Origin of the sequence: Flavobacterium sp. RSP49 (assembly GCF_003968735.1) — a bacterium.
GTDB lineage: Bacteria > Bacteroidota > Bacteroidia > Flavobacteriales > Flavobacteriaceae > Flavobacterium.
Window position 1 is genome coordinate 1 of the sequence record NZ_RYDN01000015.1, and the last position, 57,671, is coordinate 57,671.

General features: G+C 34.9%; 51 protein-coding genes, 1 tRNA gene and 2 pseudogenes (1 of these 54 running past the window's edge). 33 read left to right on the forward strand and 21 right to left on the reverse strand.

Annotation, left to right across the window (positions count from 1 at the left end; genetic code table 11):
• Positions 1 to 599: 599 nt before the first annotated feature.
• From EKM02_RS15015 to EKM02_RS09030, 4 genes and pseudogenes are all read left to right on the forward strand, one after another.
• Positions 600 to 944, forward strand: a pseudogene (locus tag EKM02_RS15015) (MerC domain-containing protein); the annotation flags it as partial.
• A 51-nt stretch (positions 945 to 995) separates the two neighbouring features.
• Positions 996 to 1,214, forward strand: coding sequence for a GDCCVxC domain-containing (seleno)protein (locus EKM02_RS15020; protein ID WP_233592292.1), 219 nt, complete (start codon positions 996 to 998; stop codon positions 1,212 to 1,214).
• A gap of 367 nt (positions 1,215 to 1,581) precedes the next feature.
• Positions 1,582 to 3,117, forward strand: coding sequence for a M20/M25/M40 family metallo-hydrolase (locus EKM02_RS09025; protein WP_126454369.1), 1,536 nt, complete (start codon positions 1,582 to 1,584; stop codon positions 3,115 to 3,117).
• A 219-nt stretch (positions 3,118 to 3,336) separates the two neighbouring features.
• Complete coding sequence (locus EKM02_RS09030) at positions 3,337 to 5,772, forward strand: zinc-dependent metalloprotease (RefSeq protein WP_199878475.1); 2,436 nt, start codon at positions 3,337 to 3,339, stop codon at positions 5,770 to 5,772.
• A 226-nt stretch (positions 5,773 to 5,998) separates the two neighbouring features.
• Here the strand turns inward: EKM02_RS09030 and carB are convergent, their stop codons facing one another.
• Both carB and rpmH read right to left on the reverse strand, forming a co-directional pair.
• Entirely contained in the window at positions 5,999 to 8,851 is a 2,853-nt protein-coding gene (carB, locus tag EKM02_RS09035; RefSeq protein WP_126454371.1) for a carbamoyl-phosphate synthase large subunit, read from the reverse strand.
• Between the two features lie 157 nt (positions 8,852 to 9,008).
• Entirely contained in the window at positions 9,009 to 9,170 is a 162-nt protein-coding gene (gene rpmH / locus EKM02_RS09040; RefSeq protein ID WP_007136275.1) for a 50S ribosomal protein L34, read from the reverse strand.
• Between the two features lie 164 nt (positions 9,171 to 9,334).
• Here rpmH and EKM02_RS09045 point away from each other — a divergent pair, with 164 nt between their 5' ends.
• On the forward strand, positions 9,335 to 9,850 hold the full coding sequence (locus tag EKM02_RS09045) for a DUF2892 domain-containing protein (protein WP_126454373.1): 516 nt from the start codon (positions 9,335 to 9,337) through the stop codon (positions 9,848 to 9,850).
• 284 nt (positions 9,851 to 10,134) lie between these two features.
• Here EKM02_RS09045 and EKM02_RS09050 read toward each other — a convergent pair whose 3' ends face one another.
• Together EKM02_RS09050 and EKM02_RS09055 are read right to left on the reverse strand one after the other, a co-directional pair.
• Entirely contained in the window at positions 10,135 to 11,028 is an 894-nt protein-coding gene (locus EKM02_RS09050; protein WP_126454375.1) for a lytic transglycosylase domain-containing protein, read from the reverse strand.
• 19 nt (positions 11,029 to 11,047) lie between these two features.
• Positions 11,048 to 11,740: an alpha/beta hydrolase gene (locus EKM02_RS09055; protein WP_126454377.1), complete on the reverse strand. Its 693-nt coding sequence runs from the start codon at positions 11,738 to 11,740 to the stop codon at positions 11,048 to 11,050.
• A 240-nt stretch (positions 11,741 to 11,980) separates the two neighbouring features.
• On the opposite strand from EKM02_RS09055, the gene EKM02_RS09060 reads away from it, so the two are divergent.
• Positions 11,981 to 12,697, forward strand: a complete 717-nt coding sequence (locus tag EKM02_RS09060; RefSeq protein WP_126454379.1) for a pirin family protein — start codon at positions 11,981 to 11,983, stop codon at positions 12,695 to 12,697.
• Between the two features lie 29 nt (positions 12,698 to 12,726).
• Positions 12,727 to 13,011: a GNAT family N-acetyltransferase gene (locus EKM02_RS09065; RefSeq protein ID WP_126454468.1), complete on the forward strand. Its 285-nt coding sequence runs from the start codon at positions 12,727 to 12,729 to the stop codon at positions 13,009 to 13,011.
• A 56-nt stretch (positions 13,012 to 13,067) separates the two neighbouring features.
• Here the strand turns inward: EKM02_RS09065 and EKM02_RS09070 are convergent, their stop codons facing one another.
• From EKM02_RS09070 to EKM02_RS09085, 4 genes are all read right to left on the reverse strand, one after another.
• Positions 13,068 to 14,702: an ABC-F family ATP-binding cassette domain-containing protein gene (locus EKM02_RS09070; protein ID WP_126454381.1), complete on the reverse strand. Its 1,635-nt coding sequence runs from the start codon at positions 14,700 to 14,702 to the stop codon at positions 13,068 to 13,070.
• 302 nt (positions 14,703 to 15,004) lie between these two features.
• On the reverse strand, positions 15,005 to 16,468 hold the full coding sequence (locus EKM02_RS09075) for an alanine/glycine:cation symporter family protein (protein WP_126454383.1): 1,464 nt from the start codon (positions 16,466 to 16,468) through the stop codon (positions 15,005 to 15,007).
• A gap of 283 nt (positions 16,469 to 16,751) precedes the next feature.
• Complete coding sequence (locus EKM02_RS09080; RefSeq protein WP_126454386.1) at positions 16,752 to 17,927, reverse strand: GlmU family protein; 1,176 nt, start codon at positions 17,925 to 17,927, stop codon at positions 16,752 to 16,754.
• A 161-nt stretch (positions 17,928 to 18,088) separates the two neighbouring features.
• On the reverse strand, positions 18,089 to 18,340 hold the full coding sequence (locus EKM02_RS09085; RefSeq protein ID WP_126454388.1) for a type B 50S ribosomal protein L31: 252 nt from the start codon (positions 18,338 to 18,340) through the stop codon (positions 18,089 to 18,091).
• A gap of 243 nt (positions 18,341 to 18,583) precedes the next feature.
• Here EKM02_RS09085 and EKM02_RS09090 point away from each other — a divergent pair, with 243 nt between their 5' ends.
• The 7 genes from EKM02_RS09090 (at position 18,584) to EKM02_RS09120 (ending at position 25,190) form a co-directional block, all read left to right on the forward strand.
• Entirely contained in the window at positions 18,584 to 19,114 is a 531-nt protein-coding gene (locus EKM02_RS09090) for a DUF4199 domain-containing protein (RefSeq protein ID WP_126454390.1), read from the forward strand.
• Between the two features lie 6 nt (positions 19,115 to 19,120).
• The gene (locus EKM02_RS09095; RefSeq protein ID WP_126454391.1) at positions 19,121 to 20,080 is read left to right on the forward strand and encodes a glycosyltransferase family 2 protein; all 960 of its coding nucleotides are present in this window, start codon (positions 19,121 to 19,123) and stop codon (positions 20,078 to 20,080) included.
• 190 nt (positions 20,081 to 20,270) lie between these two features.
• A complete protein-coding gene (locus EKM02_RS09100; RefSeq protein WP_126454393.1) occupies positions 20,271 to 21,998 on the forward strand; it encodes a phospho-sugar mutase in 1,728 nt (575 codons plus the stop codon).
• On the forward strand, positions 21,998 to 23,827 hold the full coding sequence (locus EKM02_RS09105) for an ABC transporter ATP-binding protein (RefSeq protein ID WP_126454395.1): 1,830 nt from the start codon (positions 21,998 to 22,000) through the stop codon (positions 23,825 to 23,827). The genes EKM02_RS09100 and EKM02_RS09105 overlap by 1 nt, the downstream gene beginning before the upstream one ends.
• Before the next feature lie 73 nt (positions 23,828 to 23,900).
• The gene (locus EKM02_RS09110) at positions 23,901 to 24,149 is read left to right on the forward strand and encodes a hypothetical protein (protein ID WP_126454397.1); all 249 of its coding nucleotides are present in this window, start codon (positions 23,901 to 23,903) and stop codon (positions 24,147 to 24,149) included.
• The gene (locus EKM02_RS09115; RefSeq protein ID WP_126454398.1) at positions 24,149 to 24,466 is read left to right on the forward strand and encodes a type II toxin-antitoxin system RelE/ParE family toxin; all 318 of its coding nucleotides are present in this window, start codon (positions 24,149 to 24,151) and stop codon (positions 24,464 to 24,466) included. Before EKM02_RS09110 ends, EKM02_RS09115 begins: the two co-directional genes overlap by 1 nt.
• Positions 24,467 to 24,488: 22 nt before the next feature.
• Positions 24,489 to 25,190, forward strand: coding sequence for a hypothetical protein (locus EKM02_RS09120; RefSeq protein WP_126454400.1), 702 nt, complete (start codon positions 24,489 to 24,491; stop codon positions 25,188 to 25,190).
• A gap of 10 nt (positions 25,191 to 25,200) precedes the next feature.
• Here the strand turns inward: EKM02_RS09120 and EKM02_RS09125 are convergent, their stop codons facing one another.
• The 3 genes from EKM02_RS09125 to EKM02_RS09135 all read right to left on the reverse strand — a co-directional run bounded on the left by EKM02_RS09125 (position 25,201) and on the right by EKM02_RS09135 (position 30,224).
• Complete coding sequence (locus EKM02_RS09125; RefSeq protein ID WP_126454402.1) at positions 25,201 to 25,923, reverse strand: hypothetical protein; 723 nt, start codon at positions 25,921 to 25,923, stop codon at positions 25,201 to 25,203.
• A gap of 122 nt (positions 25,924 to 26,045) precedes the next feature.
• A complete protein-coding gene (locus EKM02_RS09130) occupies positions 26,046 to 28,514 on the reverse strand; it encodes a carboxypeptidase-like regulatory domain-containing protein (protein WP_234423170.1) in 2,469 nt (822 codons plus the stop codon).
• 15 nt (positions 28,515 to 28,529) lie between these two features.
• Positions 28,530 to 30,224 (reverse strand): M23 family metallopeptidase, encoded by a 1,695-nt coding sequence (locus EKM02_RS09135; RefSeq protein WP_126454404.1) that lies wholly within the window; start codon positions 30,222 to 30,224, stop codon positions 28,530 to 28,532.
• A 178-nt stretch (positions 30,225 to 30,402) separates the two neighbouring features.
• Between EKM02_RS09135 and EKM02_RS09140 the strand changes: the two genes are divergently transcribed.
• The 3 genes from EKM02_RS09140 to rny all read left to right on the forward strand — a co-directional run bounded on the left by EKM02_RS09140 (position 30,403) and on the right by rny (position 32,769).
• Positions 30,403 to 30,693 carry a hypothetical protein gene (locus EKM02_RS09140; protein WP_126454406.1) on the forward strand — a complete coding sequence of 97 codons (291 nt, stop codon included), beginning with the start codon at positions 30,403 to 30,405 and terminating at the stop codon, positions 30,691 to 30,693.
• Between the two features lie 8 nt (positions 30,694 to 30,701).
• On the forward strand, positions 30,702 to 30,995 hold the full coding sequence (locus EKM02_RS09145; RefSeq protein ID WP_126454408.1) for a cell division protein ZapA: 294 nt from the start codon (positions 30,702 to 30,704) through the stop codon (positions 30,993 to 30,995).
• A gap of 208 nt (positions 30,996 to 31,203) precedes the next feature.
• Positions 31,204 to 32,769 (forward strand): ribonuclease Y, encoded by a 1,566-nt coding sequence (gene rny, locus EKM02_RS09150; protein ID WP_126454410.1) that lies wholly within the window; start codon positions 31,204 to 31,206, stop codon positions 32,767 to 32,769.
• 386 nt (positions 32,770 to 33,155) lie between these two features.
• Here rny and xerD read toward each other — a convergent pair whose 3' ends face one another.
• Positions 33,156 to 34,052: a site-specific tyrosine recombinase XerD gene (xerD, locus tag EKM02_RS09155; protein ID WP_126454412.1), complete on the reverse strand. Its 897-nt coding sequence runs from the start codon at positions 34,050 to 34,052 to the stop codon at positions 33,156 to 33,158.
• A gap of 74 nt (positions 34,053 to 34,126) precedes the next feature.
• Entirely contained in the window at positions 34,127 to 34,663 is a 537-nt protein-coding gene (locus EKM02_RS09160) for a hypothetical protein (protein WP_126454414.1), read from the reverse strand.
• Positions 34,664 to 34,974: 311 nt separating this feature from the next.
• Between EKM02_RS09160 and EKM02_RS09165 the strand changes: the two genes are divergently transcribed.
• The 3 genes from EKM02_RS09165 (at position 34,975) to EKM02_RS09175 (ending at position 38,698) form a co-directional block, all read left to right on the forward strand.
• The gene (locus EKM02_RS09165) at positions 34,975 to 35,538 is read left to right on the forward strand and encodes a porin family protein (protein ID WP_126454416.1); all 564 of its coding nucleotides are present in this window, start codon (positions 34,975 to 34,977) and stop codon (positions 35,536 to 35,538) included.
• Between the two features lie 165 nt (positions 35,539 to 35,703).
• Positions 35,704 to 36,117, forward strand: a complete 414-nt coding sequence (aroQ, locus tag EKM02_RS09170) for a type II 3-dehydroquinate dehydratase (protein ID WP_126454418.1) — start codon at positions 35,704 to 35,706, stop codon at positions 36,115 to 36,117.
• 94 nt (positions 36,118 to 36,211) lie between these two features.
• Entirely contained in the window at positions 36,212 to 38,698 is a 2,487-nt protein-coding gene (locus EKM02_RS09175; protein ID WP_126454420.1) for a DUF5686 and carboxypeptidase regulatory-like domain-containing protein, read from the forward strand.
• Positions 38,699 to 38,845: 147 nt separating this feature from the next.
• On the opposite strand, the gene EKM02_RS09180 is transcribed toward EKM02_RS09175, so the two are convergent.
• The 4 genes from EKM02_RS09180 to EKM02_RS09195 form a co-directional block, all read right to left on the reverse strand.
• Positions 38,846 to 39,715 carry a cation diffusion facilitator family transporter gene (locus EKM02_RS09180; RefSeq protein WP_126454422.1) on the reverse strand — a complete coding sequence of 290 codons (870 nt, stop codon included), beginning with the start codon at positions 39,713 to 39,715 and terminating at the stop codon, positions 38,846 to 38,848.
• 113 nt (positions 39,716 to 39,828) lie between these two features.
• A complete protein-coding gene (gene murA, locus EKM02_RS09185; RefSeq protein ID WP_126454424.1) occupies positions 39,829 to 41,139 on the reverse strand; it encodes a UDP-N-acetylglucosamine 1-carboxyvinyltransferase in 1,311 nt (436 codons plus the stop codon).
• A 91-nt stretch (positions 41,140 to 41,230) separates the two neighbouring features.
• Positions 41,231 to 41,956: a DUF4290 domain-containing protein gene (locus EKM02_RS09190; RefSeq protein ID WP_126454426.1), complete on the reverse strand. Its 726-nt coding sequence runs from the start codon at positions 41,954 to 41,956 to the stop codon at positions 41,231 to 41,233.
• An 84-nt stretch (positions 41,957 to 42,040) separates the two neighbouring features.
• A complete protein-coding gene (locus EKM02_RS09195; RefSeq protein WP_126454428.1) occupies positions 42,041 to 42,325 on the reverse strand; it encodes a DUF493 family protein in 285 nt (94 codons plus the stop codon).
• 147 nt (positions 42,326 to 42,472) lie between these two features.
• On the opposite strand from EKM02_RS09195, the gene EKM02_RS09200 reads away from it, so the two are divergent.
• The 5 genes from EKM02_RS09200 (at position 42,473) to EKM02_RS09220 (ending at position 47,046) form a co-directional block, all read left to right on the forward strand.
• Positions 42,473 to 43,012 (forward strand): AAA family ATPase, encoded by a 540-nt coding sequence (locus EKM02_RS09200; protein ID WP_126454430.1) that lies wholly within the window; start codon positions 42,473 to 42,475, stop codon positions 43,010 to 43,012.
• 59 nt (positions 43,013 to 43,071) lie between these two features.
• Positions 43,072 to 44,967: an ATP-dependent DNA helicase RecQ gene (locus EKM02_RS09205; RefSeq protein ID WP_126454432.1), complete on the forward strand. Its 1,896-nt coding sequence runs from the start codon at positions 43,072 to 43,074 to the stop codon at positions 44,965 to 44,967.
• Positions 44,967 to 45,914 (forward strand): methionyl-tRNA formyltransferase, encoded by a 948-nt coding sequence (gene fmt / locus EKM02_RS09210; protein ID WP_126454434.1) that lies wholly within the window; start codon positions 44,967 to 44,969, stop codon positions 45,912 to 45,914. The genes EKM02_RS09205 and fmt overlap by 1 nt, the downstream gene beginning before the upstream one ends.
• 179 nt (positions 45,915 to 46,093) lie before the next feature.
• The gene (locus EKM02_RS09215; RefSeq protein ID WP_073017033.1) at positions 46,094 to 46,366 is read left to right on the forward strand and encodes an HU family DNA-binding protein; all 273 of its coding nucleotides are present in this window, start codon (positions 46,094 to 46,096) and stop codon (positions 46,364 to 46,366) included.
• Positions 46,367 to 46,485: 119 nt separating this feature from the next.
• Positions 46,486 to 47,046 (forward strand): YqgE/AlgH family protein, encoded by a 561-nt coding sequence (locus EKM02_RS09220; protein ID WP_126454436.1) that lies wholly within the window; start codon positions 46,486 to 46,488, stop codon positions 47,044 to 47,046.
• On the opposite strand, the gene EKM02_RS09225 is transcribed toward EKM02_RS09220, so the two are convergent.
• Together EKM02_RS09225 and EKM02_RS09230 are read right to left on the reverse strand one after the other, a co-directional pair.
• On the reverse strand, positions 47,043 to 47,882 hold the full coding sequence (locus EKM02_RS09225; RefSeq protein ID WP_126454438.1) for an aminotransferase class IV: 840 nt from the start codon (positions 47,880 to 47,882) through the stop codon (positions 47,043 to 47,045). The two genes, EKM02_RS09220 and EKM02_RS09225, sit on opposite strands and share 4 nt — an antisense overlap.
• Before the next feature lie 54 nt (positions 47,883 to 47,936).
• On the reverse strand, positions 47,937 to 48,329 hold the full coding sequence (locus EKM02_RS09230; RefSeq protein WP_126454440.1) for an START-like domain-containing protein: 393 nt from the start codon (positions 48,327 to 48,329) through the stop codon (positions 47,937 to 47,939).
• 152 nt (positions 48,330 to 48,481) lie between these two features.
• On the opposite strand from EKM02_RS09230, the gene EKM02_RS09235 reads away from it, so the two are divergent.
• From EKM02_RS09235 to EKM02_RS15200, 7 genes are all read left to right on the forward strand, one after another.
• Positions 48,482 to 48,558, forward strand: a tRNA-Met gene (locus EKM02_RS09235).
• Positions 48,559 to 49,288: 730 nt separating this feature from the next.
• A complete protein-coding gene (locus EKM02_RS09240; RefSeq protein ID WP_126454442.1) occupies positions 49,289 to 49,909 on the forward strand; it encodes an SH3 domain-containing protein in 621 nt (206 codons plus the stop codon).
• Between the two features lie 546 nt (positions 49,910 to 50,455).
• Positions 50,456 to 51,676 (forward strand): DUF4407 domain-containing protein, encoded by a 1,221-nt coding sequence (locus EKM02_RS09245; RefSeq protein WP_126454444.1) that lies wholly within the window; start codon positions 50,456 to 50,458, stop codon positions 51,674 to 51,676.
• A complete protein-coding gene (locus EKM02_RS09250) occupies positions 51,660 to 53,186 on the forward strand; it encodes a DUF4407 domain-containing protein (RefSeq protein ID WP_126454446.1) in 1,527 nt (508 codons plus the stop codon). The genes EKM02_RS09245 and EKM02_RS09250 overlap by 17 nt, the downstream gene beginning before the upstream one ends.
• A gap of 12 nt (positions 53,187 to 53,198) precedes the next feature.
• Positions 53,199 to 54,923, forward strand: a complete 1,725-nt coding sequence (locus EKM02_RS09255) for a hypothetical protein (RefSeq protein ID WP_126454448.1) — start codon at positions 53,199 to 53,201, stop codon at positions 54,921 to 54,923.
• A gap of 1 nt (position 54,924) precedes the next feature.
• Entirely contained in the window at positions 54,925 to 55,434 is a 510-nt protein-coding gene (locus EKM02_RS09260) for a hypothetical protein (RefSeq protein ID WP_126454450.1), read from the forward strand.
• Between the two features lie 227 nt (positions 55,435 to 55,661).
• Positions 55,662 to 55,754: a hypothetical protein gene (locus EKM02_RS15200; protein ID WP_317124978.1), complete on the forward strand. Its 93-nt coding sequence runs from the start codon at positions 55,662 to 55,664 to the stop codon at positions 55,752 to 55,754.
• Positions 55,755 to 56,170: 416 nt separating this feature from the next.
• On the opposite strand, the pseudogene rhuM reads toward EKM02_RS15200, so the two are convergent.
• Positions 56,171 to 56,400: pseudogene (gene rhuM, locus EKM02_RS09270) on the reverse strand (RhuM family protein); the annotation flags it as partial.
• A 258-nt stretch (positions 56,401 to 56,658) separates the two neighbouring features.
• On the opposite strand from rhuM, the gene EKM02_RS09275 reads away from it, so the two are divergent.
• Positions 56,659 to 57,525 carry an NAD(P)-dependent oxidoreductase gene (locus EKM02_RS09275; protein ID WP_126454452.1) on the forward strand — a complete coding sequence of 289 codons (867 nt, stop codon included), beginning with the start codon at positions 56,659 to 56,661 and terminating at the stop codon, positions 57,523 to 57,525.
• Positions 57,526 to 57,635: 110 nt separating this feature from the next.
• Here the strand turns inward: EKM02_RS09275 and EKM02_RS09280 are convergent, their stop codons facing one another.
• Positions 57,636 to 57,671, reverse strand: the end of a protein-coding gene (locus EKM02_RS09280) for a CDGSH iron-sulfur domain-containing protein (protein WP_126454454.1). It continues 192 nt past the right edge of the window; only the last 36 of its 228 coding nucleotides appear in the window; the start codon falls outside the window, past its right edge; it ends in the stop codon at positions 57,636 to 57,638.

Sequence of the window (57,671 nt, forward strand, 5' to 3'; positions counted from 1 at the left end):
CTCCATACATAAACACATATAAATTTGCCTGTTAATTTTTAAAACATCACTTGTTTTTTATCATAGAATGCGCTATCATGTTTAATAATTTGGCAAGAAACCCGATAGCGCTGATATGCCACAGTAGTTAGCGCAGTTTTGTAAACTGTGCCCACAACATTAAGCAAATAACAAAAAATCGCTACAAAGTATAAAGCTACAACAACATAAGATGTTTGTTGAAATAATATAGAATGGGCTGATCGTTGTCATTTAATACTTAGTGTGACTTATTTTATTTCATGAATAAACAGTCCGTTTTAAAAAAAAATTTTTATTGTAGTTTAAATCACATAAGTAATAACTATGGTATAATGTCGTATTTTAAAATTAGGATAAAATCATGTGAAAATCTGATTTAAAGCTGTTTTACTTAAAGTTAATTCTTTTGACTTTACGACTTTTAAACTTTAGACTTACTTATATTCACTCAGTGACTACAAAAATACAGTTCGCTTGGAGGTTTTTATCCAGACCCATCGGAAAAACAACTGACCTTGGCACTAAGACTTGCGCGAAAGAGAAACCGAAAGAAAAGTCAAAAAAAGAAAATAAAAAAAATGAAATTTAAACTTATAAATAATATTGACAAACTTGGAACATTTGGACTTTTTCTAACTGCAATTTTCTCACCTTGTTGTTTTCCTCTTTTTGCATTTGGAGCATCAGCACTTGGGCTTGGAAGTTTAGAATTATTCGGAGGTTGGACAATGTGGATTTTTCAAATAATGGTTTTGATTTCAATTATCGGAATATATATTTCGTATCGAAAACATAAATACTTCTATCCATTATTAATTGCAATTTCGAGCGGAATAATTATATTTTCCGGATATTATTTGAGTAAATCTGAAAATTCAACTTATTTAATTTATGCAGGAATGTTTGGACTTTTTATCGCAACAATTGGAAATTATTATCAAAATAAAATATACGGAAATTGTAAAACTTGTGGAATATATGAAGGAAAAACTGTTGAATTGAAATCGACAATCATTTGTCCGAAATGTGGATACAAAAAAGACGAAATGATGCCGACAAATGCTTGTGAATTTTTCTACGAGTGTGAAAATTGTAAAACAATATTGCGACCATTAGAAGGAGATTGTTGCGTATATTGTAGTTACGGAAGTGTGAAATGTCCACCAATTCAAGTTGGAACAAGATGTTGCTAAAAACAAGAATAAATGAAATAAATTAGTCCTTCTTTCAACAGTTAGAGTTATGTGGCGTGGCGTGGCACTAACAATAAAACTCGTTTTATACAGTCCATCCCATCCCCTTATTACGGGAGAATCCCGACCCTTCGGACGGATTTGCAATCCGAGCCCCTAAGGAGAATGATTCAGCAAGAAATTATGCCAGTTTAGAGAGTGAATTAGAAGTGGTTTTATTAGAATTATTTTGATATTATTTACGAGCACGGATTACAAATCCGCCTATCCTGGTTATAGGAACCCAAAAGCAGGAAAAATTTATATATATTTGGTAACAGCCGCCCGCAAAATTAATATTCTGAATACTTAACTAATCCTATTTTATATGACAAAGCTTAATCTAATTATTCCACTCTTGATTTTGACTATACAACTAGTTAACGCACAATCAGTAGAAAGTTTAAAAATAAAAAAATACACACAAAAGAACGCAAACGAAATTATTACTGAATTCTCAGAATTTTTAAGTATCCCTAACGTAGCATCAGAGCCATTAAGCCTTCGTAAAAATGCTGATTTCATCATGTCAATGATGAATCGAAAAGGTATCAAAAATGTGCAGTTATTACATGGAAAAACTAAAAATATTCCGCCAGCCGTTTACGGTGAAGTTCTTATACCGGGTGCAAAGACAACTTTGATTTTCTATGCCCATTACGACGGCCAACCTGTAAATCCTGAACAATGGAATCAAAATCTGAGTCCTTTTATCCCAAAGTTATATACGGCAGCTATTGATAAAAACGGCAGTAACATTCCTTTCCCTTTAGATGGAAAATACAATAACGAATGGAGAATATATGCCAGAAGTGCTTCCGATGACAAAGCAGGAGTTGATGCTATTATAAATGCTTACGACGCCATCAATAAAAGCGGCTTAAAACCGAGTTACAATCTTAAATTCTTTTTTGAAGGAGAAGAGGAAAAGGGCTCAACACACCTAGATGAAATCCTACAAGAGAACGAAGCCCTTTTACAATCCGATTTATGGATAATATGCGACGGACCGGTACATCAGTCTGGGAAAAAGCAAATTTATTTTGGTGTTAGAGGAGATACAAACCTTTACTTTACGGTATATGCCTCAAAAAGACCATTACATAGCGGACATTATGGTAATTGGGCTCCAAACCCAGCGATGATGCTAGCACAGCTATTAGCATCAATGAAAGATAACAATGGTCGCGTGACGATAAAGGGGTTTTATGATGATGTAATACCATTAACACCATCAGAGAATAAAGCATTATTGACAGTTCCTTCTGTTGACGAACAGATGAAAACTGAACTTGGTATAAATAGTGCTGAAATGCGAGATAAAACATTAAGCGAATCGATCAACCTGCCCTCTTTAAACATAAATGGTATGCAAAGTGGTAACGTAGGCAAAATGGCCTCAAATCAAATTCCAACTACTGCTACCGCTGTTATAGACCTGAGGTTAGTATTAGGGAACGACTGGGAAAGACAACAACAAAAAGTAATTGATCATATAATAAAACAAGGCTACTTCGTCACAAGCAACGAACCTACAGATCAAGAAAGAAATTTGTACCCAAAAATTATAAAAGTTATTCGCGATAAAAATGGAATAAATGCGCAACGCACCTCCATGGACTTAGCAATTGTCAAAAAGGTGATTTCTGCAGTTGAAGCCACAACAAAAGACCAAGTTGTACTGCAACCAACTATGGGAGGAAGTCTACCGTTATATTTATTTGAAAAATATCTAAAAACAAACACCATTTCCGTTCCAATAGCGAATCATGACAACAACCAGCATGGAGAAAATGAAAACATTCGACTTCAAAATTTGTTTGATGGTATAGAAACTATGGGATCGTTAATGCTGATGAAATAGGTCTAACGGTATGTTACCATTATTTTAAAAAAATATAGTAAAAATTGTTTTAAATCCTAATTCCAACCAAAGTCTTATCTTAAAGATAATTTTATTTTATCAAAAAACCCAATATGAAAAAACTAACCAAAGAATTTAAATTACGACAAGCTATATTCATTTATAAAAATGATTTTCAAGCACTTATACAAAAACGGTATTGAACAATAAAAAAAAATTATGATTAAATTATATGTACTTCGCTCTTTATTGCTACTCTTTTTTATTCCCTTTTACGCAAAGGCACAAACAGTATCCATAGCCGAAAAAACAAAAACAATGAAAGTTTACAATGGCTACAAACCTTTTTATTGGGATGAAACTACGGGTAAAATATGGCTGCAAATTGATAAATTTGACGAGGAATTCTTGTATCAAACCGCTATTCCAGCTGGTTTGGGATCAAATGATATTGGACTCGACCGAGGCAAATTGGGCGCAACGTCTATTGTGAAATTTAGTCGGGTTGGAAACAAAATTTTAATGATTCAACCCAACTATTCCTATCGAGCAATAACGAATGATGCCGCCGAAAAGAGAGCTGTTGAACAATCCTTTGCACAATCAATATTATGGGGATTTACAGTTGCTGCCGAAACTAGCGGAAGCGTTTTAGTAGATGCCACCTCTTTTTTCATGCGTGATGCTTTAAAAATTAGCGCTATTCTACAAACAAATAGCCAAGGCACCTACGCGCTCGACGAAACACGCAGTGCCTTATACTTAGATCGCACAAAAAACTTTCCCATGAATTCTGAATTTGAAACTACGATGACCTTTGTTAATAACAGCGGGAAATCTGGTGCTTATGTCAATGCAGTAACACCTGCTAGTGAAGCCATTAGCCTACGGATTCATCATTCGTTTGTTGAGTTGCCTGACAGTAATTTTAAAACTCGTACCTATGATGCGCGCTCCCCTTACAATACTAATTCTTATTTTGATTACAGCACTCCCATTTCAGAGCCTATTCAAAAAAACTTTATTAATAGGCATCGACTAGAGAAAAAAGATCCTTTGGCTGACCGAAGTGAAGCCGTTAAACCCATAATTTACTACTTAGACAATGGCATTCCAGAACCTATACGTGGTGCTTTATTAGAGGGTGCTAGCTGGTGGAATCAAGCTTTTGAATCGGCTGGATTTATAAATGCTTTTCAGATAAAAATTTTACCAGAAGGTGCTGATCCAATGGATCTTCGTTACAATGTGATTAACTGGGTCCACCGTTCTACCAGAGGCTGGAGTTATGGCTACTCCATTGCTGATCCCAGAACTGGTGAAATTCTAAAGGGAAATGTTAGCTTAGGTTCCTTACGTGTTCGCCAAGACTATCTTATTGCGCAGGGATTGCTTGCACCTTTTGAAAATGGCGATTTACCCGCTGATAATAAAATGTTACAAATGGCCCTGCAACGCTTAAAACAATTGGCTGTTCACGAAGTTGGACATACGCTAGGACTAATGCATAACTATATTTCAAGTTCACAAAATAGATCCAGTGTTATGGATTATCCACCGCCTATGGCTACCCTAAACAGTAATGACGAAATAGATCTCTCTAATGCGTACACCAATGAAATTGGAGATTGGGACAAAGTCAGTATTCAATATGGGTATAAACAATTCCCTAATGGAACCGATGAAGCAGTTGCATTAGACAATCTATTAACTGATGCCACTAAAAAAGGACTCACCTTTATATCCGATCGAGATGCTCGCGATGCTGGCGGACTACATCCCAATGCTAACTTGTGGGATACTGGAAATGATCCTGTGACTGAACTAAAAAGGGTCATGCAAATTCGAGCAAAAGCACTGTCTAAATTTGGAGAAAACAACATTCGCAAAGGCACTCCGATGGCTATGCTGGAAGATGTATTAGTACCGGTCTATCTTTTTCACCGCTATCAAGTTGAGGCTGCTACTAAAGTGATAGGTGGACAATATTATTCTTATGCCATAAAGGGTGATGGGCAAATGGTGACTAAATCAGTAACTAAGGAAGAGCAACTTAATGCTTTAAATGCTGTTGTGGATTGTATGGATCCAAAAGTACTAGCACTGCCAGAACGTATCATAAAATTAATTCCGCCTCGTCCAGCTAATTATGACTATGATCGAGAACTATTTAACCGCAAAACCGGTCTAGCTTTTGATCCATTAGCCGCTGCTGAGGCCGCCGCTGATATTCCACTTTCTTTTTTATTCAATACCAGTCGACTCAACCGGTTAGTAGAATATCAAGCAGAAAATGGCGGTCTTGGAATTGATGATATGATTCAAGTCCTTACTACTAAACTTTGGAACGGCCAAAAATCAGTAGGATTAGAAGGATTGGTACAACAACAAAACGAACAAATGCTGTTGACCTATTTGCTTGCGGTTTCCGTGAATGATAGTGCCTCCTTTGCCACAAAAGCTGGACTATTAAAAGCAATAGACGACCTCAAAACGAAGGTGACAGCCCAACTTAAAAAAACTAAGAACAATACTCAAAAAGGATATTTACTTCTAACACTAGAGCGGATTAAATCACCCGAAAAAGCAAAAGCGACTTTGCATCAAACAGCACCTCCAGGAGCTCCTATAGGATGCGGTACGAATGAAAATTAGAATGTAATTCATGACCACTAACCTTGTTGGGTACCATTTGTTCTTAACACTTCTTAGGATGAAGGCAAACCAAAGTTTCGATTCAGCAGGAAGCAAAGTCGAAGTGTAGTTATTTAAACAATTGAGTTAAAGTCATTGAGATTGCTATCGTGATTCTGTTTTAAAGTAATGATGTATACAAAAAAAGCCCCATACGGGGCTTTTTACATATAATAAATTCAATTTTCTACTTACTCAAATACATTTTTCTTCTAGAGTATAATTCGTAGAATTGATCGTCTTTCAAATCATCAATAAACAAGATGCTTTCTCCTGTTGATTTCATTTCTGGTCCTAATGCTTTGTTCACATTATGGAACTTGCTGAAAGAGAAAACCGGTTGCTTGATCGCGTATCCTTTCAACTGTGGGTTAAAAGTAAAGTCGGTTACTTTATTATGCCCTAACATTACTTTGGTTGCATAGTTCACATACGGTTCTCCATATGCTTTTGCAATAAACGGCACCGTACGAGACGCTCTAGGATTTGCTTCAATGATGTAAACGATATCATCTTTGATTGCAAACTGAATGTTGATTAAACCAACGGTTCTCAAAGCCAACGCAATATTCTTGGTATGGTCTTTTATTTGTTGCATTACAAATTCACCTAAGTTAAACGGTGGCAAAGTCGCGTTACTATCTCCAGAGTGCACTCCGCAAGGTTCGATGTGCTCCATAATTCCTATGATGTACACATTTTCACCATCGCAAATCGCATCCGCCTCTGCTTCTATAGCGCCATCTAAATAATGGTCTAAAAGCAATTTATTTCCTGGAATCGTTTTCAATAAATTGATAACGTGCTCTTCCAGTTCTTGTTTGTTGATTACAATTTTCATTCCTTGACCACCCAACACATACGAAGGACGAATCAATAATGGAAAATCTAAAGTATCCGCCAAAGCTGAAGCTTCATCCGCTGTTTCAGCGATTCCAAATTGTGGAAAAGGAATTTTTAAATCGGTCAACAATTCTGAGAAACGACCTCTGTCTTCGGCTAGATCCAATGCATCAAAGCTCGTTCCTATAATTTTAATGCCATATTTAGACAATTTTTCGGCTAATTTCAAGGCCGTTTGTCCACCTAACTGCACGATAACGCCTTCTGGTTTCTCGTGTTGGATAATATCGTAAATATGTTCCCAGAAAACCGGTTCAAAATACAATTTATCAGCCGTATCAAAATCCGTCGAAACTGTTTCCGGATTACAGTTGATCATAATCGTTTCGTAGCCACATTCTTTAGCCGCTAACACACCATGCACACAAGAATAATCAAATTCGATTCCTTGTCCAATTCTATTTGGGCCTGACCCAAGAACGATTATTTTCTTTTTATCGGTAACAATACTTTCATTGTCAACGTAACGTGTTCCGTCTGCTTTTTCAATTTCGGCTTCAAAAGTCGAGTAATAATAAGGCGTTTTTGCTTTGAATTCCGCCGCACACGTATCCACCAATTTGAATACACGATTGATGTTCATTGTAGTTCGCAGCGTATGTACCTGGCTTTCCAGGCAACCTACCATGTGAGCAATTTGTCTGTCGGCGAAACCTTTTTGTTTGGCTTCTAATAGCAATTCTCTGGGTAAAGAATCCACTTTATAAGTAGAGACTTCTTTCTCCAACGTATAAAGCTCTTCGTATTGTTTCAGGAACCACATATCGATTTTAGTGATTTCATGGATGCGACTCAATGGAATTCCCATCGCGATAGCATCATAAATCACAAAAACACGATCCCAACTCGCAAAAGTTAGTTTCTCGATAATCTGTTCGTAGTTAGTATATCCTTTTCCGTCAGCACCCAGACCATTTCTTTTAATTTCCAAAGATTGAGTCGCTTTGTGCAATGCTTCTTGGAACGAACGTCCAATTCCCATTACTTCCCCAACAGATTTCATTTGAAGTCCTAACGTTCTGTCAGCACCTTCGAATTTATCAAAGTTCCAACGTGGAATTTTTACAATCACATAATCCAAAGTTGGTTCGAATAATGCCGAAGTCGATTTGGTAATTTGATTTTGCAGTTCATCTAAGTTGTACCCCAAAGCTAGTTTGGAAGCGATTTTTGCAATAGGATATCCCGTTGCTTTTGATGCCAAAGCAGAGGAACGAGACACACGAGGATTGATTTCAATCGCTACGATGTCTTCCTTATCGTCCGGCGAAACGGCAAACTGCACGTTACAACCTCCGGCAAAGTTTCCGATGCTTCTCATCATCAAGATTGCATAATCACGCATTCTTTGAAATGTCGAATCAGATAATGTCATTGCTGGCGCCACAGTGATGGAATCACCGGTGTGGATTCCCATTGGATCCATATTTTCGATCGAGCAAATAATTACAACATTATCATTTTTATCTCTCAAAAGCTCTAATTCATATTCTTTCCAACCCATCAAAGCCTTGTCAATTAAGACTTCATGAATAGGAGATGCTTCTAAACCTCGGGTTAGAAGTTCATTAAAATCTTCTTTTTTATAAACAATAGCCGCTCCTGTTCCACCTAAAGTAAACGAAGGACGAATTACTAATGGAAAACCAAATTCCTGAGCAATTTCTTTTCCTCTCAGATAAGAAGTACATATTTCTGCCGGAGCAGATGGCACACCGATTTTCTTAAGCAGTTGTTTGAACTGTTCTCTGTCTTCAGTAATGTTAATAGCGTTAACATCCACGCCAATTAATTTCACGCCAAAATCCTGCCAAATCCCTTTTTCATCGGCTTCTAAACAGAGATTTAAAGCCGTTTGCCCTCCCATTGTAGGTAGGACTGCATCAATCTGAGGATGTTCTTTTAAAATTTGAATAATCGATTTTGTCGTCAAGGGCAATAAATAAATATGATCCGCCATTGAAGGATCGGTCATGATTGTTGCCGGATTCGAGTTGATCAAAATAACTTCGATTCCTTCTTCACGAATAGAACGTGCAGATTGCGATCCCGCATAATCAAATTCGCATGCTTGACCAATAACAATAGGACCTGAACCTATTATTAAAACTGATTTTATGGATGTATCTTTTGGCATTGTGTGTAATTATGGTGTTGTGTAGTTGTTGTTTTGAAAAGATTAAAATTACTGAACTCAAATCTTTAAACTGTAAATCTTAAACATTTTTTAACGAATAGGTATAAAAAAAGGCGATACTAAAAAAAGTAACGCCTTATTTATGTTTATACAAACATTATTTTTTGTGTCTTGGTTCGCAAGAAACAGTCAATTTATGTCTTCCTTTAGCTCTTCTACGCGCAAGAACTTTTCTTCCATTAGCAGAAGCCATTCTGTCCATAAATCCGTGCTTATTTCTTCTTTTTCTTTTCGATGGTTGAAACGTTCTTTTGCTCATTGCTTTGTATCTTTAAAATCTTATTTATATGTCTTCCTATTTTTGAATAACTGTTATTCTAAAACCGAGTGCAAATATACAAAGACTTTTTTTTCTCACAAGTAGTTTTGTAAAAATATTTTCAATTCATTTTACTATATTTGTGATCTTAAATTAAACACACTATGTTTCACAGAAATATTAAACTTATTATCGCCGGACTTATCATAGCTACTGGCATTTGGCAATTTACAGAAGGCAATATCGGAAATGGGATTTTCCTTGTATTGCTATCCGGAATTCCCATTTTCTTGTACTTCAAAAACGAATTCATCCTATTAGCCTTCTTAAAACTACGAAAACAAGATTTTGAAGGTGCCAAAAAATGGTTGGCGTACATCAAAAATCCGGAAACGGCTTTGATACAAAAACAACAGGGCTATTTTAACTATTTACACGGAATTATGCTTTCGCAAACGAATATCAATCAAGCGGAGAAATATTTTAAGAAAGCCATTGAACTCGGATTATCAATGGACATGGACTTGGCTGTAGCCAAATTGAATCTGGCCGGAGTTGCCATGACACGTCGTCGTAAACTTGAAGCCACTACGCTATTGAACGAAGCCAAAAAATTAGACAAACAGAATATGCTGAAAGAGCAGATTACTATGATGAAACAACAAATGAAGAAAATATAGTTTTTATAATTATCGAAAAAAGGGTCAAATGTGTATCATTTGACCCTTTTTCTTTGGTATATATCCTAATTTTTGGAATAAAACTGCTTCATATTTTCTTATATCAATATCCGTTATTAATACTAAATTGATAAAATTAGCCACAGATTAAAAAGATTCAACTGATTTCTTAAATACAAAATAAAATCTATACAAATCTTTGAAATCTGTGGCAAAAAAATGCTTGGCACACTTTGAGGACATTCCTATTTTCTTAAATGCCTTATATGGTTCAAAAAAATTAGTTAATATCCTTTTAACGGAATATCGATTTGGTATTTCTTACCGGTATCATTTATTAATTTTGTTTCTCTAAGCCAAGGATTATGAATTTTCAAAATCTTATAGTTAATACCTTGGCTTTTTGCAAAATCAGCTAAATCTGCAATCGAACTGTCAATTTCTATTTTCCGAGTGGGCAGCGTTACGTATAATTCTTCGGGAGCAATCCTAAAATTGTATTTTTCTGGATTTTCCATAATTTCTTTCAAGGCTAAAATTCTGAAAACATAGCGGGATGTTTCTTCGGTAAGCAACAAATCATAATAATTCGATACTTTTTGAATCTCAATTTGTTTGTTTACTCCTGTCATTCCACCATTATACGAGGCTGCTGCCAAAGTCCAACTGCCAAATTTACCTTTGGCACTCAAAAAATAACTGCACGCTGCCTGGGTTGATTTCTCAAGATCGTAACGCTCATCCACATTTTCATTGACTTCCATGCCGCGTTCTTTGGCCGTTTCCGGCATAAATTGCCAGATTCCCCTTGCCCCTGCCGGAGAAACTACATTCACTAATCCGCTCTCAATAACGGCCAAATATTTGAAATCATCCGGAATACCGTTCTTTTTTAGAATAGGCTCAATTACTAAAAAAGCACGACTGGCTCTTTTTATTGCCAAAATTGTAGAAGAATGTAAATTGACATTCACCTGTAATTCGCGGTCAAATCGTTCCTTGACATCTGCTATTTTCAACGGAGTTGCTTCCCCTGAAAAATTCAGTTTTTCAGGAAAAAAAGATGTCGATTCTCTTTTTAACACTTTTTCAACGTCCGGATTTGTAGTGGCAAAAACTAATATCCCACTCGCAAAAACTACGGTAAGCACCAGAATCACTTTATTCATTACTTTCATCTTTTCTTTTTTTATGCCTTTAGAGTAGTTGCGAAAGTGCGTTTGCTTCTTTTTTGGTTTCCAATATAATGGAAGGCAAATTTTCATTCAACCATTTGTATTTATTCAAAATCATAATATGTGTTCCTCCTTTTACAACGATACAATTCTTAATATATTTTATAGGAAACACATCATCTGCGTCTCCATGAATATGAATCACGTCTGGGTCTGCAACTGTTCTGTTCCAAAGAACAACCTGCTCTACTGCCCAATTCAAATAGCGAATATCCCGAACCGAAAGGAATTTTTTATACAATTTTAATCTTTGATTCACTTTTTCTCCAAACGAAAATTTAGCTAGGTTTTCCAGATTTAAAATCAAACTCATAGGAATCAGCTTATAAGCCTTCGTTGTTTTAGCAATTTTTAATCGGCGTGGAAATTCTAAATTACTTTTGACACTCGAAATGATAATCACTTTTGAGACAGCTATACATCTGGCGATTTCCTGAACCAAAATACCTCCAAATGAAACGCCTATCAAAACGGGATTTTTATGCTTGATTTTCTTAGCTATCCTATTGGCATAATCCATCAGCGCTTCATTGTCCAACGGAATCTCCCACTCTAATAAATGGATCTCAAAACGATCTTCCGGAAGTGCAATTCGTTCAAAAATAGCGGTACTTGCCGCTAATCCTGGCATTAAATAAACTGGAATTTTACTCATAATTGTTTTAACGATTTTATAACAACATTCCCCTTTTTTATAGCGAATTTTGTATAAAACTAATTTTTTTATTGGAACCTGCTGTAACTAAGTAAGTCGAAAGTTTAAAAGTCGTAAAGTCAAAAGAATCAACTTTAAGCAAAATAGCTTTAAATCAGATTGTTACATAATTTTATCCTGATTTTAAAATATGACATTATACCATGCTTATTACTTATCATCTTATATTATTAATAATTTATGACTACACAACTATTTGAATCAAACACTAGGGGCAAAGCTGATTTTGGCTGGCTAAAAGCCAATTTTTCTTTTTCTTTTGGAAATTATTTCAATCCGGAACGTTTGCAATTTGGAATGTTACGTGTTTTAAATGATGATATCATCAAGGGCGGAATGGGTTTTGGGACTCACGGTCATGCCAACATGGAAATTATCACCATTCCTCTTGAAGGCGGCTTGAAACATCGTGACAGCATGGGAAACATCGGTGTCATTGGTTTTGGAGAAGTTCAGGTAATGAGTGCCGGGACTGGAGTAGAACATTCTGAAATGAACGCAAGCCACATCGACGAAGCCAAAACGCTACAGCTTTGGGTCTTTCCTGACAAAGAAGAAGTTACACCAAGATACGACCAAAAATCATTTGATATTGAGAATCAAATCAATACCTTTGTAAATATTGTTTCGCCAAATGATATGAATGATGGTAATGCACTTTGGGTTTACCAGAAAACCTTTTTTCATTTAGGAATTTTTGACAGCAATACTTGTTCGACCTATCAGGTTCGAATTCCTAATAACGGTGTGTACTTATTTTTAATCGAAGGCGAAATAGAAGTTAACAACCATGTTTTGAAGGCAAGAGATGCCATGGGAATAACCGATTTTGAGGCATTTGAAATCAAGATTATTACCAAATCAAAAATACTTTTGGTAGAGGTACCAATGAATTAGCGTTAATTATTATGGAGGCAGCAATCACTATGGAAATCAAAGACAACACTTTTGCAAGACAATTTGAAACTATGGTCGACGAAGGATTAGTTACTGTTGAATATTCGTTTCAGGAGAAAAAAATATTTTTGACAAAAATAAATGTACCGGAATCCTTTGAAGATGAGGAATTCATTTCTAAATTTCTAAAAAACATCATGGAAATTGCAATAGAACGAAAATTTAAAGTTGTTCCTATCCTTCCAAAAATAGTTGTTTTTTTTAAAAAGAACCCTATTTACAAAGAGTTGCTTCCTCCGGGAATCAGACTCTAAAAAAAAGAGGCTATATTCTTGAATACAGCCTCTTTTTTATGGAGATTTTCAAGCGATTACTTCTCTATCTCTCGCATACTGTCCATTTTTTTGTGCGCTAGGAAACCCGCAATATCCTCAAAATGTTCCACTACTCTTTTGTTTCCAAACTCAAAAACCTTAGTGGCTAATCCGTCTAAGAAATCCCTATCGTGAGAAACGATAATCAATGTACCATCAAAATCGCGCAAAGCCTCTTTGATGATGTCTTTGGTTTTCATGTCCAAATGATTCGATGGCTCATCCAGAATCAATAAATTCACCGGTTCCAATAATAATTTAATCATTGCCAAACGGGTTTTCTCTCCTCCGGAAAGCACTTTCACTTTTTTGGTTACATCATCGCCCTGAAACATAAAAGCCCCCAAAATATCTTTGATTTTAGTTCGGACATCCCCCACGGCAATGTCATCGATGGTTTCAAAAATAGTCGCATTTTCATTTAATAAAGAGGCTTGATTTTGAGCAAAATAACCAATTTGGGCGTTATGGCCAATTTCTAAACTACCACCATTGATTTCGATTTGTTTCATAATGGCTTTGATCATCGTCGATTTTCCTTCTCCATTTTTCCCTACAAAAGCCACTTTTTCGCCTCTTTCGATCACCATATTTGCATTCGAAAAAACCACATGCTCTCCATACGCTTTTGATAAATCTTTTACAATTACGGGATATTGACCGGAGCGAGCAGCTGGTGGAAATTTTAGTTTCAAAGCAGAAGTATCTACCTCATCTACCTGAACGATAACGAGTTTCTCTAACATTTTTACACGGGACTGTACAGCATCCGTTTTAGAAAAAGTTCCTTTAAAACGATCAATAAAAGTCCTGTTATCCGCAATCATGCGCTGTTGCTCGTCATACGCTTTTTGCTGATGCACACGTCTGTCTTTTCTGAGTTCTAAATAATGTGAATACTTGGCTTTATAATCATAAATACGTCCCATTGTAACTTCGATGGTGCGATTCGTAATATTATCGACAAAAGCTTTATCGTGCGAAATAACCACAACCGCTTTGGCGGAATTAATCAAGAAATCCTCTAACCATTGAATACTTTCAATATCCATGTGATTGGTAGGCTCATCCAGCAAAATTAAATCTGGTTTTTGCAAAAGGATTTTGGCAAGTTCAATTCGCATTCTCCAACCTCCGGAAAATTCCGTAGTTTGTCGGACAAAATCTTCGCGAACAAATCCCAGACCAAGCAGGATTTTCTCCACTTCGGCCTCATAATTTACTTCTTCAATAGCATAAAATTTCTCGCTCAGGTCTGAAACGCGCTCGATTAACTTCATATATGCGTCACTTTCATAATCGGTACGAACTGTCAATTGCTCGTTGATTGCATCAATTTCGGCTTTCATCCCGAAAACCTCCCCAAAAGCTTTCGAAGTTTCTTCCATCACTGTTGCGCCATCTGTAGTCAATAAATGCTGAGGCAAATACGCCACTACGGCATCTTTTGGCGCTGAAATATTCCCGGTTGACGGCTTGCTTTGACCCGCAATAATTTTAAGCAGTGTCGATTTTCCTGCTCCATTTTTACCCATTAGGGCAATTTTATCATTTTCATTTATGGCAAAAGAAACATCACTAAAAAGTGTCGTTCCACCAAATTGTACGGAAATATCGTTAACTGTAATCATTGTTTATTTGTTGATTTGGTAATTCGGTTAATCGGTTAATCGGTTAAATCAATTAAACGATTTTTTAAAAGTGCAAAGATAGATTAATTAAGTACTTTGTTTACTATAAAATAAAAGCTTGCAGAAAGAGAATAAAAATTCTGTTCCTGCAAGCTTTTAAAAAAAAATACTCAAACTAAGTAATAACCATGGTATAATGTCGTATTTTGAAATCAGGATAAAATTATGTAACAATTTGATTTAAAGCTATTTTGCTTAAAGTTAATTCTTTTGACTTTACGACTTTTAAACTTTCGACTTACTTATGCTTCTTTATTTGTATTGATCTCGTCCCATAATGGCGCATTCATAACACCAATATTTTGTGGATTAAACACTGGATTCTTACCTTCTTTTCTTTGTTTTTCGTAATCTTTTAATGCTGCGAGAGCTGGCTTTTGCAACAGCAGGATTGCAATAATATTACACCAAGCCATAATCCCCACACCAATATCACCAATATTCCAAATCAATTTAGCTTCATTGACACAGCCATACATAACCACTAGTATCATGACCACTTTTAACACGCGATTGAACATGTGCGAATTTATCTTTCTGGTCAAGTACGAAATATTAGTTTCAGCAATATAGTAATATGCCAAAATAGTGGTGAAAGCAAAGAAAAATAACGCAATAGCCACAAAGAAAGAGCCAAAGCCAGGAAAAACACTATCCATAGCGCTCTGTGTATAGCCTGTCCCAGCAGTAACATTTTGCGCTCCCTCGTACAAAAATTCAGTGGCCCCATTTGTACTTAAGACCGGATTTTCTACATTATATTTACCGGTAATCAGCAACATAAAACCGGTTGCACTACAAATCAATAATGTATCTATATAAACTGAAAAAGATTGCACTAAGCCTTGTTTTACTGGATGCGACACATTTGCAGCAGCGGCAATATGCGGTGCAGTACCCTGTCCCGCTTCATTAGAATAAAGTCCTCTCTTTACGCCCCACTGAATTGCCAATCCAATAACGGCTCCAAATCCGGCTTCCTGATTAAAAGCACTTGTAAAAACCAAAGAAATAACGCCCGGTAGCTCGCTAAAGTTCATCCCTATTATCACAACTACAAGCAAAATATAACCCATGGCCATGATAGGAACCACGATCTCAGTCACTTTTGCAATTCTTTTTACCCCACCAAAAATAATCGCTCCAAACACAAGAGCAACAACAACGGCGGTAATTCTAGTATCAAGATTGAAGGCATTCTCCAAACCTTCAGCAACCGAATTGGACTGAATACCGGGCAGCAAGATTCCTGCAGAAATAATAGAAACTATAGCAAACAAGATGGCAAACCACTTAACACCCAAGCCTCTTTCGATATAAAAAGCAGGACCTCCTCGAAACTGTCCCAAATGTTTTTCTTTGTAAATTTGCGCAAGAGTCGCCTCTACAAATGCGGTACTCGCACCCAAAAAAGCAACCATCCACATCCAAAATAAAGCACCCGGACCACCAAAGGTTATTGCTGTAGCCACTCCGGCAATATTTCCCGTACCAACCCTGCCGGCCAAAGACATGGATAACGCTTGAAAAGACGAAACACCAGATTCTGAACTTTTGCCATCAAACAGCAAACGAAACATTTCCTTAATGTGCCGCAGTTGAAGAAAACGAGTCCGAATAGAGAAATAAAGCCCCGTTCCTAAACATAAAATTATTAAAGGCGTACTCCAAACTATTTCATTTATCATTCCAACAATCTCTTCCATATATTCCATTTATATTAATAATCCGACCAATTAATTTTTATAAAACTATAACATTAAGCCAAAGAAAACTAACTAAGAGCCCTCTAAAACCCAAATAAACTCTTAATCCACTTAAAACCAACGGCTGAAACAGCGTCTTATTTGTATTGAAAAAAGGATGTATCCATTCTCTTTTTCTTGTTTTTATAAAGAATCCATTTTTATTCCATTAAAAAAAATGCTCCATTCAATTGAATGGAGCATTTTTTTGTTTTAAATAATTCTGACAGCTTAGCGAAAGTAATTATTCCTTCCTCCACTTTTTTGTTTCTTCAAAAACATGTTCAAGAATAGCCGCTTCTCTTTCATCAAAAGCTACGTTTCGGCGACTCATTACCAGTCGAGCTGTTTCAAATGCTTTCTTGGTAATATAGGTCGTAAAACCGGAAGCCCCACCCCAAGAAAAACTCGGTACAAAATTGCGTGGAAAGCCGCTGCCAAAAATATTAGCACTTACGCCTACTACCGTTCCGGTATTAAACATCGTATTAATTCCGCATTTGCTGTGATCTCCCATCATCAATCCACAAAACTGAAGTCCCGTTTTAGCAAATCCTTCGGTTTCGTAACTCCATAATTTTACTTCTTCATAATTATTTTTTAAGTTTGAATTGTTACTATCCGCGCCAATATTACACCATTCGCCAAGAACAGAATTCCCTAAAAAACCATCATGTCCTTTATTCGAATACCCAAACAATACCGAATTATTAACTTCGCCTCCAATTCTGGAATGCGGACCTACGGTTGTTGCTCCGTAGACTTTGGCAGCCATTTTTACGGTTGCGTTTTCGCACAAGGCAAAAGGACCTCTGATGACAGAACCTTCCATAATTTCAGAATCCTTACCTATATATATGGGACCTGTTGAAGCATTTAAAGTAACAAACTCTAATTTTGCGCCTTCCTCGATAAATATATTTTCGGGAGCGATGACGTTGACACTTTTTGGGATGGGCTGTGACCTGCGGTCTTCGGTTAAGATTTCGAAATCTTCCCGAATGGCGGCATCATTTTTCGAAAAAATATCCCATGTATTTTGAACCGTCAAACAATCATCCTGAAATTCTATAATTTCATAGGAATCAAAATCTACTTCTTCTTGTTCTTCAGTGGTATAAAAAGCAATCACTTCATCTGCTCTAAAAATAGCCTGATTGGGTTCCAGATTACTAATCATTTCTACCAAAATAGCATTGGGCAGAAAAGAAGCATTGATCATCACATTTTCTTCTAGTTCCACCATAGGGAATTTTTCAGACAAATAGTCCTCCGTCAAAGTAGTTGTGGTAGAGCCTAAATGCATTTCCCATTTTTGACGAATGGTCATAATCCCAATAAGAATATCCGCAACAGGACGTGTAAACGTAAAAGGCAGTAAGGCGTTTCGAGCGGGACCGTCAAAAAGTATGTAATTCATATATTTTTTTTTAAAATGTATCCGTACGGACAAGTCGCGACTTGTCCGTACTTTTAAGCAGTGCCAAAGTTACAAAGTTTTCAAATAGATAAAAATAAAAAAAGCCTTCCATCTCGAAGTATCGGGAGGAAGGCTTTACTATAATTAAAAACAAGCTTTTATTATTTAGCGTGTTTAGCATATTTCGTTTTAAATTTATCAATACGTCCTGCAGTATCGATAAGTTTAGATTTACCGGTGTAAAAAGGGTGAGAAGTTCTGGAGATCTCCATTTTTACAACTGGATATTCAACTCCGTCAACTGTTAACGTTTCTCTTGTATCTGCAGTAGATTTAGTGATAAAAACATCTTCATTTGACATGTCTTTAAAAGCAACTAATCTGTAATTTTCTGGGTGTACACCTTTTTTCATCTTGTTATTCTTTTTTATTTGTTTGGCTATAAGTCATTTTGAAGCTTTTCTTCTAACAGAAAAGGTATAAATGTATTATAACTTTTTGTTTTTACACTATTATTTTGAGTCTGCAAATTTACAATTTTTTTCCAATAAACAAATCTTTGTCTCACTTTTTTTATATAATCGTAAAAAGTAATTTTTAGCTCCGAATATATTGGGAATTGCTATATTTGTGGATTAATTCTAAAACAACACATAATGATCAACGAAATAATTAAAAAAAACGGTGTAACCTACGGTGTAATTGCAGGAGTACTATTATCATTGATAACTGCTGCTATGTACGCTATAGATATCAAATTATTTATCGCATGGTGGACTACCCTTTTAAGCCTCTCTGTTTTTATAATCGTTCCTATCATAATGCTGTCAAAAACAAAAAAGGAATTAAATGGCATTCTTTCTTTTAAAGAGGCCTTTACTACCTATTTTATCTCAGCAGTGGTTGCCGTTCTTATTTCTGTTGTTTTTAAAATCATTTTATTTAATTTTATTGATCCTTCCGTAAAGGAGACTCTTTTAGACTTAACCATAAAATATTTAATTAGTACGTCTGAACAGTTTGGGGTTCCGGCATCCTCATTGAATGAAACCGTTTCAAAATTAAGAGAAACGGATCCGTATTCGATCGTTGAACAATTAAAAGGATCTGTTTTCGTACTCTTTTTTTGTGCCATATTAGGATTAATCATGGCAGCATTCTTTAAAAGTAAAACTACACAAGAATAAAAAGTAATGAATTTATCTATACTCATACCGCTTCTTAATGAAGAGGAATCCCTTAATGAACTCTACCGCTGGATTATCAAAGTGATGCAATCTCATAATTATTCTTATGAAATCCTTTTTCTGGATGATGGAAGCACGGATAATTCCTGGACACTTATCGAAGGATTTGCTCAAGAGAACCCCCACGTAAAAGGCGTTCGTTTCATGAAAAATTTCGGGAAATCACAAGCGTTGCATGCTGGTTTTGCAAAAGCGCAGGGTGATGTAATTATCACCATGGACGCCGATTTACAAGATAGCCCGGAGGAAATTCCAGGTTTGTACGATATGATCACCAATGGCAAATATGATTTGGTTTCAGGATGGAAAAAGAAACGCTACGACTCCGTAGTGGCAAAAAACCTGCCTTCTAAATTATTCAATTGGGCCGCAAGAAAAACCTCCGGTGTAGCATTGAATGATTTCAATTGCGGATTGAAAGCTTATAAAAATGTTGTAGTAAAAAATATCGAAGTTTCCGGCGAAATGCACCGCTACATTCCGGTTTTGGCAAAAAATGCAGGTTTTGGAAAAATTGGTGAAAAAGTAGTTCAACATCAAGCTAGAAAATACGGACAAACAAAATTTGGAATGGAACGTTTCATCAATGGTTTCCTGGATTTAATTACCATTTGGTTTCTTTCTCGTTTTGGAAAAAGACCCATGCATTTATTTGGCGCCATGGGATCATTAATGTTTATCATTGGGTTTATGCTTGCCGGATATATTGGTGTTTCCAAATTATACCACATGTACAATGACATGCGCTATAGCCTGGTAACGAATAATCCTTGGTTTTATATTGCTCTTACCTCTATGCTTTTGGGAACACAATTATTTTTGGCCGGATTTCTTGGTGAAATAATTTTGAGAACAAAAAATAATGAAGAGCGTTATAAAGTGTCGAGTGAAGTTAATTTTTTATAAATTTATAGAAACGAAAAAATTATCGTTTGCACAATACCTAGCCCTGATAAGAGCAGAATCCCACGCTTTTTTTGCGTGGATACAGCGGATAGCAGGACACGAGCGTAGCGAACTGACGAAGTAAATAGCTCCCAAAAAAACAATTGTATTTAAATTTCATTTACGAATTTAGAAACTAAAAACATATAGCATGGAAATCAAACAACACATTTTAGACGCCGTAAATGAATGGCTTACGCCAACATTTGACACTGCAACTCAGGAAGCAATTACCGAATTGATGACTACATCCCCAAAAGAGCTGGAGGAGAGTTTTTATAAAAATCTTGAGTTTGGAACCGGCGGAATGCGCGGTGTCATGGGCGTAGGAAACAATCGGATCAATAAATATACGCTTGGGAAAAGCACGCAAGGTCTTTCGGATTATATGCACACTGCCTTTCCTAACCAGCCTTTGAAAGCCGTCATTGCTTATGATTGCCGCCACAATAGCGATACGTTGGCTAAGTTAGTTGCTGATGTTTTCAGTGCCAATGGGATTGAAGTGTACTTGTTCTCGGAGATGAGACCTACACCGGAATTGTCCTTTGCCGTCAAACATTTAGGATGCCAGTGTGGCATTGTGCTTACGGCATCACACAATCCGCCGGAATATAACGGATACAAAGTGTACTGGCAAGATGGTGGACAAATTGTGCCACCGGAAGATGAAGGAATTATTACTGTGATTGAAAATTTAAATTACAATCAGATCAAGTTTACTGCCAATGAAGATTTGATTCATTATATAGATACGGAAATTGATACGGCTTTTATCCAATCGACGATCGAAAATGCTAGTTTTGGAACTTCGGCTGTAGCCAAAGAAAAGCTGAATATTGTATTTACTTCCTTGCACGGAACCTCTATAAAACTAGTTCCTGATACTTTGGCGCAAGCGGGGTACCCAAATGTGAATATCGTGGAAGAACAACGAGTACCCAATGGTGATTTCCCTACTGTGAAATCGCCAAATCCGGAGGAACCGGAAGCCTTGACCATGGCGTTAGCACTTGCCGATAAAGTAAATGCGGATATTGTTATTGGGACGGATCCTGATTGTGATCGTTTGGGAGTTGCTGTTAGAGACAATGAAGGCAAAATGACGTTGCTAAACGGGAATCAAACCATGATTTTGATGACTGCATTTTTATTGGAACAATGGAAAAAAGCAGGTAAAATTAACGGCAAACAATTTGTAGGCTCTACGATCGTTTCCACACCTATGATGATGGAATTAGCGACAAACTACGATGTAGAATGCAAAGTGGGTTTGACTGGTTTTAAATGGATTGCCAAAATGATTAAAGACTTTCCTAAATTGGAATTCATAGGTGGTGGTGAAGAAAGTTTTGGCTACATGGTGGGCGATGCGGTACGGGATAAAGATGCTGTTGCGGCAACTTTGTTGATTTGTGAACTTGCTGCACAGGCAAAAGCCAAAGGAAGTACGGTGTACAAAGAATTACTAAAACTCTATGTTGATAACGGATTTTATAAAGAACACTTGGTTTCACTGACTAAAAAGGGAATGGATGGTTTACAGGAAATCAATCAAATGATGATAGACATGAGAGAAAATCCACTGAAACAGATCAACGGACAACGCGTGATTATGCTGGAAGATTACCAATCATCAATCGCTAAAAACCTTTTGGACGGATCCGAGTCTACAATGACCATTCCAAAATCGAACGTGTTGATTTATTATACGGAAGACGGATCTAAAATTTGTGCCAGACCAAGCGGTACGGAACCAAAAATAAAATTCTACATCAGTGTAAATGCTGAACTATATTCAGTAGAAGATTTTCAGGAAGTAGAAACCGTTTTGAACGAGAAAATTAAAAATATTATTATTGCAATGCAATTGAACTAATGGACAAAAATTTAATAAAATTAATTCCCTTTACAAAACCATACAAAACACATATTATCTGGAATGTGGTGTACAATATTTTGTATGCTTTTTTTAGTACCATTTCAATGTTGACGCTGCTTCCAGTACTTCAGGTGCTTTTTGGCAAAGTCAAAACAGTAGAAAAAGAGCCAATATATACCGGAATAGGGAATATAAAAGACTACGGGACTGATCTTTTGTATTTTAAAATAACCGAATTAACAAAAGACAATAGTGCTCAGTTTGCGCTTTTATTAGTCGTTTCATTAGTCATTGTCACTTTTTTATTCAAAAATTTATTCAATTACCTCGCTTCGCATCACATCATGCACCTTAAAAATGGTGTATTACGCGATTTACGAAAATCAATGTATGATAAAATAGTTGAATTGCCCATATCCTATTATTCCGAAAAAAGAAAAGGAGACATTATGGCGCGAATGCTGGGCGATGTCAATGAGGTTCAAAACTCTTTTTTCTCAATACTGGAACTTATCGTAAAAGAACCTTTGACTATAGTCTTTGCAATAGTCACCATGTTTTTTATAAGCGTTGAACTAACGTTTTTCGTTTTGGTCTTTATTCCGATTTCAGGATTTATCATTTCAAAAATCGCTAAAAACCTGAGAGCGCAATCTTTACAGGCACAAAAAGAAAGTGGTTTTCTGATTTCAATAGTTGATGAAAGCCTAGGTGGTTTAAAAGTGATTAAAAGCTATAATGCTGAACCTAATTTTAAAAACCGATTCAACGATTCCGTAACCCGATTATTGAATTTATCCAATAGCATAGGCGACAAAAATAATTTGGCAACGCCATTGAGCGAATTTTTAGGAATTACGACTATTGCTGCCTTGCTATGGTATGGTGGAAACTTAGTCTTAATTGACAAAACCCTTGAAGGTGCCGCTTTTATTGTTTTTCTTACGCTGGCCTTCAACATTCTTACTCCTGCCAAAGCCATTTCGAAAGCATCGTATGCCGTGAAAAATGGTTTAGCCGCTGCAGAACGAGTTTTTGAAGTTTTAGAAGTCGAAAACGAAATCACTTCAAAAGAAAATGCAATCGAAAAAAACACTTTCGATTCCAATATCACAATCAAAAACATTAACTTTAAATACGAAAAAGAGAATGTGTTGAAAGACTTTACTCTTGAAGTAAAAAAGGGACAAACGGTGGCTCTTGTTGGCCAATCTGGAAGCGGAAAAAGTACCATTGCCAATTTGCTCACCCGTTTTTATGACACCAGTGAAGGCGAAATCACCATTGATGGAGTTAACATAAAAGATTTTAGTTTAAAATCGCTTCGGGGCTTGATGGGCTTGGTTACGCAGGACAGCATCTTGTTTAATGATACGATCAAAGCCAATGTTGCCCTGGGAAAAATAGACGCAACCGATGAGGAAATTATCGAAGCGTTGAAAATTGCCAATGCCTATGAATTTGTAAAAGATTTACCGTTAGGGATTCACACGAACATTGGCGACAGTGGAAACAAACTTTCCGGAGGTCAAAAACAACGTTTATCGATTGCCAGAGCTGTTTTGAAAAATCCACCAATTATGATTCTGGATGAGGCCACATCAGCATTGGATACCGAAAGCGAAAAATTCGTTCAAGTCGCTTTGGAAAACATGATGCAAAACCGAACTTCGATTGTGATTGCGCACCGACTATCAACCATTCAAAAAGCGGATAAAATTGTGGTGATGCAAAAAGGAAAAATAGTAGAACAAGGAACACATGACGAATTAATTGCTCTTGATGGAACCTATCATAAACTGGTAACAATGCAGAGTTTTGAATAAATTTAGGGATTAAGAATTAAGATTTTCGGGTAACGAAAGATTAATTTTGTAATTTTGGTAAAACATTTTCGCGATGAAAACTACTTTAGAAAAAAGAAAAATAAATTTAGTTCAAAATTTCCTAAATCTAGATAATCCTGAAACCATATCTAAAGTAGAAGTTTTGCTTAGTCAGGAAAAAGTACGCATTTACGAAGAATCCATTTCGAAAAAATTGATGTATCAAGAACTAAACACTCTGCTAGATAAGGCAGAAGATGATTTTAAAAATGGAAGAATTATAACGACAGAGGAATTACTCAAAAAAGTTGAAAATTGGTAATGGAAGTTGTTTGGTCTGAAAATGCAGAATTACAACTCAAATTAATTTCAGACTTATACCAATTTCAATCCTCAAAATCAAAAGCCAAGAATTTGACTAAAGAAATTATTTCATCCACTTTAATGCTAAAAAAATTTCCAGAATTAGGAACTCCACAAGAAGTGCAACCAACCAGAAGTAATAAATACAGGTATATTGTATCAGGTCACTACAAGTTGATCTATTTCAGATCCAACCAATGCATAATAATTGCAACTGTTTTTGACACTAGACAAAATCCAGAAAAACTTAATATTCTTTTAAATGAAAAGTTTTAATTCCAGATTTTTAATTTAAATTATGTATCTCACTAACAAAAACATAAAACTCCCAGAAGATCCAAATACTGTTGTTTGGAAATACCTTGATTTGTCTAAGTTTCTGGACTTGTTGTTGTCACAAAAACTATTTATGTCCCGATCGGATAAATTTGAAGATCAATACGAAGGCACTTTTAGCGAGCCTACTTTTGAGGAAATAAAAAAACTTTCTATTGACAATCCTGACTTTTTAAACTACTATAAAACACATCGGGAAAAAGTAGCGATTAGCAGCTGGCACATCAACGAATATGAATCATTTGCTATGTGGCAAATTTTCACGCAAAACAGTGAAGGTTTAGCCATTCAATCTACGATTGGGCGTTTACAGCAAGCACTTGGTCCGGAAACAAATTTCAATCAATACATTGGGAAAGTAAATTATATTGATTACAAAAAAGAACACATCCCGTTTGATGATCTATTTTTTCCTTTTTTGTTCAAGCGAAAAAGTTTTCAATATGAAGGTGAAGTGCGCATCATCACGGACATTGGAGAAAGCGATATAAAAATTAATGATGGTTTAAAAATCAATGTAGACATCAATCAGTTAATTGAAAAAATATACATCCATCCCAAATCCGAAAACTGGTATAAAAACCTGGTCATTCAGTTAGTGAAACAACTGGGATTTAATTTTACCATTGAAAAATCAGACTTGGAAAGTGATATTTTGATCTAAAATCAGTGCTTTAAACGGGCTCATACCCAATTATTTCCCACTCTTTATTGGACAAATCGATATAGTAATAATTCACGACATCTTTTTTATCAAATTCACCATTTTTATTAGTGTCTTCAACGGTCCTAAAATACAAACGATTCTTAGACCCGATCAATTTCCAATCGATCAATTCCTGAAAATCGGGTGACATCTTTGTGAACTTCTTGCCGCTAATTTCACTTAAATACAAGGCCTTAATATCGCTTGTATCTAGTTTTCCGTCTTTGTTAGTATCCACATCGACCATCGTATAGACCATAATCTGGTTATTGGTTTTATCAGCAACGGACTTCAAATACGTCGCTGTTTGAATCAAAACAGGTTTGTCTGTCAATTTCCTGATGGAATCCGAATCTACTTTTTGAAATTTTAAATTTTGCAAAAAACCGGTGATTTCAAATTCACCATAATTAGAAATCGTAAAACTTAAATCATTTACACTCGAAGATCCATATCGCGCTTTAGTTCCTCTTTCACGGATACTTAAATCGGCCACAGGATGAATCAAATAATCCGTCCCTTCCATTTGCAATGGTAAGTCAGCAATTTGTATTTGAGTAGAATCCACTCGGGCAATTACCTTTGCTTTGCTCGTTCCATCGTAAGTTACTTTAGGTTTTTCAACCTCTTCTTTACAACTAGTCAAAAGCAGAACGGCTATTCCTATAAGAGTGATCTGTATTTTTTTCATGATGCTGTGCTTTAAAATTCAAATATAATCATTTTTAAAAAATGACAATCGTATTCCGTTGTCGATTTATCTAATTAAAATGGAGTCCGACTTTTATCTAAAATACGACATATCGCATACTACTATAATTTAACACTCAATTTCACATTAAAAACTCTGGTCGTCATATAATTAGGAATTGCATACTGATTTTTAGAATATACATCGCGAACCCAAGTATTCGTAATGGCATTTTGATTGTCAAAAAGATTAAAAATTTCCAATCCTACCGCCAACTCTTTAAAATCTTTAAACCAACCCGTATTCTTTTTTACTGTTGTGTTGTCTATAAAAACTTTAGAAAAACCTACATCCACACGGCGGTAATCATTCAATCGGTTTTGGTATGCATAAGGATCTGCATAAGACGGCGAACCTCCCGGCAATCCCGTATTATACACTAAATTCAAATACAATTTAATACTTGGAATATTGGGCATATAATCCTGAAACAACAGACCAAATTTTAATCTCTGATCTGTTGGTCTTGCGATAAAACCCTGGTTATTGCTATTTTCCTCTGTTTTCAAATACCCAAAACTAAACCATGATTCGGTTCCGGGAACAAATTCCCCGTTTAACCGAATGTCTACTCCTTGCGCGTACGCTGTAGCATTATTATTAGCAGCATACCTAATGCGCACATTGTCTATTGTATAGGTATTTACTTCTGACAGTGATTTATAATACAACTCAGATATTAGTTTGAAAGGGCGACTCCACATCTTGAAACTAAAATCATTCCCAATCACAAAATGAATGGATTGTTGCGCCTTGGTATTGGGCTGCACCAGTGCATCTGCATTTCTCAGTTCCCTGTAAAACGGAGGTTGATGGTATAAACCTCCGGAAAGTCTAAAGATCATATCGAGCTGCCAATCCGGCTTTATGGCAAATTGTGCTCTGGGACTAATCGTTATTTGGGATTTACCAATTATAGTAGCACCTGATACTTCCCATTGATGCAGTCGGACTCCGGCATTATACCAAACTTCACTCCTGCCAATAGTGCTTTTCAAACTCCATTGGCCATAGCCTGAAAATCTATTGATCGAATTAAAATTAGTCGCACGAATGTCTTGGTAGGGCACTAACGGTCCTGTGTAAGGCGAGTAGGGCTGATCGTTTTTAGGCAAATCAATAACAGGTGGATTCAACGAGAAACCGGCTGAATCGATTACCTCCCACTCTATAATTCGATCCCGGATGGATTCTCGTGTATACTTTATTCCCCATTCAAATTGGCTTTCTTTCCAATCCTGAAATCCTTTTATTTCCGTATTAACGATCAGTGCATCTAAGTCATTTCTGGCATGATTGAGCTGGGAGCCAATTCCTCTTGTAAAAGCGACTTCGCCATAGGTTTCAGAACCAATACTGGAATCCACTTCGCCTAAGCGATATTGGGCAAAAATATCAAAATATTCTTGTTCTAAAGTATGAAAAACAGAACCAATAAATTTCAACGTAAAATTATCCGAAACGTTAAAGGTTGTTTTCACCGCGCCAAAATACGTGTCGTACTGATCCTTTTCCTGTCCTTCATAGAAAACAGAAAGACGCATTGGATTGTCTATAGTTCCAAAATTAGTTTGTCTGGTTAATGGTTGATACTGGTATTTGTTTTGGGAAATATTACCTAAAAAACTCCATTGCCATTTCGCCGAAGCATTATAATTTATATTGGTTTGAATATCTGCAAAGGAAGGCGTGAAATTTGTTTGTGTTTCCTGGCTATTCACCAGAAGACTGTTGTTGCGGTAGCGGACTCCCGTAACCGCAGACCATTTTTTATCCTTGGAAACCACATCTACAGAAAGGCTTCCGCCAAGAAGACTCGCTTCAAGGCTTGCGCCAAATTTAATCGGTTTTCGATACGTAATATCTAAAACCGAGGATAATTTATCTCCAAACTTCGCTTGAAAACCACCCGCTGAAAAATCAACATTTTGCACTAAATCCGTATTGGTAAAACTCAACCCTTCTTGTTGCCCCGACCGAATTAGAAACGGACGATAGACTTCAATTTCATTCACATAAACTAAATTCTCATCGTAATTACCACCGCGTACGGCGTATTGCGTACTCAGTTCGTTATTTGAGTTTACTCCCGGCAATGTTTTTAAAATATTCTCGACACCGGCGTTAGCCCCAGGAATTTTTCGGATCATTTCTGGTTCAATTGTAGTAATTCCCTGGATCTGTTTTCTGTTATTTGTTGTTATAATAACTTCTCCCATTTGCTCCTTCCGATTCGTCATTACAGGGTTGAACTCTCTTTCCTCTTTTGGTTCCAATACAAAAGTCACCGTTATTTTTTTTAGAGAAACATGTGTAAAAACAAGCGTAATTTGCTGATTAGCAGCGACTTTTAGCGCATAAAATCCATTTTGATTGGAGCTTGTTCCACTACCGGAATACGAAACATTTACGCTTGCCACAGGCTGGTTGTTTTCATCCAAAATCACCCCTTTGATCCTAGCCGTTTGGGCGGCTGCAGTAAGGCTCAGAAGAAAAAAAAAGAATACAGGTAATAATCGATTCGTGCTCAAATGGTTTGGCTTTTACTATTTTTGACTTCTAAAAAAACGCGTTTCAAAGGTAGTTGAATTTCCTACATTATCCGTCACTATCACTTTTAAATCATTGGCGCCTTCTGCAACAATCCCATCACTAAAATAATGAGTAATTTTTCTGGTTTTATTATCATATTCAAACAATACCCATTTTCCGTTCAAATACCCATTGTATGATTTGATGCCTGACAAATCATCAGATATAGAAAGCTGAATCGTTTTTTGTGTACTGATCCATTTTCCCTCTACAGGTGTATTCATGGTGATTTTAGGAGCAACGGTATCAGAAACCAAAGCATATTTGCCCAAAATTTTGACTTTGGTGTTAAATACGTTGTCTTTTCTATATGTCGGATTGTAATTTGTAGATTTTCCCTCGATTCTGCCAATAAACATTTTCTCTCTTTGCAGTTCCGTCGCTTTTGTGTCTTCAATAGAAACAGTAAAATTACTATGGGCAGGAACGGTGTCATCATGCAACCATAAAATGTCGTTTTTTACATCAAAATTCATATTAAAATCATCGTAAAATGTTCCCGCAGGAAAGAAAACTGACATGTTCTCTACAGCAAAATTGCTATCTACGTTAGCGTTCACAAAATAATTTGACACCGCAGGTTCCGGGCTTATAACCGTTGGCAATAAATCATATTGAATAGGAATCGCTATTATTTTTTTGTTTCCAAAGAAATCTGACACTTCAATGCGATACAACGAAGCTAAATTTGGCGTTATTTGCAACACACCTTTATTTTCATCGGCTTGAATAATGCTCAAATTATACGGAGTTTTCATAAAAAGTTTCTGAATCCGTTGCTGCGTTTTTTTATATCTGGGATAATCAATCAAAGCATTAATGTAACGCATCTCATCAAAGGAATAGGTATTGAATTCATACCCAAAATTTGGTTTCCCATTATAAAAGGAGTGCACCTTGTACACTCCGTTAACATTAAACGAGACATCATCACTATCAGAAGCGGAAATACCAAAACCAATCACGCCATTTGCAGTTACTTTATCAGACAGGTATGTCCCATCTTTTTGTAACGAAACATTGAGGGCTATTGGTCGTTTGGAATGGTTAACTGTTGTTTTTGAATCTAAAGGGTACACGTAAACGGCTGAAACAATTGGTTTTTTACTGTCTTTTAAATATGTATCGTAGCCAAAAAGCATGGGATTGATTATGAACTCCGTTTTGGAATCTCGAAATTCAAAATGCAGATGAGGACCTTGAGAAGATCCTGTATTACCAGAAAAAGCGATAACATCCCCGTTTTGAACCTTCATTTCATCGGGTTTAAAAAACATTTCAATTTCAAAGGATTCCTCTTTATAATGGTTGTTTTTGATGTAACTTTCAATGGCACCATTGGCCATTTTTAAATGCCCATAAACGGATGTAAAACCATTAGGATGATTAATATAAATTGTTTTTCCATTACCAAAAGTAGAAATTTTTATTCTGGACACATAACCATCGGCCACTGCATACACCTTGAAACCCTCCTTTTGCTGGGTTCTTAAATCAAATCCCGCATGAAAATGGTTGGGTCGCAATTCTCCAAAATTCCCTGACAATTGCATCGGGATGTCTAATGGAGACCTAAAATAATCTTTGGGATACTCCGCTTGCGCAAAAACAAAGTTGCAAAAAAATACTAAATAAAGAGAAAATTTCATTGTTTACATTTTTGCTAAGGTAAAAAAAAGTATGCAAAAACAGTTCTAAAAAAAAACAGTTACTAATCATTTGTTTAACTGTTGTTTAACTAAAAAAATGCAAAAAAAATAATAAAATATTGCAAAATTAAAAAGGAATACTAACTTTGTATGATTATGTAATGAATTAGAATATATAATGAGTGCAATTGCAGAAATTATTGATACTCTTGAAAATAAAGTTGAAAGACTTTTCATAAAAATGAAAGGTTTGGAACAAAACAATCAAGATTTAAGAAACGAATTAACAAAAACTGCAGCCATAATACTAACTCAATCACAACAGATTGAGGCCTTAAAAGCGCAGTATGAAACACTCAAAGTAGCGAATGCATTACTAGGCAGTGACGATAATAAAAGAGATACCAAGTTTAAAATAAATTCATTAATTCGCGAAATTGATTATTGTATAGCCCAGCTATCAGACTAATAAAAGATATGGACGAAAAGCTTAAAATTAAAATATCAATTGCAGACAGAGTCTACCCGTTAACGGTTGATCTTTCGCAGGAAGAAGGACTGAGAAGCGCTTCAAAAAAAATTGATAAAATGATAAAGCAATTTGAAGAAAACTATGCCGTACGTGATAAGCAGGATGTTTTAGCAATGTGTGCCCTGCAATTTGCCTCACAAACGGAACAAAAACAAATTGATAATGCAATTGATGGAGAAGAAACCATTGAAAGAATTAAAAAAATCAATGCGATTTTAGATCAATATCTCGACAAATAAACGTTCTTTACAAAAACTAAGATACTGCCTACATTAGTTCACATTTGGTAAACTCAACACTAACAATTTAGAATGAGCAAATCATCACTACTAAAGCATGCCACGCCCCGGCGAGGAAACTTGAACAGTGAGTTAGCTCAAAACTTGTCTTTCCGAGTTTATTCAACACAACTAATGTAGGCTTTTTTATTTATAAATTTTAACAAACATGGACAACATATTAACGATTATTATTACGGGAATTATAGGTATTGCAGGCGGTTTTGCCATCGCAAAAATGATAGAAAAAAGCAATATCTCTAACTTGATTAAGAATTCAAAAAAAGAAGCCGCATCGATTCTTAAAGATGCCAATCTTGAAGCTGAAAATATAAAGAAGGATAAAATTCTTCAAGCGAAAGAAAAATTTATTGAATTAAAATCAGAACATGAGCAAGTGATCCTTTCTCGTGATAAAAAAGTCGCTGAAATAGAAAAAAGAGTTCGGGACAAAGAATCTCAAATTTCAAATGAATTATCAAAAGCTAAAAAAGTAAATGATGATTTTGAAGCAAAAACGGTAGAATACAACTCTAAAATAGACGTTTTAGACAAAAGACAGGCTGAAGTGGACAAACTTCATAAGAGTCAATTGCAACAATTGGAAGTAATCTCCGGCTTATCCGCAGAGGAAGCAAAAAATCAATTGATTGAAGGACTTAAAGCCGAGGCTAAAAGCAAAGCAATGTCTCACATACAAGACACGATTGAAGAGGCGAAACTTACAGCACAACAAGAGGCTAAGAAAATAATCATCAACACCATTCAAAGAGTTGGAACCGAAGAAGCAGTAGAAAATTGCGTTTCAGTATTCAACATTGAATCTGATGATGTAAAAGGACGAATCATAGGCCGTGAAGGTAGAAATATCCGTGCACTGGAAGCAGCTACAGGAGTAGAAATCATTGTAGATGACACCCCGGAGGCGATTATCCTTTCCTGTTTTGATCCGGTTCGAAGAGAAATTGCACGTTTGGCACTACATAAATTAGTGACTGACGGAAGAATTCACCCCGCTCGTATTGAAGAAGTAGTAGCAAAAACTGCCAAACAAATTGACGATGAAATTATAGAAGTGGGTAAACGTACCGTTATAGACTTAGGAATTCACGGATTACACCCTGAATTGATTAAAGTAGTAGGACGTATGAAATACCGTTCTTCTTACGGACAAAATTTATTGCAACACTCCCGGGAAGTTTCTAAACTATGTGGAATCATGGCAGCTGAACTTGGCTTAAACGTAAAACTGGCTAAAAGAGCTGGTTTATTGCACGATATTGGTAAAGTTCCAGATGCTGAAAGTGATTTACCACACGCTTTATTAGGAATGCAATGGGCTGAGAAATACGGTGAAAAAGAGGAGGTTTGTAACGCCATTGGTGCTCACCATGACGAGATAGAGATGAAATCATTACTATCCCCGATCATTCAGGTTTGTGATGCTATTTCAGGTGCAAGACCAGGAGCAAGAAGACAAGTCTTGGATTCTTATATACAACGTCTAAAAGATCTTGAGGAAGTAGCGTACGGCTTCAGCGGTGTGAAAAATGCTTATGCCATTCAAGCTGGTAGAGAACTTCGGGTTATCGTAGAGAGCGAAAAAGTTTCGGATGAAAATGCGGCTAACTTATCTTTTGATATCTCACAAAAAATTCAAACAGAAATGACCTATCCGGGCCAAGTTAAAGTAACCGTAATTCGGGAAACAAGAGCTGTGAATATTGCTAAATAATTTATTCCCATTATAAGAAACAAAAAAAACTTCTCCATACGGAGAAGTTTTTTTTAGCACTGAAAATACGGTTTTTAAAAATTATTTATCTCTTGGTAATTTTCGTTTTAGGAAACATCAAAAACCATAATTACTTTTTATATCATTTAAATGCGATTATAATTTAGATTTTATTTTTATTCAAACATAAAAAAAGTATCAATTTTATAAAATTTCAACTAAACTACACTAACCCGTTGGGTACAATTGTTTAAAACGTCAGTTCGAGTATTTTTGTAGAGTAAAACGGAACAAAACTTCTCGATACGCTTCGCACTCGAAGTGACGTGTATCGAAAATTTCCATCAAAAACTAATTACACTCAACAGGTTAAACTAATAAAAATATTACTTTCTTGGGTGAAAAGTATTTAGAACCTGAGTAAGAAATGTTCTGTCAAGGTGTACGTATATTTCCGTTGTGGTGATTGATTCATGACCAAGCATCAGTTGTATTGCACGCAAATCAGCCCCATTTTCTAAAAGGTGTGTGGCAAAAGAATGCCTCAGGGTATGTGGACTAATTGTTTTGTGCAACGCTATGACTGACGCTAAATTTTTGATTATCGTAAAAATCATGGCTCTTGTCAATTGGCTTCCCCTTCTATTTAAAAACAACGTATCTTCGTAACCTTTTTTTACATTCAGTTGATTTCTTTTTGTATCCCTGTAGATAATGATGAATTTTTGAGTTAAATCCCCAATGGGTACAAAGCGCTGTTTGTTTCCTTTTCCGGTAACTTTTATAAAACCCTCTTCAAAAAACAAGTCGGACATTTTTAATGCCACTAATTCCGAAACACGAAGCCCGCAACCATAAAGGGTTTCCATCATAGCGCGATTGCGTTCCCCTTCATTAGAGGTCAAATCAATGGCTGCAATAAGAGTATCGATCTCATCAACAGATAAAATATCTGGAAGTTTCCTACCCGTTTTGGGTGTTTCTATAAGTTCTAATGGATTGTCCGTTCGATAATCCTCAAACATTAAATAACCAAAAAAACTTTTAAGACCCGAAATAATTCGTGCTTGTGAACGGGGATTCACTTCTTTTGAAACACTGTAAATAAACTGTTGAAGTATTTCTTCATCAATTTGAATGGGTGAAACTTCCATTTTATTTTCAGTCAAAAAAAGACACAATCGTTGTACATCAAACGAATAATTTTCTATTGTGTTGTGAGACAAACCGCGCTCAATTTTTAAGTACGATTGATACCTTTTTATGTAAGCAGTCCAATTCATAAACACAAAGTAACACTTTTATTCATTAAAAAACCTTCCAAATTGAGAGGCTTTTGAATGTAACTATGCAAACTTTAGAAATGCAATGCAAAACCCATATTAAATTGAAAATTTGAATCATAAAACGATTTGTTAACCGCATTATTGTAGCGAATACCTGGTTCCATACTTACATTTTTGCCAAGAAAAAAAGCGTATCCTGCTTGAAAACCAATGTAGGCAGGATTTGCATCTGTATCGCCAAAGCCTACACCATTATAGGAAATCTCGACCGGAATTTTACTTTTAAAATAATACTTCAATCCTAATTTATACGCAATTGGGTCCGTGAGAGTACTGACACCATCGTCGCCATAACCTAATCCCACCTTAATTGCTAAGTTATCTTTAATAAAATAACCCCCTTCAAGCCCTATATTATAGGCGGTAACACCATCAGATGTTTTAAAGTACAACGAAGTATTGCCTACCTTTTGCCCAAAACCTGTATTTGCTTCAATTAACCATTTTCCTTTAGAAACTTGATTTCCTTGTATTTGTACTTCATTTTCTTGAGCTTGAGCAACTAAAAAAGCAAAAAAGGCAATACCGCACAGCATATTTTTTTTCATGTAGATTTGTTTTTATTGGAACGAAAGTAAATAACGCTAAATAATTTGTACGATTTTTATGAAAAAATTAACTTTTAAAATTGACAGTATTTTTCTTCACATAAAAAATATAATTATAAATTTACAAATACACAACGCACTCAACTATAACATTTTAATCCAAACTAACCAAGAATAATAATTAAAAAAAATAACTATTATTCCTATTAACAAAATGTGGACTAATTTTTGATTGGAGAGAAGATAACAATAATAATCAAACAAAACAGTTTATAATACATGCTCTCATTAAATTAATTAAAAAAAAAATTATGAAAAAAATAATTCTAGTTGCAGTAGTTCTTCTTGCCGCGTCAGTAGACATGCAAGCACAATTGATCAAGTTTGGGTTTAAAGGGGGTTTAAATTACGCCAATCAATCAGGAACTGATATCACAGTAAACAGTGATAATTACAACACTGATGCGATTACCAGTTATCATGGGGGTTTAGTAGCTGAACTTAAATTGACAGATGGTTTTTCGATACAACCCGAATTATTGTATTCCACTCAGGGAGCAACGTATAAAAATGCTGTCGATGAGTTCAAAAATGAATTAGGGTATTTATCTATTCCTGTTATGGCTAAATTTCATTTCAACAAAACAGTCAGTTTAGATCTTGGACCACAAGCTTCATTCCTATTGAGTGAAAGAAATGAATTTGATGTAAAAAATGCAGAAACTTTTGAATTTGGAGTAGCCGGTGGTTTAACTCTAAATGTAACTAAACACATTTTCCTTCAAGGTCGTTATGTGTTAGGATTAACTGAAGCTTCAAAACAAGCAGAAGTTAAGAACTCTGTTCTTCAAATTTCAGCAGGATTTACATTCTAGAAAAATAAAAAATTAAATTTATTAAAACCGTTCTATAAAGTGGAACGGTTTTTTTATTTTTACAAAAACTGGATTTATGAAATGAGCATATCGGTAATGTAATGAAAACCAAATAAGCCGCATGGGAATTCGATATTCAAATAAAAAAACAAATAGCAACTACTTATGAAAATTAGTATCATCAATGGACCGAACCTCAATCTTCTGGGTCAACGCGAGCCTTCAGTTTACGGAAATCAAACTTTTGAAGAATATTTCACTACTTTACAAATTAAATACCCAGCAATAGCATTTACTTATTTCCAAAGTAACATTGAAGGGGAATTAATTGATAAAATTCAGGAATTTGGTTTTTCATTTGATGGCATTATCTTAAATGCCGGAGCGTATACACATACTTCCATAGGAATTGGCGACGCTGTAAAAGCCGTCACCACTCCAGTGATTGAAGTTCATATTTCGAATACGTTTTCCCGTGAAAGTTTTAGACATCAATCCTATATTTCTGGAAATGCCAAAGGTGTTATTCTGGGTTTTGGTTTAAAGAGTTATGAGCTGGCAATTCAGTCATTTTTGTAGTATCAAAATAAAATAAGCCATTAGATAAATCTTTAACAAATAATTAATACGCTCTTTTGTAACTTCTTCTATTTTTGTGAAAGAAAAAACTTTCATGAAAAAATACTACTTTCTACTGCTTTTATTAGTTTCATTTGTCAGTACTGCACAAATAAAAGGAACCGTTTCGGACGAAAAAGGAAATCCCTTGCCTTTTGTGACTATTTTTCAGGAGGACACCTATAATGGAACCACTTCCAACGAGCAAGGAAACTATGAATTCAACTTAAAGAAAAAGGAAAAACAAACAGTTGTCTTTCAATTTTTAGGTTTTAAAACCCAGAAAGTACTTATACAAACAGACAAACTCCCTTATTCGTTGCACATCAAAATGATCGAAGAAAGTTTCTCGCTGAACGAAGTAATCATCAACAAAAAAAATAATCCGGCTTTAGCGATAATAAAAAGTGCCATTGCCAGCAGAAAACAAAACACCAAAAAAACAAATCGATTCAATGCTGACTTTTATTCTCGCGGTATTTTTAAACTGAAAAATGCCCCAAAAAAAATATTAGGCCAAAAAATTGGTGATCTTGATGGCGCACTGGATTCTACCGGAACCGGAATTATTTCCTTATCTGAAACGTTTTCAAAAATAGCATTTGAGAAACCCAACAACTTGAAAGAAGTCGTTACGGCCTCAAAAGTAAGTGGCAGAGACAATGGCTACAGCTACAATACGGCTACATCTTCATTCTACGATTTTTATGACAACACCATCGATTTTAGTGTCCAAATGATTTCTCCAATTGCAAACAACGCGTTCAACTACTATAATTACACCTTAGAAAGCACTTTTTTTGACGAGAATACAAACATGATCAACAAAATAAAAGTGATTGCAAAGCGCGACAGTGAACCCATTTTTGAAGGGTACATTTATATAGTGGAAGACTCCTGGGCGATTTACGCCGTTGATCTGGATATAAAAGGTTACCGAATAAAAGAAGAATTTCTGGATGTGATGACCTTAAAACAAAATTTCAGTTACAACAACAGCAATAAAATCTGGGCCAAAAATACCCAAAGTCTCGAAATCACAGCAGGTGCTTTTGGGATAAAATTTACCGGAAAATACAATTACGTGTATAGCAATTATGAATTCATAAATGCTTTTGCACCCAAAACATTTACAAATGAAATTACGAGAATCGAAATAAATGCCAATAAAAAAGACAGCTTATTCTGGACTACCAACAGACCCATTCCGTTAACAAATGAAGAAAGCACAGATTATATTAGAAAAGACAGCATTTACAAGGTCCGAAATTCCGAAAAATACCTGGATTCAGTAGACACAAAAGAGAACAAGTTCAAAATCTTGAAGCTACTGAGCGGCTACACCTATAAAAACAGTAGCGAAAAACACAGTTTTAGTTATGAAGGATTATTAAATCTTGGTTCATTGAGTTTCAATACGGTGCAAGGATATAATTTTGACTCAGGATTTAAATACACCAACTGGAAAAATCAGGAAAGTAAAGGAATCTACACTTCCATAAGTACAAAACTCAATTACGGTTTTGCCGAAGATCGTTTGCGTGTCACTGGACAATTTATCCACCGGTTCAACAATCAGAATTATGCCACTTTATATATGACAGGAGGCAGTTCTGTAAAGCAATTTAATCCGAATGAACCCATCAGTAAAGTAATAAACACGATCAGTTCCCTAGCATTCAAGAACAATTTTATGAAGTTGCATAATCTGGAATCAGCGGCAATTGGCTTCAGCCAGGATGTTGCAAATGGAGTGAATCTAAATGGAAAAATAGAATACCAGCAACGCAAACCACTATACAACAATACGGATTTTTCTTTTTTTAACAAGGACGATTTATACACTTCGAATAATCCGTTGGTACCAAATGATTTCACCACTCCCAATTTTGAAAAACACCATTTGACGAAAATTAATGTGCTAGCAAAAATCAATTTTGGAAACAAATATTCCTCCCGTCCCGATGGAAAATTTAACATCCGAAATGAAAAATATCCAACTCTTTATTTAGGCTATGAAAAAGCAATTGCGGCTAATGAAAAGAAGTATGAGTTTGACCATTTCAATAGCCGATTAACGTATGATTTGACATTGAGAAATAAAGGTGTTTTAGGGTTGAATCTAAAAGCGGGAAAGTTTCTGAATGCAGATAACATTGCTTTTATAGATTACAAGCATTTTAATGGCAATCAAACCCACATTGGGCAGTCAGCGCGCTATTTGAATGTATTTAACTTACTGCCGTATTACTCAAATAGTACAAACGACAGCTATTTTGAAGTGCATTCGGAATACAACGACAAAGGCTATATCATGAATAAAATACCTTTATTGAACAAACTAAAATCAACTTTGACACTGGGTGCTCACGCGCTGTCTACGTCAAACAACAAACCTTATACTGAAATTACAGTTGGGTTAGACAATTTAGGTTTTGGTAAATTTAAAATGCTCCGTATCGATTATGTTCGTTCATACCAAAATGGATTTCAAGGAGACGGCGCAGTATTTGGGCTCAAATTTTTGAATATATTGGAGTAAAAAAAGAATCTATTTGTCAGTTGCAGTACAGTCGGAAAATATAACGACATCTCGACTGCACTCGATGTGACAAAAACATAACGAATTAAAAAAAGGCACTCGAAAATACTTTTGGTGTCTTTTTTAGTTTTAACATACACCACAATATTAATCATTTGGTTCCACATGAATCAACACCTGTCCCAATTCCGGAATTTCCTCTAGCAAGGTGTCCTTTAGTTTATGAGCCAGATCGTGTCCTTCTTTCACGGTAATATTTGAATCGACCGTAGCATGCAAATCTACATGATATTGCATGCCGGCTTTTCGAATAAAACATTTCTCGGTATCGATAATTCCGTCAACCTGAATGGAAACCATTCGGATTTGAGCTATTAAATCATCGTATAAATGCTCGTCCATTATTTCGCCCAAAGCGGGTCTAAAAATAAGGTAACTGTTATAAAGTATGAATCCCGAAGCAAAAAGTGCAGCCCAATCATCCGCAGATTCGTAACCATTTCCTAAAATCAAAGCAATCGAAATTCCAACAAATGCCGCCACAGAAGTTATGGCATCACTGCGATGGTGCCAGGCATCAGCTCTTAATGAGGAACTATTGGTTTGAATGCTTCTTTTCATCACCAGTCGAAACGAATATTCTTTCCAAATAATAATTGCAGCCAGAACGAGTAATGTCCATGGTTTTGGTAATTGATGTGGCGTTCCAATATTTACAATACTTTCATAGGCAATAATTGTGGCCGAAGTAATCAAAAAACCTACCACCAGAAAAGTAATCAAAGGTTCTGCTTTACCATGTCCGTACGGATGATTTTTATCCGCTGGCCTGTTAGAATATTTAATTCCGAACAACACCAAAAAAGAAGCAAAAATATCAGTCGTTGATTCAATTGCGTCTGCAATTAGTGCATACGAATTTCCGAAAAAACCGGCTAATCCTTTGATAATAGCCAAGCAAGTATTCCCTATAATACTAAAATAAGTCGCCTTGATCGCTGTTTGTTCGCTTGACATGCGCTTTGTTTAAAGATGAAATAAAAGTAAAATCGTTTAAGTAAACCGAATTAAATTTTAGATTTAAATTCTTTCTGGCTTACTTAAACGAAAATTTTTATGATTTATGTTATTTATGCACGTACAATATTTGCACCAATAGCCCTCAATCGTTCGTCAATACGTTCGTATCCTCTGTCGATTTGTTCAATGTTTTGAATTGTACTCGTTCCTTTTGCGGAAAGCGCAGCAATCAATAATGAAATTCCCGCACGAATATCCGGTGATGACATTGTGGTGGCTTTGAGCTGCGATTTGAAGTCATGTCCCATCACAACTGCTCTATGCGGATCGCACAACATAATTTTTGCTCCCATATCAATCAGTTTATCCACAAAGAACAATCTGCTTTCAAACATTTTTTGATGAATCAAAACATCACCTCTTGCCTGAGTGGCAACTACAAGCACGATACTCAATAAATCCGGAGTAAATCCGGGCCAAGGTGCATCAGCAATTGTCAAAATAGAACCGTCAATATCTGTTTTTACTTCATATCCATCTACGTGAGCAGGAATGTATATATCATCGCCACGACGTTCCAGCGTAATTCCAAGTTTTCTAAAGGTCGTAGGAATAACACCAAGGTTGTCCCAGCTGACATTTTTTATTGTTATCTCTGATTTTGTCATTGCAGCCAGACCAATCCAGCTCCCAATTTCAATCATATCTGGAAGAATTCTATGCTCGCAACCACCTAAACTTTCAACTCCTTCAATAGTCAATAAGTTAGACCCAACTCCAGTTATTTTAGCTCCCATAGAGTTCAACATCTTACACAATTGTTGCAAGTAAGGTTCACAAGCTGCATTATACACTGTTGTTTTTCCTTTGGCCAAAACGGCAGCCATAACAATATTTGCGGTTCCGGTTACGGAGGCTTCGTCTAATAACATATCGGCCCCTTTTAACCCTTCTGCTGCTTCAACGCCATAAAAGTGATCTTCTCTGTTGTAACGAAATTTAGCGCCCAGATTGATGAATCCTTCAAAATGCGTATCCAATCTTCTGCGACCTATTTTATCACCACCTGGTTTTGGGATATATCCTTTTCCAAATCGTGCCAAAAGTGGTCCAACAATCATGATAGAACCTCTTAAAGAACCGCCTTCTTTCTTGAATGCTTCGGTTTCCAGATACTCTATATTCACTTCATCAGCTTGAAAAGTATACGAGCCTGACCCATTTTTTTGAATTTTTACTCCTAAATTTCCTAGAAGCGTAATTAGTTTATTGATGTCAATAATATCAGGAATATTATTGATAATTACTTTTTCAGGTGTTAAAAGAACGGCACATAAAATTTGTAACGCTTCATTTTTTGCCCCTTGTGGCGTGATTTCTCCTTTTAGACTGATGCCTCCTTCTATTTTGAAAATTCCCATTTTTTACAGTTATGAGTTATAAATTATTAGTTATAAGTTAAAAAGTTACGAGCTAAAAGTAATAGAACAAAATTCAAAACTTATAACTGACTTACAAAGGTTTCCTATTTTGGTTCTTGTGAATCGGATTTGGTTTTCCTGTTTTTGTATTCTTATTGCTAAGAATTTTGGGTTGTCCTACCGGCAATATTTTATTCGAAACCCGCTTATTGGTTCGTAATAAATCAGTGGTATTTAATAATTCCTCTGAACTTTGAATCAAATTCAACTTGCCATCAGAGAGTTCAAATAAATGTTCAAAAATGACATCATCTTTTACTGTGTCTTTGTTCCAACTCAAATATGATTTTTTCATGTGATTGGCAATTACTTTCACCAAGGCACTTTTCATATCGCCATCTTCCCATTTATTGGCCACATCAATCATGTATTTTATGTTGTTGCCATAATACCTGTATTTGGGGAAATTCTGAGGGTAACTCAACACATCCGGTTTCAGTTGCAAAACTTCGCGCGAGGGAATTGGGTAGGGCGAATCCGCCACTAGTTTAAAATCCGACATTATAAAAATTTGATCCCATAATTTGTGCTGAAAATCAGGAACATCACGCAAATGCGGATTCAAGCTGCCCATGACCTGAATAATGTATTTTGCCGCTTTATTGCGTTCTACATCATCTTCTATTTTAGTAGCCTGATCAATTAATTTTTGCAAATGACGGCCGTACTCGGGAATAATCAAATGCGATCGCTCTGCATTGTATTCCAAATGATGCACGACATCGTTCGCATTTTCTTTACTATATTTTGAATTCATATTCGAATGTATATTTTTTTTTGATTTAAGTGTTTTCTTTTCGAATAGTGGAATCATTCGAACACCCATCCCAATTTTTTATATCTAAAGAGAAATAATGCCTTTTATTGTAGAGACTTCTTGGTATTTATCTACTATTTCTTGTGCGTCTTTCACAGTCACATCAACAGATATACTGGTAAATTTTCCAGTCTTGGATTTTGTGGTTTTGATAACCGCTCCCATGCAATTAAAAGCCAACTCAACACGTTCTACATTATCACTTTCTGTTGGCACAATAAATTTAAATAAGTATTCTGCTGGCCATGTATTGCTCATATCCAACTCTACTTTTAATCTATCGTAAAATTCTTCCGTCTTCTTATCCATTTTTTATTTAAAAATAAAGGCAAATATACGGTTTCAAACGTGAATTATGAATTTTGAAATATGATTTTTTGTTTAATCGCACTTTAACCGCAATGATTTTTTCAAATCCCAATAAGTTTAAGTAAATTTGCTCCTTATTTTTTAAAAGTGCAGAAAGAAATTATAGTTATCATTGGCGGTCCAGGAACCGGTAAAACTACTATCATCGATGGATTGATAGCTCAGGGACATTGTTGTTATCCCGAAATTTCCCGGGAAGTAACATTGGAAGCAAAAAAACAAGGAATCGAACAATTATTCCTGGAAAAACCATTATTATTCAGCGAATTGCTTCTTGAAGGGAGAAAAAAACAATTTCAAAATGCTTCCAAAGAAATCCACGACATTGTATTTATAGACAGAGGAATTCCAGATGTTTTGGCCTACATGCATTACATAGGCGATAGTTATCCTGCTACTTTTGATACGGCCTGCCGCGAACACGCCTACTCAAAAATATTCATACTCCCGCCTTGGGAAGAAATTTATATCAGCGACCACGAACGTTATGAAAACTTCGAACAAGCGAAACTCATCTACAATCATCTTACTGAAACCTATGAAAATTATGGGTACAAACTCATAGAAGTTCCAAAAGATACGATGGATAACCGAATTCTTTTTATCTTAGATGAAATTTCCAGATAGTCTGCAGGTTTAGGATTTATGCTTTGGACTGTTTTTCAATGAAATGAAATCTATACTCTATGCAAGAAGCAGAAGCTATTCTTCAAAAATATTGGAAGCACAACAAATTCAGGTCACTGCAAAAGGAAATCATTGATTCCGTTTTAAGTGGTCAAGATACTTTTGCACTGATGCCAACAGGCGGTGGAAAATCAATTTGTTTCCAGATTCCGGCAATGATGAAAGAAGGCATTTGCCTGGTTATCTCGCCATTGGTAGCGCTCATGAAAGATCAAGTCGCCAATTTGCAACAGCGAAACATCAAAGCCATAGCGCTGACAGGCGGAATTCGATCCGAGGAAATGATTGATTTATTAGACAATTGCCAATTCGGAAATTACAAATTCCTTTATTTATCGCCAGAGCGTCTTCAATCCGATTGGATTTTAGAACGAATAAAAAATCTTCCCATCCATTTAATCACAATCGATGAAGCGCATTGCGTTTCCCAATGGGGACATGATTTTCGACCAGCTTATTTAAAAATTTCAGAACTAAAAAAGCATTTTCCAACAGTACCATTTTTAGCCTTAACCGCCACTGCAACGCCAAGAGTCAAAGAAGATATCATCGCAGAACTGGGACTACATAAACCACAGATTTTTGAAAAATCATTTGCCAGAGAAAATATTGCTTATATGATTTTTGAGGTCGAGGATAAACTGTTCCGAATCGAACAAATCCTGAAGAAAAATCCACAACCTTCCATAATTTATGTACGAAACAGGAAATCGTGTCTGGATATTTCCTCTCAATTGAATTCATTAGGATTTAAAGCTACGTATTATCACGGCGGACTTTCGTCCAAAGAAAAAGATAAAAACATGGAATCCTGGATGAATGAGGACGTACAGGTTATTGTGGCAACCAATGCTTTTGGAATGGGAATTGACAAAGCCAATGTAAAAACGGTCATTCACATTCAGCTTCCGGAAAACATGGAAAATTATTATCAGGAAGCCGGACGTGCGGGTAGAAACGGAGAAAGAGCTTTTGCGGTTTTATTAACCAGCCCCTCTGACATCATTCAGGCTCAAAGCCAATTTATCACTATTCTTCCTGATAAAAAGTTTTTGAATCTCATGTATGTCAAGCTTTGCAATTATTTTCAAATCGCTTACGGAGAAGGAATCAACGAACAGTTTACCTTCAATTTGCATCGTTTTTGTTCAAAATATGAATTCCCAACCTTAAAAACGTACCATGCAATGCAATTCCTGGACCGACAAGGAATTATTAGCCTGTCTCAAGAATTTTCAGAAAAAATCACCCTGCAGTTTCTTATTCCCTCCAAAGAAGTGATTCGGTATATGAGTTTAAATCCAAATGACGAGGAAATTATTTTAGCCATTTTGCGCACGTATCCGGGAATTTACGAAATGCAAACTGCATTCAACCTGCAACTGATTGCTAAAAAATCAACCCATAAGGAAACTGAAATTCAGGCTGTTTTACATAAATTAAAAGAAAAGAAAATTATAGAGTACCATTCGAAAAATAATGACGCCACATTAATTTTCAATGAAGTTCGGGAAGATGACAGAACCATCAATCGAGTTTCGAAGCATTTAGAAAATCAAAATCAGTTAAAAAAAGAACAGCTTCAATCCGTAATTCAGTATATAAGTGAAAAAAAAGTATGCAAAAATAAGTTGATTCTAAATTATTTTGGCGAAAAAACAACCGTTGATTGCGGCGTTTGCTCCTTTTGCATTACTAAAAAAATAAAGAAAAAAGAGGTATCGGTACTTTCCAAAGAAATAATTGCGTTATTACAAGCAGAAGATTTAAACTCAAGAGACATTCAAAATAAAACTAAAAATAGTCCGGACGAAGTTATCTTTGTACTTCAGGATTTACTAGAAAACAACACAATTTTGGTTAAACCAAATAATAAATATACTTTACGATCATAATGGAAAAATTACGAATAGTTTTTATGGGTACGCCTGAATTTGCCGTGGGAATATTAGACACGATACTGAAAAACAACTACGAAGTTGTGGGTGTCATTACAGCTGCAGACAAACCCGCAGGTCGCGGACAAAAATTAAAATACTCAGCAGTAAAGGAATACGCACTGGCCAATAATCTAACTTTATTGCAGCCTTTAAACCTAAAAGACGAAACTTTTTTAGCTGAATTAAAAGCGTTGAATGCTAATTTGCAAACTGTAGTTGCGTTTAGAATGTTGCCAAAAGTAGTTTGGGAAATGCCCTCTTTCGGCACTTTTAATCTTCATGCTTCGCTCCTGCCGAATTATCGCGGCGCGGCACCCATAAATTGGGCAATCATTAATGGAGAAACTAAAACGGGTGTCACCACTTTTTTTATCGATGATAAAATTGATACGGGCGCAATGATTTTAAGTTCGGAAATCCCAATTGATGAAACCGAAAATGCGGGACATTTGCATGACCGATTAATGGAATTAGGAAGCCAGACCGTCATTGACACTTTGGCACTGATCGAAAAAGGAAGTGTATCAACAGTGATTCAAAAAGATACTGCCAACACCAGAACAGCCTACAAACTCAACAAAGAGAATTGCAAAATAGACTGGACAAAATCAGCGCCGGAAATAAACAATCTGATACGAGGTTTGAGTCCGCACCCAGCGGCTTGGAGTTATTTTGGCGACAAGAACGAAGAGTGGAATGTAAAGCTATACGAAGCCAAACTAATCACTGAGGAACATAATTATGCTGTCGGGAGTTTAATTTGCACCAAAAAAGAAATGAGGGTAGCTGTAAAAAAAGGATTTATCCAAATACTTACTTTACAGTTTCCAGGCAAAAAGAAAATGAATACTTCTGAATTTCTGAACGGGATTGTATTTTCTGTTGACGCAAAAGTCTATTAACACCAACAAAAAGGGCACCTCATACACTTTAACAAGAAACAATCTTTACTTTATCAACAAAAAAAATAAGTTATCAACAAAATACTCTAAATTAACACAAAACGCTTGCAAGGAACGTATTTCCTACTAAATTTGTGTATTAACAATTTTTTTTAACCAACAATTAATAACTAATTATTATGAACAAATCAGAATTAATCGATGCTATCGCTGCTGATGCAGGAATTACAAAAGCTGCAGCAAAATTAGCTTTAGAGTCATTTTTAGGTAACGTAGGCGGAACTTTGAAAAAAGGTGGTAGAGTATCTTTAGTAGGTTTCGGATCATGGTCAGTATCTGCCAGAGCTGCAAGAGACGGTAGAAATCCTCAAACAGGAAAAACTATTCAAATCGCTGCTAAAAATGTAGTGAAATTTAAAGCTGGAGCAGAATTAGAAGGTGCAGTAAACTAATTTTTATCCTTCCTAGATATAACAAAACCTTCCATCTGGAAGGTTTTTTTATACGTTTCACCGATTTTATATGGCTCCCTTAAAATAAAAAACCTAAATTTAATAAAAAATCTAATCCGATGATAACAGATAAGATAAAAAAAGGATATTTGCTTATAGCAGAGCCTAAAATAATTGGGGATTTATCATTCAATAGATCGGTAATTTTATTAGCTGATTATAATGAAGAAGGATCTGTAGGTTTCATAATTAACAAACCTTTAAAGTACACTATCCACGATTTAATTCCGGAGATAGCGGCACGATTTAAGATTTATAATGGTGGTCCGGTAGAACAAGACAACTTGTATTTCATTCATAATATCCCTGAATTAATTCCAAATAGCATTGAAATATCTAACGGAATATATTGGGGTGGTGACTTTGAAGCAACTAAAGAACTCATCAATAAAGGAGAGATAAGCAAAGACAATATCCGATTCTTTTTAGGTTATACCGGCTGGCATGAAAACCAACTAGAAAGCGAAATGGAAAGTCGCTCGTGGATTATAACGGCGAACAGTTATGAAAACAAAATAATTGGAACATCAGCCACTCATTTCTGGAAAGAACAGATTATGGAATTAGGCGGCGAATACCTCATCTGGTCTAATGCTCCAGAAAATCCATACCTAAATTAAGCATTTCGGACTATTTCGTTGAGTTTTTCTAATAATTGAGTCGATACGTGAGTTGTAAATACTTTTTTGCGGTATCGCGTTACGGGTTGAATCCCTTTTATTACGTTTGTTATAAATAATTCATCCGCTTTTTGCAGGTCAAACGGAGAGATCACTTCCTCGACAACCTCTAAAGTTTCTATTTTTTTAGCCAAACTTAAAATCTGTTTTCTCATAACGCCGTTTAAACACCCCTCAGAAACCGGCGGCGTAATCAATTTATCACCCATTAGCATAAAGATATTCCCCTGCAATGCTTCTACTACATTCTTGCTATCATTAAGTACTAAGCAATTGTCCAAGCCATTTTCATTAGCGAAAATACTTCCTGTTATATTAATAATTTTATTAGTCGTTTTGATCGACGATAGCAATTGTTTTGTGATATAGAAGTCTTTGTATAAATCTACTTCATATTCTTTCTTTTCAATTGAATACAAAGTATTCTCAAGCGCTATTGAATGGATCAAAAAAGAAACCGTATTATTTTGCGGCAAATAATACCCGCCATCGTTTCTATATACTGTAATTCTGGCTCGGGAGGAAAGAGAGAGACCCGTTTTTTTTACTAAAGAGAGAATTTGTTCCTCCAGGTATTCCATGGTGAAATTCATTGGGATTTCCATACGCACCACCCGCATAGAAGACATTAACCTGAAATAATGATCTTCTAGAAAAAGAATTGTATTATTTACTATTTTAACTGTTTCAAAAACACCGTCACCATATAGAAAAGCACGGTTTTGAAACAATACATTGGTGTCCTGAGACACAATAGTTCCATTAAAATTAATCATAAAAAAGCCCTAAATTTTATTCAAGGCAAATATAAGTCATAAAATATGATTTTACTATACAGATCCTATTAGATGTTTAAGATCCGATATTTGATTTTCCCACAATAGTGTGGCCTCGTTTACCTCGTCTTTTTCAGCAAAATCTACCACCATTAAAGAAACATCTTTGGTGAGTTCATCTACTAAAATATGCAATTCAAAAAAGTACTCCGTGTCTTTACTATTCTCGTCGACCCACTTGAATTTTACTTTCTCACCTGCTTTCTTAGAGGCAAGCCTTGCTTTTTCTTCGGAATCCTTCCAAATAAAAGTAAAAAATTCACCACGAGAGTTTACATTATCTGCAAACCATTCAGACAAACCTGATGGAGTAGAGATATACTGATACAATAATTGTGGAGAAGAATTTATGGGAAACTCGATTTCGTAACGTACTTTTTGATCCATGACCTACATTTAATTTTTCGGAAATATATAGAATATAACTACATAAAAAAAGTGTTTTTAAAAATATATTTTTTTATTAAAAATATAGTTGCATCCAATATTTTTATTTTTATATTTGCACCCGCATTCAGGGAAGGTTTTTCCCTAATTATGGCGAGATAGCTCAGTCGGTTAGAGCGCAGGATTCATAACCCTGAGGTCCCGAGTTCAAATCTCGGTCTCGCTACCAAAGCAAACCCTTAAACAGCAATTGTTTAAGGGTTTTTTATTGGAAATAATTCAAAAAACATCGCCCTCTGATTACTCCAGTGCGCACCGAAGTGACGAATTTTATGAATTGAGCTGATAATTCTTTAAGTATGATACAGACACGGCATACATGCAATGTAGTTTTCATGTGTACCCTTTCTGTTTAGTCAAATATCTTAATTTCCAAAGTCCCGTTTGCGATCACAGATGAAAGTTTAGGATTTAAGTACTTTTTCAAAACTTCATTAGAAGAATGCGGTGATACCATTTTAGTTTCGCCTTCCATTACTCTTTCCATTCAAGTAAAATAGGTTTTCCGAAAAATTTTCAAACGATACACTTTATTAATTCCGGTGCTTTTCCAATAGAATGTACATGATATAGACGAGAGGTTATATTCCCGTTTATCGTAAACTAATTTCCGTTAACGGGATTCTTGTTTATTGTATCAAAATTACTTTTCTGTATGAAATTACTTAATAAGAACATTATTCCTTGTCAACGGTAGAAAAAAACGTAAACGCAAGGATGTGCTTTACATCAAAGTGATTTATGAAATTTCTTGTTTATAGGATAAATTTCAAATATCACTGAAAGTGGGTATTGTAAAATCATTGGGAATCTCCTTTATTTACATTTCCGCAATCAAAGCATTCTATTTTGATTTAAAATAAATGTAACGAAACTTTAAATAAAAAAATTTCACCCAAATGTGGAAAACCGTAAAGAAAGAATTGTTTTTGGATGTAGGTTTGAAAAAGTTTAAAGTCAAACACGTAAATTATAATTTGATTATGAAAAAAAAGGCACTCTTATTATTTCTTATTTTAATTTCAAATTCTATTTTTTGTCAATCCTATCTTGGAATGATTACAAAGCAAGTAAATTTCAGGGAAGGATCAAGTACTGATGAAAGTATCATTAGTTCCCTAAAACCCTACACCCAAATCTTTATTATTTCTCTTGGAGCAGAGAATGATTACTACAATGTCATAGATATAGCTACTGACAGAGAAGGTTATGTTCATAAATCATATGTGAAAGTTGGTGAAGTGGTTAACAAAAGCAATGGAAGTTTCATTTCAGCTTCAGGAAATTCAGCACGCTATGATGCTGAGGCTACAATATTTAACAATACCACTATTACGTTGACTTTAAAATTAAATGTCGAAGTATATCGGTTTTCACCAAAAGAAACTAAAAACACTATATTAACTCCTGGTGATTACGATTTTAGAGCATCTGCTCCTGGTGTTATGCCAAATGTTGGTGTTAAGAATTTTGAAAATAATCGCACATATACTTGGCAGTTTTATATAGTTTCCAGATAAATTATTAATTAATAAATCTCAAGATTTGGTTTCTAACTATTTAATACTAGTATTCAAAAAATTGCAATTTATTTTAATAATTGTAGGACGTTTTTTTAAAATTCTTTTTCGGAAAAGAAAAGAAATAGAATTACTATATCTTAACTACTCCACAGAATATATTTTTGATAATAGCCTAATCATAATCAACTATAGGTTTAGAAATGGATTATGGTATCAATTTGGAAAACACAAGACTTTAGAAAAGGAAATTAAGATTTTTAATCTCAAAAATTTTGATACCGAATTTGATTTTGTTGTGCATGGCTTTTTTCAAAAGAAAGTATTTAAACTGAAATTTGAACCCCAATTAACTATAAATACTCAAAGTTTTAAAACTAGTTTATCAAATCGTTCATTAGACTTAGTAGAAAAAGCCATTCCTGATCTAATACAACCTCATCTATACAGTGACATAAGGAAACTATCTATAGACACTTCTAAAATTAAAGTTACAAGCAAACCATTTATAATTAACAATAATACCTATAACCAAAACGAATTTATATGACACGAGATTATTATCAATTACCAAAATCAAGTTCAGTGATGCGATTTCTATGGAAATGTGCAGGTGGCGACCGTTATCTTTTAGAAAGAGCAACGTATTCTGATCAGATTAAATACATGTGTTTAGGCGGAATAGTATTTGCAACCGGAGCTTTGGCAGGAATTGCAGGTGGATATGCTTTTTATACTATTTTCGAACCAAGAGGTTCCGCTATTGAAAACCCAATTGATACGCAAACTGTTTTTACAGCAATCTTTTTTGGAATTATCTGGGGATTAATGATATTTAATATTGACCGATTTATAGTTACCAGTACTGGAAAAGGTGATGGTACTGAAGCCATAACGATGGGAGAATTAAAAAGCGCTTTGCCACGTATCCTAATGGGAATGATTATAGCAATGACCATATCAAAACCGGTTGAAATTAGGATGTTTAAAACCGAAATTGACATTAAACTTCGCGAAAAGCAAATTGAACAGCAGACAATCTACATTGATAAAGTAAATGCAAATTTTAATGAGGAAATTAAAAATAAAGATAAAGAACTCATCAAATTCGATAAAGATTTAGGCTTGAAAATTGGACGTCATGCAGAATTGGAAAAGCAATATATTGAAGAAGCACGAATTATTACTGTAGGCCCTAGAGCATTAGCAGTTAAGGAACAAATGGATGCTGTAGGAAAAGAAATATCTGACATTAAAAATAATCCTGAATATAGTAGAATTAAAAAAGAAAAAAAAATAATTGAGGATCGAAGAGAGAAAGCATTGGCTGATACTGAAAAAGTTGCCAACGGTCTTGATGGTTTACTAGAACGAATAAAAATAGCACACGAAGTTGCTGGTTTTTGGATATCCTTGTTTATCACATTGCTTTTTATGGCAATTGAGTTAACACCAATCTTTTTTAAACTGATGTTAACAAAGACTACCTATGACTATTTAGCAGAAAATAGAGATGAACTAATTAAAGCAGAATACGGAATTGAAGTAAAATATGATTATTACAAGGACAAGCAAGGAGTAGAAAAGCATCTAACTGTAAACCATGAAGCGGAAAGATTAATCTTTGAAAAAATAGAAGTCACAAAGATTCAGAGAGAACTTACCGAATATGCAGTTCAAAAATACAAAGAAAGAGAGATGAAAAAAATTGATGAAAACCTCGACGAATACATAAAAACCATAAACGCAGATGAACAAAGCAGTTAATGAAATACGGCTTTTTCTTTTTACATGTTCAGGAGAAGATAACTATATATTGAAAAAATGTAACAGTAAAATCCAAACAAGATTTGCTCTCATTGGCTTTTTTGTATTATTAATTTTTTCCGGATGTCTTTTCAGCGCTACTTGTTTTGCTTATTCTTTATTTGAAGGAGCAAAATGGGCTAGCCTTCCCATCGGTATAATATGGGGGGCAGTTGTTGTAAATATGTATTTACTATTACTGCATACCATTTCTCCCGCTATAATCCCCCTATCTAGCAAAAAAAATGTTAAAAACAAACTTCAAAAAAATGAAAAAATAATTAAAATCCCCTCTTTCTCAATGTTCTTAAGATTAGGTTTTATGGTATTATTAGCAATAATAATTGCGCAACCATTGAACGTTTTTATGATTTCCTCATCAGTAGAAAGCAGTATTGAAAAACACAAAATAGTAGAAAGAATTAAGCTATATGCATTAACGAATAAAGAGTTAATTAAAAATGAACTACTTAATCAAAAAGAATTCAACCAAAAAATAGTAGACCGGTTGAATGAAGACTTAGCAAGTACAACCAAAGCTCAAATAGCTATTATAAATAGTAAAATTGAAAGGGACAATCAATTCATAGTAATCACTTCAAAAAAATTAAATGAACTCAATAAAATTGATGCTAATTTATTTTTAACAGATAAAACTGAATTAGAAAAAAAGAAACTTCTAAACCAACTTGATAATTTATTAAATGATGAATTAACTTCAGATGCTGATTTTATTACTACTGTCAGCTTAACATCAATTGACGGTAGTTTAAAAGAGGATTACATCACATATAAAAACAATTTAATAAATCTGATTACGGAGAAGACAGACAACTACAATGCATTAAACCATTTACTAAATAAAAGTAATTTTTACATCAAAACAATTCAGTTATTGCTGATTGAAAATCCTATTTCATGGTTCATAACAGTCTTGGTATGTTTAGTTTTTTTATTGCCTATTTATTTTAAATATAAAGTCAGAGATTTATCGTCTAGCCTATTTAATAAAAATCCAAATAATCAATCTGAAATCAAGCGATTAAGAGAAGAGCTAATTCATACAAAAGATTACAGATGGCTTGAAAATAAAATAAAATCGATCAATATTGGAAGTATAAATACCTCCGATTACTATTTTCAGAGAATGCTTATCGAGCATAAAATAATTCTGGAGGAATATGATGAGACAAAAAGTAAATTTTCGGAAATATTGACATCAAATATTAAAAAATATAACAAAACATCATCCGATAGATTATCTCATTTACAAGAAAAACTTAAAAAAGTTAGTCTTACCAAATATAATGATTGTTCTCAACGAATTTCAGATGAATACATCAATGAGCTAATGATTAAGTATGAGTATTGGCTAGATTCCCCATTCAGAACAAAAAGAAAAAACACACCAACATCTATTTCTAATAACGAAGAAAGTTTATTAGATTTTATTTATAACCAAGAATTATAATCTACTTTTATTATGAATGATATTCTTGAAAAAATAATAAAAGTGGAACCTATCATTGGAGAGGATGGTTTGAATTATAACAAAGTCACCAAAGAAATTTCCACTCCAAGAAAAACATATTTAAAAGGAACTATTACTGGTAAATATAGAGGGGACAGAATAGACAATGAATCTAATTTATTTGATTTTGAAATCTATGAAGCAGAAGTATTATGTAATTCAAAAGCTGATTTTAGTGAGAATAAACCTTTTGTTTTTCCTAATGATTTTAAAAACATAGGTAATCAAGAGAAAATAAAAGGAACTGTTTTCCCAAAAGAGAAATTACCAACAACTTTACCAGTCGCAATTATAGCAAATGAAAAATCATTTGGGGTAAATGTATTAGAACCACAATTATTTGAATTTGATATTGTTCGCAAATTTCATCAAACTGACGGCGATGATGTATTTGGAACTTTTAATGCCTTCATAACGGGTTACGTTTTTGATTGTGAAAAGAAAATTGTTGAAGAAATTGTAGGACCAATAATTGGGCCCGTAATCGTAGATCCGATTCCGATTCCAATTCCAAAACCTTTAACCTGCCGGGCATCAAATATTAAAACCGGCGCAACCCAAACTAAAGGAAATTATACCAGAAGTGAATATTATTGTAAAAATCACGATGATAAAACCTGGGGAAACTGGGAATACAAAAAAGGAAATACTGGACCTGATCAAGGGTGTTTTTCAACAATAATTGGAATTTTTGGTTTGATTTTGGGCCTCATCTTTTTAATTACAATCCTTCCTGGAATACTTTATTTTATTGGTTTCTTTATCATTATGTTTCTAATTAGCATTTTAGGACCCTATTTAAAATGGATCTTCAGAATCATTGGGGCATTACTTTTAATTGGATTTATCAGTTCGTTAATTAATACTTTCAATCAAGGGTCTCAAAGATATAATCCCACTCCAGTAGTCGTTGATAAACCACTAGAAGTAGTTGAAGAAAGATCTACAATAATCGATACGACAAATAATCAGTCAAAAACAAATGATACTATTATTACACGATATAGAATTTGGCAAGATTATGAAGGTAAAAAATACGAAGGCAAATACCAACTCCGATTAAGTGATTTAAAAAATGCTGCATACCATAAAAACAACTTACCTCTTTCGCAAAAAAATATCGACAGCTATGATAAAATCATATACAGCCTAAAAGAAAATGATAAAAATAAATTGAATGGCGTTTACAAATTATTTGATAGTATCAATAAATCAAACAAACTTTCTAAAGTTAAATTTGCAGAAATGGTTGTCTCCTTTATTCAGGATATTCCGTATGCTTTAATATTGGATAAAGGATGTGACGCCAGTTTGTACAATGATACTTTCACTCGACAATATCTTTTAGACCCCAACGCATCATGCGACGGCAATCAAAGATTTGGAATTAATACACCTGTCGAATTTTTAGCAAGCTTAAAAGGAGATTGTGATTCTAGAACACTATTATTATATACTATATTCGCTCATTACAATTATGATGTGGCAGTTTTAAGCAGTGAATTTTATGGGCATTCCATTTTAGGAATAAATTTACCCATAAACGGTACTGCTTATAATTATAACGAGAGTAGGTATGTGATGTGGGAAACAACAACACCCAATTGCAAACCCGGAATAATATCAAATAAAATTTCAAATTTAAATAACTGGAGAATCTCCTTAAAATCAAAATAACATGGACAAACAAAGTTTATTTTTTACAAGTATAGTAGGAATTGTTGTAATTGCACTAATGCTGATAGCAATTCAATTTTTAGCAAAAAGATTAAAAATACAAACAAATACAGAACAAAAAATTAATACTTCCTATTCCATTTGGTTTGGATCATTGCTTCTATCTTTTATCCAGTTTTTAAAAGTAGCGTTAGAACTTGTCGAAAATTCAATTGAATTAATAATAGCGGATAAATCAATTAATAACACATTTGTAGCAGTAATGGAGCAAATAGCAATCTTCACTGGTTTTAGCTTCTTATTTACATTCTTGGCCTATTATATTGTTCATGTTATCATAAAATTTTCAATTGGCAATCGTAATGATAGTATCGAAATTGAAAAAGGCAATGTGGGTTATTTTTTAATTAAAGGAATAGTTTTATTAACATTGGTATTTTCATTAATAACCATTTTTGAGCATTTTTTAAGATGGTTTGCTCCTTCTGTTGAAACCCCTTTTTATCATTAAAATGAATAACTCATTTATTAAGATAGGCAGGTTTCGCAATATTATTATTCATTGTTATTATGCGTTATTAATATGCCATACGGATATTACCAGTTCGTGCGTTTTTGCTGCAATAGTTGGTTTTGCCTATTTAGCTTTTTCTACCAATGAAAAAGCAATAAGAACGAAGTATTAACCTATATCGTATTAGTCTTTTTATTTTATTTCAGTTCTTTTTCAAAATAGCTTTGGGCAGAACAATTTGGAATATTGTGGGTTTTATTGTTACCTTAGGGTTACTAATTTCAAAACTATTCAGGTTGATACATAGCAATAGTTAAAAAAACAAGTGAAACATTTTATCAGTTTTTAATAAAAGTATCCATTACCGAACGAATGACTACAAAGTATTGCGCCAAATTTTCATTTTTGAATTGTCCGGATACTTTTGTTTTACTTTCACATTTCGGATAACTCTTTCGTAAGCATTCTTGTCTGGAGGCACTCCTTCATGGAATAAAAAAGTAAGGATGTTTTCCTTGTATTAATGTATTCGCTTATGGAAAGCACAAAGATTTTTCCTGTTTTTGGAAGCAGAAGTTAGTAAGTATTCCAGTGAAACTGTACCACCTATTCCGGTATAAAGTGTACCACTTAAATGAATGCGATGATAAATTTTTAGTATTTCCAGCAGTTGAAGCTAGTTTAATTGCATTTTGTATTTCTGAATATTTATAATTGAGTTCGTTTAATCGTTTTCGTTTAAGATGCATCCTTTAACAAGATAATCTTTTAAACGTTGGGTTATCCAAATACGAAATTGGATTCCTTGCAACAATTTCACACGGTAACCAACTGATATGATAATATCAAGGTTGTAATGTTTGACGCTGTTTTCTTGTGTTTTCCTTCAATAGCACCATGTAAAATGGTTAGTCGGAAATTCCGACATACCACTTTTTCGCCTAGTTCCCCTTCTTTAAAAACAAATAAAAAACAAAAACTTTTTTGGACGCTAACCAGAGCAACATCCGGAATTACACGCTATAAACTACTGAGTTTTATATTGGAGTACCTGAATTTATAAAACCAGTTCACTTGAATGTTTATAATTATTACCGTTCCAACTGTTATTTTATGTTTCTTTCCAAAAATAAACGGTACTTTAGGGTCACTTTTCTAAGCGTATACACCCAACAATAAAGTCACATCTATAAAGAAAGATATCATTTAGCACTAATAAACATGAATAAAATACAATTAGGATGGATAGGCCTTGGCAACATGGGAAATCCAATGGTTATGAACCTACTCAAAGCCGGTTTTGAAGTATCCGTTTTCAATCGTACCAAAGAGAAAGAAGCACCGTTACTGGCCTCAGGAGCAAAATCAGCAAGCAGTTTGCACGAACTACTGCAAACATGCGACGTAGTTTTGACAATGTTGTCCAACGACGCGGCGGTAAAAGAAGTTTTTGAAGGAGCAACAGGTTTATTATCTAAAGCACATCCTGGCAAAACCATCATCAATATGAGTACGGTTGCTCCAGAAACCTCGCGTTATTTAAACACCATTTGCAACCAACATCAGGTACATTTTATAGATGCTCCCGTTTCTGGAAGTGTAAAACCGGCACAAGACGGAACGTTAGTCATTCTTGTTGGGGCTTCGGCTGGAGATTTCGAAATAGCCAAACCCATATTTGAGGTTTTGGGTAAAATTGCGATTCACGTAGGGGAACCTGGCGTAGCAAGTTCTGCTAAATTAGCCATCAATTACCTATTAGGATTAAATCTTCAAGGAGTAGCCGAAACGGTTTTATTTGCCGAGAAAAACGGCGTAAGCAAAGAAGACATGCTCAACATCATCAATCAAGGTGCTTGCGGCAACGGAATTACGAATATTAAAACACCTTCCATTCTGAACGATTCCTATCCTGCTGCATTTGCGTTGAAACATCTGGTCAAAGATTTAAAACTTGCCAAAGAAGCCGGACTCAATTCTCCGTTGATTCATCCTTTGTACGACAGTTATGCCGCAGCAGAGCAAGAAGGATTAGGCGATTTAGATGTGATGGCAATTATCAGTAGTTTAAAAAGTAAATCATTTTAAAACAACAGTTAATTCAGCGAATAAATCATTGTGTATAATTCGTTTAAATAAAACCAAAAAAAGCTACACCCATAAGATGTAGCTTTTATTATTTAATTGTAAAAATGATATTACTTAATCTTCATCGGAGGCAAGTCGAATGCAGC

Excerpts from the sequence above, each read along its gene's own strand:
- EKM02_RS09110 (WP_126454397.1), top strand. The coding sequence starts at position 23,901 with ATGAAAACTACTTTAGAAAAAAGAAAAATAAATTTAGTTCAAAATTTC.
- EKM02_RS09225 (WP_126454438.1), bottom strand. The coding sequence starts at position 47,882 with ATGATTAATTTTAATGGAACTATTGTGTCTCAGGACACCAATGTATTG.
- EKM02_RS09245 (WP_126454444.1), top strand. The coding sequence starts at position 50,456 with ATGACACGAGATTATTATCAATTACCAAAATCAAGTTCAGTGATGCGA.
- murA (WP_126454424.1), bottom strand. The coding sequence starts at position 41,139 with ATGGGAATTTTCAAAATAGAAGGAGGCATCAGTCTAAAAGGAGAAATC.
- EKM02_RS09085 (WP_126454388.1), bottom strand. The coding sequence starts at position 18,340 with ATGAAAAAAGGTGTACACCCAGAAAATTACAGATTAGTTGCTTTTAAA.
- rpmH (WP_007136275.1), bottom strand. The coding sequence starts at position 9,170 with ATGAGCAAAAGAACGTTTCAACCATCGAAAAGAAAAAGAAGAAATAAG.
- EKM02_RS09055 (WP_126454377.1), bottom strand. The coding sequence starts at position 11,740 with ATGAGTAAAATTCCAGTTTATTTAATGCCAGGATTAGCGGCAAGTACC.
- EKM02_RS09180 (WP_126454422.1), bottom strand. The coding sequence starts at position 39,715 with ATGTCAAGCGAACAAACAGCGATCAAGGCGACTTATTTTAGTATTATA.
- EKM02_RS09165 (WP_126454416.1), top strand. The coding sequence starts at position 34,975 with ATGAAAAAAATAATTCTAGTTGCAGTAGTTCTTCTTGCCGCGTCAGTA.
- EKM02_RS09135 (WP_126454404.1), bottom strand. The coding sequence starts at position 30,224 with ATGAAATTTTCTCTTTATTTAGTATTTTTTTGCAACTTTGTTTTTGCG.
- EKM02_RS09220 (WP_126454436.1), top strand. The coding sequence starts at position 46,486 with ATGATAACAGATAAGATAAAAAAAGGATATTTGCTTATAGCAGAGCCT.
- EKM02_RS09060 (WP_126454379.1), top strand. The coding sequence starts at position 11,981 with ATGACTACACAACTATTTGAATCAAACACTAGGGGCAAAGCTGATTTT.
- EKM02_RS09240 (WP_126454442.1), top strand. The coding sequence starts at position 49,289 with ATGTGGAAAACCGTAAAGAAAGAATTGTTTTTGGATGTAGGTTTGAAA.
- EKM02_RS09115 (WP_126454398.1), top strand. The coding sequence starts at position 24,149 with ATGGAAGTTGTTTGGTCTGAAAATGCAGAATTACAACTCAAATTAATT.
- carB (WP_126454371.1), bottom strand. The coding sequence starts at position 8,851 with ATGCCAAAAGATACATCCATAAAATCAGTTTTAATAATAGGTTCAGGT.
- EKM02_RS09260 (WP_126454450.1), top strand. The coding sequence starts at position 54,925 with ATGGACAAACAAAGTTTATTTTTTACAAGTATAGTAGGAATTGTTGTA.
- EKM02_RS09080 (WP_126454386.1), bottom strand. The coding sequence starts at position 17,927 with ATGAATTACATACTTTTTGACGGTCCCGCTCGAAACGCCTTACTGCCT.
- EKM02_RS09050 (WP_126454375.1), bottom strand. The coding sequence starts at position 11,028 with ATGAAAGTAATGAATAAAGTGATTCTGGTGCTTACCGTAGTTTTTGCG.
- EKM02_RS09045 (WP_126454373.1), top strand. The coding sequence starts at position 9,335 with ATGTTTCACAGAAATATTAAACTTATTATCGCCGGACTTATCATAGCT.
- EKM02_RS09105 (WP_126454395.1), top strand. The coding sequence starts at position 21,998 with ATGGACAAAAATTTAATAAAATTAATTCCCTTTACAAAACCATACAAA.
- EKM02_RS09160 (WP_126454414.1), bottom strand. The coding sequence starts at position 34,663 with ATGAAAAAAAATATGCTGTGCGGTATTGCCTTTTTTGCTTTTTTAGTT.
- EKM02_RS09100 (WP_126454393.1), top strand. The coding sequence starts at position 20,271 with ATGGAAATCAAACAACACATTTTAGACGCCGTAAATGAATGGCTTACG.
- EKM02_RS09025 (WP_126454369.1), top strand. The coding sequence starts at position 1,582 with ATGACAAAGCTTAATCTAATTATTCCACTCTTGATTTTGACTATACAA.
- EKM02_RS09140 (WP_126454406.1), top strand. The coding sequence starts at position 30,403 with ATGAGTGCAATTGCAGAAATTATTGATACTCTTGAAAATAAAGTTGAA.
- EKM02_RS09175 (WP_126454420.1), top strand. The coding sequence starts at position 36,212 with ATGAAAAAATACTACTTTCTACTGCTTTTATTAGTTTCATTTGTCAGT.
- rny (WP_126454410.1), top strand. The coding sequence starts at position 31,204 with ATGGACAACATATTAACGATTATTATTACGGGAATTATAGGTATTGCA.
- EKM02_RS09065 (WP_126454468.1), top strand. The coding sequence starts at position 12,727 with ATGGAAATCAAAGACAACACTTTTGCAAGACAATTTGAAACTATGGTC.
- aroQ (WP_126454418.1), top strand. The coding sequence starts at position 35,704 with ATGAAAATTAGTATCATCAATGGACCGAACCTCAATCTTCTGGGTCAA.
- EKM02_RS09195 (WP_126454428.1), bottom strand. The coding sequence starts at position 42,325 with ATGGATAAGAAGACGGAAGAATTTTACGATAGATTAAAAGTAGAGTTG.
- EKM02_RS09030 (WP_199878475.1), top strand. The coding sequence starts at position 3,337 with ATGATTAAATTATATGTACTTCGCTCTTTATTGCTACTCTTTTTTATT.
- EKM02_RS09250 (WP_126454446.1), top strand. The coding sequence starts at position 51,660 with ATGAACAAAGCAGTTAATGAAATACGGCTTTTTCTTTTTACATGTTCA.
- EKM02_RS09125 (WP_126454402.1), bottom strand. The coding sequence starts at position 25,923 with ATGAAAAAAATACAGATCACTCTTATAGGAATAGCCGTTCTGCTTTTG.
- fmt (WP_126454434.1), top strand. The coding sequence starts at position 44,967 with ATGGAAAAATTACGAATAGTTTTTATGGGTACGCCTGAATTTGCCGTG.
- EKM02_RS09090 (WP_126454390.1), top strand. The coding sequence starts at position 18,584 with ATGATCAACGAAATAATTAAAAAAAACGGTGTAACCTACGGTGTAATT.
- EKM02_RS09145 (WP_126454408.1), top strand. The coding sequence starts at position 30,702 with ATGGACGAAAAGCTTAAAATTAAAATATCAATTGCAGACAGAGTCTAC.
- EKM02_RS09205 (WP_126454432.1), top strand. The coding sequence starts at position 43,072 with ATGCAAGAAGCAGAAGCTATTCTTCAAAAATATTGGAAGCACAACAAA.
- EKM02_RS09255 (WP_126454448.1), top strand. The coding sequence starts at position 53,199 with ATGAATGATATTCTTGAAAAAATAATAAAAGTGGAACCTATCATTGGA.
- EKM02_RS09095 (WP_126454391.1), top strand. The coding sequence starts at position 19,121 with ATGAATTTATCTATACTCATACCGCTTCTTAATGAAGAGGAATCCCTT.
- EKM02_RS09275 (WP_126454452.1), top strand. The coding sequence starts at position 56,659 with ATGAATAAAATACAATTAGGATGGATAGGCCTTGGCAACATGGGAAAT.
- EKM02_RS09230 (WP_126454440.1), bottom strand. The coding sequence starts at position 48,329 with ATGGATCAAAAAGTACGTTACGAAATCGAGTTTCCCATAAATTCTTCT.
- xerD (WP_126454412.1), bottom strand. The coding sequence starts at position 34,052 with ATGAATTGGACTGCTTACATAAAAAGGTATCAATCGTACTTAAAAATT.
- EKM02_RS09075 (WP_126454383.1), bottom strand. The coding sequence starts at position 16,468 with ATGGAAGAGATTGTTGGAATGATAAATGAAATAGTTTGGAGTACGCCT.
- EKM02_RS09190 (WP_126454426.1), bottom strand. The coding sequence starts at position 41,956 with ATGAATTCAAAATATAGTAAAGAAAATGCGAACGATGTCGTGCATCAT.
- EKM02_RS09070 (WP_126454381.1), bottom strand. The coding sequence starts at position 14,702 with ATGATTACAGTTAACGATATTTCCGTACAATTTGGTGGAACGACACTT.
- EKM02_RS09215 (WP_073017033.1), top strand. The coding sequence starts at position 46,094 with ATGAACAAATCAGAATTAATCGATGCTATCGCTGCTGATGCAGGAATT.
- EKM02_RS09120 (WP_126454400.1), top strand. The coding sequence starts at position 24,489 with ATGTATCTCACTAACAAAAACATAAAACTCCCAGAAGATCCAAATACT.